Source organism: Pseudomonas fluorescens (genome assembly GCF_018614655.1).
Lineage (GTDB): Bacteria > Pseudomonadota > Gammaproteobacteria > Pseudomonadales > Pseudomonadaceae > Aquipseudomonas > Aquipseudomonas fluorescens_BX.
Window position 1 is genome coordinate 1 of sequence record NZ_JAGGOG010000020.1, and the last position, 56986, is coordinate 56986.

Annotated in this window: 53 protein-coding genes and 2 pseudogenes (1 of these 55 cut by a window edge); 21 read left to right on the forward strand and 34 right to left on the reverse strand. The window is 60.6% G+C overall.

Going from position 1 to position 56986, the window contains the following annotated elements; translation table 11 throughout:
- A pseudogene (locus tag J7E41_RS28575) lies at positions 1-145 on the forward strand (IS481 family transposase); the annotation flags it as partial.
- A 134-nt stretch (positions 146-279) separates the two neighbouring features.
- Here J7E41_RS28575 and J7E41_RS20825 read toward each other — a convergent pair.
- The 3 genes from J7E41_RS20825 to J7E41_RS20835 all read right to left on the reverse strand — a co-directional run bounded on the left by J7E41_RS20825 (position 280) and on the right by J7E41_RS20835 (position 1466).
- Positions 280-585 carry a helix-turn-helix domain-containing protein gene (locus J7E41_RS20825; protein WP_214995812.1) on the reverse strand — a complete coding sequence of 102 codons (306 nt, stop codon included), beginning with the start codon at positions 583-585 and terminating at the stop codon, positions 280-282.
- Positions 578-943: a type II toxin-antitoxin system RelE/ParE family toxin gene (locus J7E41_RS20830; protein WP_214995814.1), complete on the reverse strand. Its 366-nt coding sequence runs from the start codon at positions 941-943 to the stop codon at positions 578-580. The genes J7E41_RS20825 and J7E41_RS20830 overlap by 8 nt, the downstream gene beginning before the upstream one ends.
- Positions 944-1109: 166 nt before the next feature.
- Positions 1110-1466 carry an autotransporter outer membrane beta-barrel domain-containing protein gene (locus J7E41_RS20835; RefSeq protein WP_353049419.1) on the reverse strand — a complete coding sequence of 119 codons (357 nt, stop codon included), beginning with the start codon at positions 1464-1466 and terminating at the stop codon, positions 1110-1112.
- A gap of 154 nt (positions 1467-1620) precedes the next feature.
- Here J7E41_RS20835 and J7E41_RS20840 point away from each other — a divergent pair, with 154 nt between their 5' ends.
- Positions 1621-3429: a monovalent cation:proton antiporter-2 (CPA2) family protein gene (locus tag J7E41_RS20840; RefSeq protein WP_214995816.1), complete on the forward strand. Its 1809-nt coding sequence runs from the start codon at positions 1621-1623 to the stop codon at positions 3427-3429.
- A 72-nt stretch (positions 3430-3501) separates the two neighbouring features.
- Positions 3502-4083 carry a hypothetical protein gene (locus tag J7E41_RS20845; protein WP_214995818.1) on the forward strand — a complete coding sequence of 194 codons (582 nt, stop codon included), beginning with the start codon at positions 3502-3504 and terminating at the stop codon, positions 4081-4083.
- A 149-nt stretch (positions 4084-4232) separates the two neighbouring features.
- Here J7E41_RS20845 and J7E41_RS20850 read toward each other — a convergent pair whose 3' ends face one another.
- The 4 genes from J7E41_RS20850 to J7E41_RS20865 form a co-directional block, all read right to left on the reverse strand.
- Positions 4233-4952: an alpha/beta hydrolase gene (locus tag J7E41_RS20850; RefSeq protein ID WP_214995820.1), complete on the reverse strand. Its 720-nt coding sequence runs from the start codon at positions 4950-4952 to the stop codon at positions 4233-4235.
- Between the two features lie 12 nt (positions 4953-4964).
- Positions 4965-5723, reverse strand: coding sequence for a precorrin-6A synthase (deacetylating) (gene cobF, locus J7E41_RS20855; protein ID WP_214995822.1), 759 nt, complete (start codon positions 5721-5723; stop codon positions 4965-4967).
- Positions 5724-5782: 59 nt separating this feature from the next.
- Entirely contained in the window at positions 5783-6349 is a 567-nt protein-coding gene (locus tag J7E41_RS20860) for a histidine phosphatase family protein (RefSeq protein ID WP_214995823.1), read from the reverse strand.
- 69 nt (positions 6350-6418) lie between these two features.
- A complete protein-coding gene (locus tag J7E41_RS20865; protein ID WP_214995824.1) occupies positions 6419-6973 on the reverse strand; it encodes a DUF4865 family protein in 555 nt (184 codons plus the stop codon).
- 93 nt (positions 6974-7066) lie between these two features.
- Here J7E41_RS20865 and J7E41_RS20870 point away from each other — a divergent pair, with 93 nt between their 5' ends.
- Together J7E41_RS20870 and dkgB are read left to right on the forward strand one after the other, a co-directional pair.
- Positions 7067-7933, forward strand: coding sequence for a LysR family transcriptional regulator (locus J7E41_RS20870; RefSeq protein ID WP_214995825.1), 867 nt, complete (start codon positions 7067-7069; stop codon positions 7931-7933).
- 147 nt (positions 7934-8080) lie between these two features.
- Positions 8081-8884, forward strand: coding sequence for a 2,5-didehydrogluconate reductase DkgB (dkgB, locus tag J7E41_RS20875; protein ID WP_214995826.1), 804 nt, complete (start codon positions 8081-8083; stop codon positions 8882-8884).
- Here the strand turns inward: dkgB and J7E41_RS20880 are convergent.
- The 9 genes from J7E41_RS20880 to J7E41_RS20920 all read right to left on the reverse strand — a co-directional run bounded on the left by J7E41_RS20880 (position 8881) and on the right by J7E41_RS20920 (position 22143).
- Positions 8881-9315 (reverse strand): chemotaxis protein CheY, encoded by a 435-nt coding sequence (locus J7E41_RS20880; RefSeq protein WP_214995827.1) that lies wholly within the window; start codon positions 9313-9315, stop codon positions 8881-8883. The genes dkgB and J7E41_RS20880 overlap by 4 nt on opposite strands.
- Positions 9316-9462: 147 nt before the next feature.
- The gene (locus tag J7E41_RS20885) at positions 9463-13107 is read right to left on the reverse strand and encodes a transporter substrate-binding domain-containing protein (RefSeq protein ID WP_214995829.1); all 3645 of its coding nucleotides are present in this window, start codon (positions 13105-13107) and stop codon (positions 9463-9465) included.
- A gap of 1 nt (position 13108) precedes the next feature.
- A complete protein-coding gene (locus J7E41_RS20890) occupies positions 13109-13735 on the reverse strand; it encodes a response regulator transcription factor (protein ID WP_214995830.1) in 627 nt (208 codons plus the stop codon).
- A gap of 379 nt (positions 13736-14114) precedes the next feature.
- On the reverse strand, positions 14115-14831 hold the full coding sequence (locus J7E41_RS20895; RefSeq protein ID WP_214995832.1) for an MgtC/SapB family protein: 717 nt from the start codon (positions 14829-14831) through the stop codon (positions 14115-14117).
- A gap of 16 nt (positions 14832-14847) precedes the next feature.
- On the reverse strand, positions 14848-17616 hold the full coding sequence (gene mgtA / locus J7E41_RS20900) for a magnesium-translocating P-type ATPase (RefSeq protein WP_214995835.1): 2769 nt from the start codon (positions 17614-17616) through the stop codon (positions 14848-14850).
- 495 nt (positions 17617-18111) lie between these two features.
- A complete protein-coding gene (locus J7E41_RS20905) occupies positions 18112-19320 on the reverse strand; it encodes a DSD1 family PLP-dependent enzyme (RefSeq protein ID WP_214996004.1) in 1209 nt (402 codons plus the stop codon).
- A 68-nt stretch (positions 19321-19388) separates the two neighbouring features.
- Positions 19389-20717, reverse strand: coding sequence for a D-arabinono-1,4-lactone oxidase (locus tag J7E41_RS20910; RefSeq protein WP_214996006.1), 1329 nt, complete (start codon positions 20715-20717; stop codon positions 19389-19391).
- An 85-nt stretch (positions 20718-20802) separates the two neighbouring features.
- Positions 20803-21171, reverse strand: coding sequence for a c-type cytochrome (locus tag J7E41_RS20915; RefSeq protein ID WP_214995837.1), 369 nt, complete (start codon positions 21169-21171; stop codon positions 20803-20805).
- 141 nt (positions 21172-21312) lie between these two features.
- Positions 21313-22143 (reverse strand): arylamine N-acetyltransferase family protein, encoded by an 831-nt coding sequence (locus tag J7E41_RS20920; protein ID WP_214995839.1) that lies wholly within the window; start codon positions 22141-22143, stop codon positions 21313-21315.
- A gap of 158 nt (positions 22144-22301) precedes the next feature.
- Here J7E41_RS20920 and J7E41_RS20925 point away from each other — a divergent pair, with 158 nt between their 5' ends.
- Positions 22302-22550 (forward strand): DUF6555 family protein, encoded by a 249-nt coding sequence (locus tag J7E41_RS20925; protein ID WP_214995841.1) that lies wholly within the window; start codon positions 22302-22304, stop codon positions 22548-22550.
- Positions 22551-22606: 56 nt separating this feature from the next.
- Here the strand turns inward: J7E41_RS20925 and J7E41_RS20930 are convergent, their stop codons facing one another.
- Positions 22607-22801, reverse strand: a complete 195-nt coding sequence (locus tag J7E41_RS20930) for a DUF6021 family protein (RefSeq protein ID WP_214995843.1) — start codon at positions 22799-22801, stop codon at positions 22607-22609.
- A gap of 23 nt (positions 22802-22824) precedes the next feature.
- Positions 22825-22998, reverse strand: a complete 174-nt coding sequence (locus J7E41_RS20935; protein ID WP_214995845.1) for a hypothetical protein — start codon at positions 22996-22998, stop codon at positions 22825-22827.
- Positions 22999-23151: 153 nt separating this feature from the next.
- On the opposite strand from J7E41_RS20935, the gene J7E41_RS20940 reads away from it, so the two are divergent.
- On the forward strand, positions 23152-23673 hold the full coding sequence (locus J7E41_RS20940; RefSeq protein WP_214995847.1) for a DUF3087 domain-containing protein: 522 nt from the start codon (positions 23152-23154) through the stop codon (positions 23671-23673).
- Position 23674: 1 nt separating this feature from the next.
- On the opposite strand, the gene J7E41_RS20945 is transcribed toward J7E41_RS20940, so the two are convergent.
- Both J7E41_RS20945 and J7E41_RS20950 read right to left on the reverse strand, forming a co-directional pair.
- Positions 23675-24799, reverse strand: coding sequence for an MFS transporter (locus tag J7E41_RS20945; protein WP_214995849.1), 1125 nt, complete (start codon positions 24797-24799; stop codon positions 23675-23677).
- A 70-nt stretch (positions 24800-24869) separates the two neighbouring features.
- Entirely contained in the window at positions 24870-26234 is a 1365-nt protein-coding gene (locus tag J7E41_RS20950; protein WP_214995851.1) for an MFS transporter, read from the reverse strand.
- Positions 26235-26495: 261 nt separating this feature from the next.
- Between J7E41_RS20950 and J7E41_RS20955 the strand changes: the two are divergent.
- Positions 26496-27247 (forward strand): annotated as a pseudogene (locus tag J7E41_RS20955) (carbonic anhydrase).
- A gap of 21 nt (positions 27248-27268) precedes the next feature.
- On the opposite strand, the gene J7E41_RS20960 reads toward J7E41_RS20955, so the two are convergent.
- Entirely contained in the window at positions 27269-28135 is an 867-nt protein-coding gene (locus tag J7E41_RS20960) for a Dyp-type peroxidase (RefSeq protein ID WP_214995854.1), read from the reverse strand.
- 139 nt (positions 28136-28274) lie between these two features.
- Here J7E41_RS20960 and J7E41_RS20965 point away from each other — a divergent pair, with 139 nt between their 5' ends.
- Both J7E41_RS20965 and J7E41_RS20970 read left to right on the forward strand, forming a co-directional pair.
- Positions 28275-29900: an NADP-dependent glyceraldehyde-3-phosphate dehydrogenase gene (locus J7E41_RS20965; protein ID WP_214995856.1), complete on the forward strand. Its 1626-nt coding sequence runs from the start codon at positions 28275-28277 to the stop codon at positions 29898-29900.
- Between the two features lie 181 nt (positions 29901-30081).
- Positions 30082-31143 carry an FUSC family protein gene (locus tag J7E41_RS20970; RefSeq protein WP_214995858.1) on the forward strand — a complete coding sequence of 354 codons (1062 nt, stop codon included), beginning with the start codon at positions 30082-30084 and terminating at the stop codon, positions 31141-31143.
- On the opposite strand, the gene J7E41_RS20975 is transcribed toward J7E41_RS20970, so the two are convergent.
- Positions 31144-32007, reverse strand: a complete 864-nt coding sequence (locus tag J7E41_RS20975; protein ID WP_214995860.1) for a LysR family transcriptional regulator — start codon at positions 32005-32007, stop codon at positions 31144-31146. It abuts the gene before it with no gap.
- A gap of 103 nt (positions 32008-32110) precedes the next feature.
- On the opposite strand from J7E41_RS20975, the gene J7E41_RS20980 reads away from it, so the two are divergent.
- Positions 32111-32962, forward strand: a complete 852-nt coding sequence (locus J7E41_RS20980; protein ID WP_214995862.1) for an alpha/beta fold hydrolase — start codon at positions 32111-32113, stop codon at positions 32960-32962.
- A gap of 227 nt (positions 32963-33189) precedes the next feature.
- Here J7E41_RS20980 and J7E41_RS20985 read toward each other — a convergent pair whose 3' ends face one another.
- A complete protein-coding gene (locus tag J7E41_RS20985; RefSeq protein ID WP_214995864.1) occupies positions 33190-33945 on the reverse strand; it encodes a TetR/AcrR family transcriptional regulator in 756 nt (251 codons plus the stop codon).
- Between the two features lie 352 nt (positions 33946-34297).
- Between J7E41_RS20985 and J7E41_RS20990 the strand changes: the two genes are divergently transcribed.
- Genes J7E41_RS20990 through J7E41_RS21005 form a run of 4 tightly spaced genes read left to right on the forward strand, consistent with a single transcriptional unit; the run spans position 34298 to position 38930 of the window.
- Complete coding sequence (locus tag J7E41_RS20990; RefSeq protein ID WP_214995866.1) at positions 34298-35002, forward strand: ABC transporter ATP-binding protein; 705 nt, start codon at positions 34298-34300, stop codon at positions 35000-35002.
- Positions 34999-36198: an ABC transporter permease gene (locus J7E41_RS20995; protein ID WP_214995867.1), complete on the forward strand. Its 1200-nt coding sequence runs from the start codon at positions 34999-35001 to the stop codon at positions 36196-36198. Before J7E41_RS20990 ends, J7E41_RS20995 begins: the two co-directional genes overlap by 4 nt.
- Positions 36191-37675, forward strand: a complete 1485-nt coding sequence (locus J7E41_RS21000; RefSeq protein ID WP_214995868.1) for a TolC family protein — start codon at positions 36191-36193, stop codon at positions 37673-37675. Before J7E41_RS20995 ends, J7E41_RS21000 begins: the two co-directional genes overlap by 8 nt.
- Positions 37665-38930: an efflux RND transporter periplasmic adaptor subunit gene (locus tag J7E41_RS21005; protein WP_214995869.1), complete on the forward strand. Its 1266-nt coding sequence runs from the start codon at positions 37665-37667 to the stop codon at positions 38928-38930. The genes J7E41_RS21000 and J7E41_RS21005 overlap by 11 nt, the downstream gene beginning before the upstream one ends.
- Before the next feature lie 64 nt (positions 38931-38994).
- Here J7E41_RS21005 and J7E41_RS21010 read toward each other — a convergent pair whose 3' ends face one another.
- From J7E41_RS21010 to J7E41_RS21060, 11 genes are all read right to left on the reverse strand, one after another.
- Positions 38995-40431, reverse strand: a complete 1437-nt coding sequence (locus tag J7E41_RS21010; protein WP_214995870.1) for an FAD/NAD(P)-binding protein — start codon at positions 40429-40431, stop codon at positions 38995-38997.
- 12 nt (positions 40432-40443) lie between these two features.
- A complete protein-coding gene (locus tag J7E41_RS21015; RefSeq protein ID WP_214995871.1) occupies positions 40444-41211 on the reverse strand; it encodes an ABC transporter ATP-binding protein in 768 nt (255 codons plus the stop codon).
- Positions 41212-41214: 3 nt separating this feature from the next.
- On the reverse strand, positions 41215-42555 hold the full coding sequence (locus J7E41_RS21020; RefSeq protein ID WP_214995873.1) for an ABC transporter substrate-binding protein: 1341 nt from the start codon (positions 42553-42555) through the stop codon (positions 41215-41217).
- A gap of 23 nt (positions 42556-42578) precedes the next feature.
- Positions 42579-43628: a branched-chain amino acid ABC transporter permease gene (locus J7E41_RS21025; protein ID WP_214995875.1), complete on the reverse strand. Its 1050-nt coding sequence runs from the start codon at positions 43626-43628 to the stop codon at positions 42579-42581.
- A gap of 4 nt (positions 43629-43632) precedes the next feature.
- Positions 43633-44514: a branched-chain amino acid ABC transporter permease gene (locus J7E41_RS21030; protein WP_169355127.1), complete on the reverse strand. Its 882-nt coding sequence runs from the start codon at positions 44512-44514 to the stop codon at positions 43633-43635.
- On the reverse strand, positions 44511-45284 hold the full coding sequence (locus J7E41_RS21035; protein WP_214995877.1) for an ABC transporter ATP-binding protein: 774 nt from the start codon (positions 45282-45284) through the stop codon (positions 44511-44513). The genes J7E41_RS21030 and J7E41_RS21035 overlap by 4 nt, the downstream gene beginning before the upstream one ends.
- Positions 45281-46249 carry an acyl-CoA synthetase gene (locus J7E41_RS21040; protein WP_214995879.1) on the reverse strand — a complete coding sequence of 323 codons (969 nt, stop codon included), beginning with the start codon at positions 46247-46249 and terminating at the stop codon, positions 45281-45283. The genes J7E41_RS21035 and J7E41_RS21040 overlap by 4 nt, the downstream gene beginning before the upstream one ends.
- A 344-nt stretch (positions 46250-46593) precedes the next feature.
- Positions 46594-48006 (reverse strand): LLM class flavin-dependent oxidoreductase, encoded by a 1413-nt coding sequence (locus J7E41_RS21045; protein WP_214995881.1) that lies wholly within the window; start codon positions 48004-48006, stop codon positions 46594-46596.
- Positions 48006-48383 carry an acyl-CoA dehydrogenase gene (locus tag J7E41_RS21050; protein WP_214995883.1) on the reverse strand — a complete coding sequence of 126 codons (378 nt, stop codon included), beginning with the start codon at positions 48381-48383 and terminating at the stop codon, positions 48006-48008. The genes J7E41_RS21045 and J7E41_RS21050 overlap by 1 nt, the downstream gene beginning before the upstream one ends.
- Before the next feature lie 10 nt (positions 48384-48393).
- The gene (locus J7E41_RS21055) at positions 48394-49590 is read right to left on the reverse strand and encodes an SfnB family sulfur acquisition oxidoreductase (RefSeq protein WP_214995885.1); all 1197 of its coding nucleotides are present in this window, start codon (positions 49588-49590) and stop codon (positions 48394-48396) included.
- Positions 49591-49744: 154 nt separating this feature from the next.
- Positions 49745-50308, reverse strand: a complete 564-nt coding sequence (locus J7E41_RS21060) for a helix-turn-helix domain-containing protein (RefSeq protein WP_214995887.1) — start codon at positions 50306-50308, stop codon at positions 49745-49747.
- Positions 50309-50400: 92 nt separating this feature from the next.
- Here J7E41_RS21060 and J7E41_RS21065 point away from each other — a divergent pair, with 92 nt between their 5' ends.
- The 6 genes from J7E41_RS21065 to J7E41_RS21090 all read left to right on the forward strand — a co-directional run.
- The gene (locus tag J7E41_RS21065) at positions 50401-51330 is read left to right on the forward strand and encodes a DMT family transporter (RefSeq protein WP_214995889.1); all 930 of its coding nucleotides are present in this window, start codon (positions 50401-50403) and stop codon (positions 51328-51330) included.
- A gap of 113 nt (positions 51331-51443) precedes the next feature.
- Positions 51444-54368 carry a monovalent cation/H+ antiporter subunit A gene (locus J7E41_RS21070; protein ID WP_214995891.1) on the forward strand — a complete coding sequence of 975 codons (2925 nt, stop codon included), beginning with the start codon at positions 51444-51446 and terminating at the stop codon, positions 54366-54368.
- Positions 54368-54712, forward strand: coding sequence for a Na+/H+ antiporter subunit C (locus tag J7E41_RS21075; protein ID WP_003192163.1), 345 nt, complete (start codon positions 54368-54370; stop codon positions 54710-54712). Before J7E41_RS21070 ends, J7E41_RS21075 begins: the two co-directional genes overlap by 1 nt.
- Entirely contained in the window at positions 54709-56391 is a 1683-nt protein-coding gene (locus J7E41_RS21080) for a monovalent cation/H+ antiporter subunit D (RefSeq protein ID WP_214995893.1), read from the forward strand. The genes J7E41_RS21075 and J7E41_RS21080 overlap by 4 nt, the downstream gene beginning before the upstream one ends.
- On the forward strand, positions 56388-56876 hold the full coding sequence (locus J7E41_RS21085) for a Na+/H+ antiporter subunit E (RefSeq protein WP_214995895.1): 489 nt from the start codon (positions 56388-56390) through the stop codon (positions 56874-56876). Before J7E41_RS21080 ends, J7E41_RS21085 begins: the two co-directional genes overlap by 4 nt.
- On the forward strand, positions 56873-56986 hold the 5' end (the start) of the coding sequence (locus J7E41_RS21090; RefSeq protein WP_214995897.1) for a K+/H+ antiporter subunit F. 165 nt of this gene lie beyond the right edge of the window; only the first 114 of its 279 coding nucleotides appear in the window; it begins with the start codon at positions 56873-56875; its stop codon lies off the right edge, out of view. Before J7E41_RS21085 ends, J7E41_RS21090 begins: the two co-directional genes overlap by 4 nt.

The window sequence follows — 56986 nt, forward strand, 5'->3', positions numbered from 1 at the left end:
GCGGGTATTTGTCAGCGAGGCTTTATCTGGAGAACGGATAGGGCTTAAAGAAGCTGAAGAGGATGTTTGGGATCTGTACCTATGTGACTATCCCTTGGGGAGGCTTGGACGAGGCAAGAGCCGCATCCAAGCTTCAAATGTGTAAACGATGTCCCCGGTTTCAGATGTAAAGGATGTCTACGGTTCTACACCCCTTGCCACAGGTTACGTGTTTGTTCTTAGTTGATCGGCGTTAGCCCAGTACTGGGTGGGATTGCCTGAAAAGACAGCGTGCGTCACTCAATTGGCGAAGTTTTCGATCTTTATCTGCCCATCAGGGAAGGTCGCAACGATTTCCAACTCACCGCCCATTGCACGAATGTAGTTACGCAACGTGCTGATGTACATGTCAGTGCGTCGCTCCATCTTGGAAACCGCCGCCTGGTTGATATTCAGTGCCTTGGCCAGGTTTTCCTGACTCATCTGCTGAGCCTTGCGTAATTCATGTAGCGGCATTTCTTTCAGGTGCTGCTGGAAAATCTGCTCGGCATCGGCGCGAGATTCGGGCGTCATGCGAGCTTGAAGTTCAGCGAATTTTTTAGCCATGGTTACGGCCCTCTTTACGCAGTATTTCCAAATGTTCGTCGTACAGTTTTTCCGCTATCGGGACATGCTCCTGGTACCACCGGTCTTGGCCGGTTTTATCACCGCCGATCAAAAGCAAAGCGCATCGGCGTGGATCAAACGCATACAACACCCGATATGGGCGCCCTGAATGTTGCACCCGCAGCTCTCGGAGGCCCCCATGCCGCGAGCCTCGGATGTCGCTGGTGTGAGGAAAGCGCAGGTCCGGTCCGAGAAGTCCCAGCAAATCGACACTGGCCGACACGGAAGATTGCTCTTTTGCATCCAGATCACCCCACCAGTTGCCGAATTCATCCGTGTACTCAATGTCCCAACTCATGCAAATATGCCATCCATGGAATATAAACTCAAGGGCATAACTTTATGAGTTTCGGGGATCCTTCGGCCACTCTGTTTTTTCAGGAAATTGTTTTTAGATTATTCCTGCGCTATATCACCCCTCAAAAAAACCGCCCTTTCGGGCGGTTTGAAATACTCGGCCTTGATCAGAAACCGAGGGAGAAAGTGACGGTCATCGCGTGGTCCTTGTCGTTGCGCGAGAGCTGGCCGGAGTAGCCCAGACCCAGCCTGCCATTGGCACTGATCTGGTAATCGACACCGGCTTCCAGCACCGCGCTGTCCTTCGCAATCGGCACGCCTTGGGTACTGAACGAAGCACCACCGCCATTGATGAAACTCAGGTCGGCATCCGGCTTGGTATCACCAAACGCGTGACGCCAGCCGATGCTGCCCCGTGGGGTGATTTTCGAGCCGTTGCCCAAGGTGATGGATTTGCCGATACGCAGGCCCAGGGTTGTCAAAACGGTAGCCGTCCGTGCAAAAGATATTGAAATAAATGGTATTTATACTTTCGTCGGTTCCTCCCGTTGAAAAAGGGATGACATCCAGAGAATGTTGACTGCGAAGGCCTTTCCTCGGCAAAAATTCAGATTTCAGAACGTAAAAAGGCGCTCTAATAGCGCCCTGTTGATTCGGTAAAAGATCCTGGAGTACGCAATGCCCCATGAAGGCAACCTGTTACAAGCAGCCGTGGTGTTCCTCTTCGCCGCCGTGCTGACCGTGCCGTTGGCCAAACGCCTGCAACTGGGCGCGGTGCTGGGCTATCTGTTGGCTGGGGTGATCATCGGCCCGTCGGTGTTGGGGCTGGTGGGTAACCCACAAAGCGTCGCGCAGTTTTCCGAACTGGGGGTGGTGTTGCTGCTGTTCATCATCGGCCTGGAACTGTCACCCAAGCGTTTATGGGTGATGCGCAAGGCGGTGTTCGGCGTGGGCCTGGCCCAAGTGTTGCTCACCGGTACCGTGATTGGCGTGGTAGCGCTATGGGGGTTTGGGCAGTCGTGGAACAGTGCGATTGTGTTGGGCCTGGGCCTCGCACTGTCCTCCACCGCCTTCGGCCTGCAAAGCCTGGCCGAGCGCAAGGAGCTGAACCAGCCTCACGGGCGGTTGGCGTTTGCCATTCTGCTGTTCCAGGACATCGCGGCGATCCCGCTGATCGCTATGGTGCCGCTGCTCGCCGGCGGCGACCACACCACTACCCCGGCTCAGGATCTCAATCACGGCTTGCAGGTATTAGGCAGCATCGTCGTGGTGATCATCGGCGGGCGTTACCTGTTGCGGCCGGTATTTCGCATCGTCGCCAGGACCGGCTTGCGGGAAGTGTCTACCGCCACCGCGTTGTTGGTGGTGATCGGCACTGCGTGGTTGATGGAGTTGGTAGGCGTGTCGATGGCTTTGGGGGCTTTCCTCGCCGGCTTGCTGCTGGCGGACTCCGAATACCGTCATGAACTGGAATCGCAGATCGAACCGTTCAAGGGCCTGCTGCTGGGGCTGTTTTTTATCAGCGTGGGCATGGGCGCCAATATCAGCCTGCTGTTCAGCGCGCCGGTGATCGTGCTGGGGCTGACGCTGCTGCTGATCGGCATCAAGCTGCCGCTGTTGTTTTGCGTGGGCCGCCTGGTCGGTGATCTCAATCGCGAAAGCGCGTTGCGCCTGGGCGTGGTGTTGGCCGCGGGCGGTGAATTTGCCTTCGTGGTGTTCAAGATTGGTCGAGACCAGGGCCTGTTCGAACCTCACCTGTACGACATCCTGGTACTGACCATCACCCTGTCGATGGCGGTGACGCCGCTGCTGCTGTTGCTGTGTCCGAAGCTGTTCAAACCCAAGAGCAAACCGGTGGACGTACCCGAAGAATACCGCGCCATCGAAGGCGATGCGCCCCGGGTGGTGATCGCCGGTATGGGCCGGATGGGGCAGATCGTGGCGCGGATCCTGAGGGCACAAAACATCTCGTTTATTGCCCTCGACACCTCGGTGGAAACCATCGAACTGACCCGCAGCTTCGGCGGCATGCCGGTGTTCTACGGCGACCCGCAGCGCCCGGAAATCCTCCACGCGGCGAAGGTCGACCAAGCGGAGTTTTTCGTGATCGCTATGGATGATCCCGAGATCAACATCAAGACCGCCGAGCTGGTGCGCAAACTCTACCCGCACATGAAGATCATTGCCCGGGCCCGTAACCGTCAACACGTTCATCGCCTGGTGGACCTGGATGCGCAACCGGTGCGCGAAACCTTCTACTCCAGCCTGGAAATGAGCCGTCGTACCCTGTTGGGCCTGGGCTTGAGCCAGGCCCAGGCGGATGCACGGATCACCCGTTTCAAAAACCACGACCTGCAACTGCTGGCCGCTCAACATGCGGTGTATGACGACGCCGCCAAGGTCATGCAAAGCGCCCAGGAAGCCCGGACGGAACTGGCACGGTTGTTTGAGATGGATCGACTGGAAGAGGAATCCGACAAGGCCTGAGGATGGATTTGAACGATTTTGCGAATTTTCTGACAGAATGCAGCGCAATTTCGTTCTTTCCTGGAGAGCTTCATGGCCACCCTCAGCAAGACCGCAGCCCTCTTGGCCCTCGCGTTGACCGTCGGGTTCGGCGCCAGCCAAGTGTTTGCCGCGAGCAAACCGGCCGCCCAGAAAGCGGCCACACAAAGCATCTCCACCCTGGGCGGCAAGTTCACCTTCAACTTGCCCAAGGACTACGTCGGCGATGCGTTGCCAACGGGTAATGAAGCTGACGGCACCGCCGGTACCAGCGGCACGATGTACGCCAACCAGGCCACGAAAAGCGTGGTGATCGTGGCCGAGACCGTGCGTAATGATGGCATCACCATCAAGGATAATGACCCGCAGTTCCTCGATGGCGCCGTCACCGGCTTCGTCAAGGACCAAAGCGCGGCCCTGCCGGACTTCAAGAAACAGGCTGAGAAGAAACTGACCGTCAAGGGCCTGGGCCTGCGCCAGGTGGACAGCACCGCGACCATGGGCGGCGGCAAGACGTTGAACTCGACGTTCCTCGCCGGGTCTGGCGATCGCCTGCTGGTGATTCAGGCTATTTCACGGGCCGATGATGTGAAGGGACATGCGGTGTTGGTGAAGCAGATTACCGGCGGCAAGTAATCCATTTTAATCAACACTGCGAATCGAATGTGGGAGCGGGCTTGCTCGCGAAGGCGGTGCGTCAGTCAATATATCTGGTGACTGATACACCGCCTTCGCGAGCAAGCCCGCTCCCACATTAGACTGCATTCATACCGTCACTACCGGCTTTACAGAAGACTGTTTTCCAGCCAATTTTTCAGGTCCTGCACTTCCGCCTCACCAATGGTGTGGATCATCCCCGGGTAACCGTGAAACTCAGGCTTCAAGGAAAGCCCCTGCAACACCTCATCAGCCCGGGTCGCCGACACATACGGCAGCGCCTGATCCAACGTCCCATGGCCAATAAAAATCGCCAGTTTTTCAAGCTGCGCAGTTGGCTTCAACTCAGCCTTGAGCACCGGTAACAAACTGCCACTGAGCGCCGCAATCCCCCGCAACGTTTCAGGATGACGCAGTCCCACCTCGTACGACATGATCGCCCCCTGACTGAACCCCACCAGAAACACCCGATCGCTTTCGGTGTGATATTTACGCGTGGCCTGGGCGACAAAATCACCAATCAATTTGGCGCTGCTCCGCAAGTCGGCGGTCTCGCCATCGTAATCGCCATCCCCCGGCGTCTTGGTGAACCAGCGATAGCCCTGCGGATCCACCGGCAGCGGTGCACGCGCCGACAAATAGGTCCAGGTCGATGGCAGCCGATCCCGCAGGCCGAACAGGTCTTGCTCATTGCTGCCATAGCCGTGCAGGAAAATCACCAACGGCTGGTTGCGCGCCTCACTCTGGGTCTGCTCCAGATAGAGCAGCGGCAAGTCGGTGTGCAGCGTGTCTTCAGCCTGGGCGGTGCCGGCAAACAGGGCCAGTGCCAGGGCGATCGATCTGAGCATGGGAACGAACCTCTAGGGCTTGCGCAATAAATAAGTGTCCATGATCCAGCCATTGGCCTGTCGCGCTGCCTTGCGTACGCGCTCGATTTCGTCGGCCACCTCGGCCACCTTGCCGCTGATCAAAATCTCATCCGGTGTACCGAGGTAGGCGCCCCAATAGATATCCAGATCCTGATCGGCCACGGTGCGGTAGGAGTCTTCGGCATCCAGCATCACCACCAGGGTGTCGGCATCGCTGGCCTGCCCTGCCGCCAAGCGGCGGCCGGTGGTGATCTCGATGGAACGACCGATACGGTTCAACGGCACTTTGTGCTGGGCCGCCAGGGCCTGGACGCTGGTAATACCGGGGATCACTTCGAATTCGAATTCGCAACGGCCGCTGGCAAGAATCGCCTGCAGGATGCGAATGGTGCTGTCGTACAACGCCGGGTCGCCCCAGGCCAGGAAAGCGCCGCACTCACCGTCGGCCATTTGCTCGTTGATCATCCGCTCGAAGGTCTGCTGCTTGTCGCGGTTGAGGTCCTGGACGGCGGTGGTGTAGTCGATCTCGCCACGCACCCGCTCGGGGCAATCGGCCTCGACGAAACGGTAAGCGTGGTCGGCGTTGATATAGGTCTCGCAGATTTCCCGGCGCAGGTCGATCAGCTTGTCCTTGCTCTGGCCCTTGTCCATCAGGAAAAACACGTCGGTACGGTTGAGCGCCTTGACCGCCTGCAGGGTGATGTAGTCGGGGTTGCCGGCGCCAATGCCGATGATCAGGATGCTCTTCATGGGAAAGTCTTCATGGGGTGTTCTCAGTGCGGGAGGCCGATTTTGCCATGTTCACAGGATCAGGTGGTGTGAGTTTCCAGACGCAGGCGCCAGACGCCATTAAACCTCAGCTCGGTGGATGACAACGGCTCCACATCAATCCGATTGAACATCGCCCGCGGGTATTGCAGGACGTACAGCAACGCCGCGCGGATCACAAAGGGATGAGTCACCGCCAGCACGTGGCCCGGTGTCTGCTCCAGAGAGTGCAGCCACTGCCCTACCCGTTCGCACAATTGCGCCACGGATTCACCGCCATGGGGCTTGGCGGTGCAGTCTGTCAGCCAGGCCTGCAAGGCGTCGGGCTCGGCCTGTTGAAGCTCGTTGAGGTCCTTTCCTTGCCAACGTCCGACATCACAGTCGCGCAGGGCCTCTTCTACCTGCGGATGTTGGCCGAACAACATCGCTGTTTGCCGGGTTCGCACTTCAGGCCCACAGAGTAAACGGGGCGTGCGCTTGAAGCGGCCGGCCAATGACAACGCCGCCGACTGCCACGCCATCTCCAAGGGTTCGTCCAACGCGAAGCGGGCGCGTTTTTGAGCCGGCGTACTGGCATGGCAAATGAGGGTCAAGCGAGTGGCCTGCATCGAAAAGCGCCCTGGATTCAAGGTAAAGGTCGCATCCTGACACAGGAACACCCTTCTCTGCAGCCGTCCTTACAGTCCCGGACGCGCCAGGTAGAGTACGTCATACCCCCTGCCGGGGTGGTTGTCTTCCCGAGCCTTGGCCGACAAGGTAATCCGTATCAGCTTCCACGCCTGAACATCCAGTGCCAGGAACACCGCAACGTTATCGCTGCTGTCAGCCACCTGTTGATTGCGCGTTTTTTCAACTGCCAGCACCTGGGCACGATCCGCCCCCGGGGGCAGCGCCCACTCTTCCCGATACAGGCTCAAGGCGTTTTGCGCCGGGCCCCGTCGCACGTCCAGCGGCAGCCAGGACTCAATGTGCGGCTGGCCAAAACTGTCGAGGACTTTCTGAAAGCGCTCGCCCAGCAAAAAATCTGCCGCCGCCAAAGGGTCGGCCCACAGATACACCGAGGCATACAGGTTGCCCGCGCCTGCGCCCTGCCCCCGCGTCTGGGCAATGAAAGCCTTGAACAACAACCCCTCGGTGTCATCCCACTGCGGCCCCAACTGCGCCGCGCGTTGACGAATGATGCCCATGTCGTAATCGGCGGGCAGGCGGTGTGAATACTGTTTGGCGAACATGCTGGCGCTCCTGTGCAAGATGAGTGTTGAGCTTGCGCAGTCTCAGTGATTTCATCAAGATATCGCCTGATATAAGTGTGATAAGGAATAGAAATGACTGACACACTCAAACCTCTGGATATCGACACCGTGCAGGCGTTCGTGCTGGTGGCGGATTTCGCCAGTTTCACCCGTGCCGCCCAGGCCCTCGATACGTCCCAGGCGGCCATCAGCCTCAAGCTCAAGCGCCTGGAAGAACGTCTCGGTTATCGCCTGCTGGAGCGCACGCCCCGGCATGTACGCCTGTCGGCTCAAGGCGAGCAGTTCATTGTCGCCGCCCGCGCTTTGCTCAATGCCCACGAACGGGCTTTGGGTGATATGAGCGCCAGCGCAACGCGACGTTTGGTGATTGGCATCAGCGACCACGTCGCCGGGCCTGACCTGCCGGTATGGCTCAGCCGCCTGGCCGCCTACGACCCGCTGGTGATTCTGGAAGTCCGGATTGCCTCCTCCCGCGACCTGGTGGCGGCCTTCGACCGCAACGAACTGGACGCCGTGATCGTGCGCAACGAAGGCGATCGCCAGGACGGTGAAGTGCTGGTGGTGGAGCGCTTTGGCTGGTTTGCCGCGCCCACCTGGCAGCACATGCCCGGTACGCCGTTGCGCATAGCGACCATGGCCGCGCCCTGCGGTGTACGACACTTGGCGGTGCGGGCACTGGACGAAGCACACATCGACTGGACCGAGGTGTTTGTCGGCGGCGGCGTCATGGCCGTGGGCGCCGCCGTCAGCGCCGGTTTGGGCGTGGCCGCTCTCGCCCGTCGCGTCGCACCGGCAGGCGCGGTGGACGTGAGCCAACAGTGGGGATTGCCCGCACTGCCCGTCAGCGAAATCGTGTTGTACAGCCGGATCAGCGACGGACGCTCCAGGGAAACGTTACGGGCGTTGAGTGCGACGTTCAGAGGCGTTCTGGAGCGCTAAGGCTACCGGCCCACTCGCCGCCGCAGGCGCCCAAGCCCTGACACTCATGACTTTTGGTAAAGAGTCCTTTTCGGATTCGGCGGTTTTTCTCAGGGAACCAGGGGCGGATACTCAACGCCATTGTTCACGCCCCATCAGGAGTCATTCATGTCTATTCCCGCATTTGGCCTCGGCACCTTTCGCCTGCAAGGCCAGGTCGTCATCGATTCCGTCCGCACCGGCCTTGAGCTGGGTTACCGCGTCATCGACACCGCGCAAATCTACGAAAACGAAGCCGACGTCGGCCAAGCCATCGCTGACAGTGGTATCCCACGGGACGAGCTGTTTATCACCAGCAAGATCTGGATCGCCAATTTCGCCGAAGGCCAACTGATCCCCAGCCTCAAGGACAGCCTGCGCAAGCTCAAGACCGATTATCTGGACCTGACCCTGATTCACTGGCCATCGCCGGAAGACCAGGTACCGGTCGCCGAATTCATGGGCCAGTTGCTGGAAGCCAAGCACCTGGGCCTGACCCGACAAATCGGTATATCCAACTTCACCGTCGACCTGATGAAACAGGCGATTGCCGCCGTGGGCGCCGAGAACATCGCCACTCACCAGATCGAACTGCACCCGTACCTGCAAAACCGGACCGTGGTGGATTTCGCCAAGTCCCAGGGCATTCAGATCACGTCCTACATGACCCTGGCCTACGGCGAAGTGCTGAAGGACCCGATCATCCAGCAGATCGCCGAACGCCATCAGGCTACCCCGGCACAAGTCACCCTGGCCTGGGCCATGCAATTGGGCTACGCGGTAATCCCTTCGTCGACCCAGCGTGCCAACCTGCAAAGCAACCTCAAGGCTCTGGAGCTGATCTTGAGCGAGGCCGACATGGCCCAGATCGCGGGGCTGGAACGCGGCCATCGGCTGACCAGTCCCAAGGGCATCGCGCCGAACTGGGATTAATGAGCCCGGCTACGGGACAACTCCCGCAGCCACGGCAACACTCGCAAACCGGTAGCCGGCGGCGACGGGTCGATGATGCCCATGACATGCTCAAGGTTGACGCTGTCTGGCGCCCCCGGCGATCGCACAATGAGCGAGTGTGTCGCCACAGCGGCCGTACTCCACTCCAGATCGTCATAGACCAATACATGGCGAATCTGTGGGTGTTGTTGCTGGAAGGCTGCGACCTCGTCATCACCCGTGACCAGGCCCGCGTTGAAAATCAGCACGTCGAATGGCTCGGCCGGCAGGGCCGTCAGTATCAGTACTTCTTCGAAGGTCTGCACCGGGACGATGCGGTAGTAGCCCAGTTGGTTGAGGATTTTTTCAATATGCAACCGTGGCAGGTGCTGTTCATCGGCGATCAGGATGGTCAGTGCTTTGTCTGGCATGGTGAACCCCTGAGCATGCATCGCTCATTGAAGAAAAGAGTGGCCCATTCTCCAGACATATTCCGAAGACAAAATCAGCCCTGTATCACCGTCGCGTAGGAGTTCTCCCAAATACCTCAAACGGCTGCAAACAATGCGAGATGCCCGTCAAGGCCGATTGCAATAGGCGGCCAGGGTGTGATGCAAAAGACCGATAGCCTCGTCCATACGCTCCAGTGCCTGCGCCAGGACTTCACGGTCCTGTCGTTCACATACACCTTCCAATGTTTCACAACAGCTGATCAGTGCATGGGCCTTGACCATACGCGCGCCCCCTTTGGCTCTATGGGCCAGGTCATGTGACCGGGCAAAGTCTCCCTTGCCACGCAACGTTGCCAATTGCCCACGGTCTGCCTCAAGGCTGTCCAGCAGCGGTACCTGTAGCTCCTTAATCGCCTCTATGTCACCACCTGTCAGCCTCTCCAGGTGGCTCAAATCGATGTCCGGGGTCACCTCGGGCACGGGCATCTGGGCCACAGACGGATTGGCCATACGCGAAACCAATGCCGCCTGCAGGTCTTCAAGACCGGTGGGTTTAAACAGGCAACTGTCCATCCCTGCCTGTTGGCAGCGCTCCGTTTCCTCTGGCTGGGCGTTGGCGGTAAAACCCAGCAACAGACACGGCATTTGCCCGCTTTGCTGCTCGTACGCGCGGATTTCCCGGGCCAGCTCGTAACCATCCATCAACGGCATATTGCAATCGGTGATGACCACATCAAAGGACTCTGCATGCCACCGGGCAAGGCCTTGGACGCCATCCTCGGCGGTACTGATCCGGTGCCCCAGAAAGCTCAATTGCCGGGACAGCAGTACTCGGTTGGCCAGGTAGTCGTCCACCACCAGGATGTTCAACACATGCGCCGGCGACGTTTCCAGGAGCACAGGCGCCGTGGACGCTGGAGTGGCTGCCGCGATCGCCAGAGACAGCCTGACATCGACCCGAGTGCCTTGACCGACCACACTGTTCAGGTTCAACTGCCCATCCATCATCTGGCACAAGCTGCGACTGATCACCAGCCCCAGGCCGGAACCACTGCGTGCCGACTGTTCGGTGTTGCGCCCCTGGATAAACGGGTGGAACAAGCGGGCCTGGTCTTCAACATCGATACCGATGCCCGTGTCCTCGACACTCAGGGTCAGGGTTAGATAACCGGGATCGGCAGCCGGTGTCGCATCGGCCGTAAGGCGCACCTCGCCGGTGTCTGTGAACTTGATGGCATTGCTCAACAGGTTGGAAACCACTTGTTTGAAACGCAAAGGATCAATCAGCACATGACGATCAATCCGCGGGGCGAGATCCACCCGCAGACACAAGCCCTTGGCGCGGGCCAGCACTTCGAAAATCCGGCTCACGGACTCCAGCAGCACCCGCAGGTTCGAAGGTTCCAAAGCCAACGACAAATGGCCAGATTCGATACGGGCGATATCGAGAATATCGCCGATCAGCTCCAGCATTCCCCTCGATGCATCGGAGGCCACCTCCAGCGCATCACGGTCGACCCGCCCCTGCTCGGCGTTTTTCAGGGCCAATTCAATCATGCCTATCACCGCGTTCATCGGTGTGCGGATTTCATGACTCATGGTCGCCAGAAAGGTTGTCTTGGCACGGTTAGCGGCATCCGCGTCTTCCTTGGCCTCCCGCAATTGGCCCAATAACTGCTGCCGCTCACTGACATCCACCCAGCCGCCGATCATACCCACCACTTTTTCATCACCGTCACGGTAGGGCAGCATCCAGTGGTAGATGGTCAGGGTTACGCCACCGGGTACCTTGAGTCGGCGATCACGTATCTGCGGCTCATCTTTTTCCATCAGCAGCAGGTAGTCAGCATGGAAGGACCGAGCCTGATAGAGATTACCGGGATCGACCTCGACCACCGTTGTGCCGATCACCTCTTCGAGCTTGTAACCGAAGACATCGAGATAAGCACTGTTGCACGCCATTAACCGTCCCAAGCGATCACGGACATAAATCGGATGGGGCGTACCATCGATCAGTACGCTCATAAAACGCATCTGATCACTCAAGGCGCGCTCGGCGCAGGCGCGCCTGCGGATCTGGTTACGCAGGTAAATGGCCCAGCCGAGAGTCACCATCAAGAGCAACCCGGCCAAGGCGAAGCCCTGGATAATCGTACTGCGGTGACGCCGCCAATAACTGTCTTCGAGCACCACGTCACTGCGCCAGCGATTGGTCAATTCATCCATTTCTTCCGGCGAGATACTTAACAGGACCTTGTCCAGGATCGAATACAGCTCCAGCGACCCGCGTCCGACACCAAAGGCGATACCGGCAGGCTCGGTGCCGATCGTACTGGTGATACGCAGTCGATCTCGGTACTCACGGGAAATGATATAGCGCGCACTGATCAGCGAATTGACCGCTGCATCCACATCACCACTGCCCACCAATGCCATTGCATGTGCCGCATTGTCTGCCGGCACCAGCTTGATATCCGGCGCAGAGTCTATGATGTCGTCAGCCAATCGGTTGCCACGGATCAGTGCCAGACGCTTGCCTGCCATGTCATCCAGCGTATTGGGACTGTCACGGAAATTGCGGCTGACCAGCACATAGGGGCTCGTCAGGTAAGGTCGGGTAAACCGCAACAGGCCTTCACGCTCCATGCTGGGGGTGATCGCCGCGACCAGGTCCGCCTTGCCTGTCACCACCTGTTGAATCAACTCCTGCACCGAGTCCACTTGCCGCACATCGAACTTCAAACCGGTCCGCAAACTAATCCGGGCTAGCACATCGGCGCTGATACCACTGAAGCGCCCTTCGTCATCAAAAAATGACAGCGGCAAAAAACGCTCGTTGATCACCACCTTCAACTGATCGTGGGTGTCCAGCCAATGCTGTTCGGCCTTGCTGAAGTGCAGTGATTGGGTGCCCACCATGCTGATACCTCCGGCACTCCAACGCCGAAGAATGGCAACTTTTTCACTTTCCGGAATCGCGTCCAACGCTTTGTTGACGATACGCAATAATGACTGATTACTTGCCTCCACCGCGAAGCCGAAGCTGTTGATCTCCATTTCAGAGAAATCAACTATTTTCACGTTGTTCAGATAGTTCTTGTTGATCAGGTAATTGGCACTGATGGAGTCACCCAGGTAGACATCCGCCTGGCCGAACGCTACCGCACCCAGGGCGCTGAGTGTCGAAGGGTAGAGTTGCAAGTCTGCCTTGGGATAAAACGCTCGAACCTGCTCGGGGGGCAGGTAGTGATAGAGCATCGCGATACGTTTTCCAGCCAGATCAGGCATCAACACATGAGGGTCGCGGTCGGCCAACACCGGTTGGTCCTGGGCATAGGGTTTGGTCATGACCAACCCTGGCTCCGCCGCCTCAAAACCGTTGGCCGTCCCCACAAGATCGACCTCGCCGTTCTTCAAGGCCAGCAGCAACTCGGCACGAGAGTCGTAGCAACGAACTACGATCTCAATGTGCAACAACTGCCCCACCAAGGCGGCATAGTCGGCCGTGAGCCCCTCCAGTTCCAGGCCATAATGACCGCCCACAGTAATGTCAAACGGGGCATAGTCAGGAGAGGATATGCCCAATTGCAAACGGCCTTTCTCTCTTATCCAGCGCCAATCTGCCTCGCCCAGAGTGACGCGATAGTCTTCGACCTTGGAGCGGCCCTGCAGCCTCAACTCTGTGGGCCCCGCCAAGGCCGTCATACAAACGCCACATAAAGCAGCCAGCAAGACCACACTGCATAGCCACCCACGTCGCAATACGATCATGTCAGATCAAATGATTGCGCTGAGCGAACTTGGACAAATGCACCACCGAGGACATTTTCAGTTTCTCCTTCAACCGGGTTTTATAGGTACTGATGGTCTTGTGGCTGAGCAGCATATCCTCGGCAATTTCCTTATTACCCAAGCCCAAGGCCAGCTTCTGCAACACCGTCAGTTCACGGTCCGAGAGTGCGGCGACCAACTCCAGCTCAGTGGACTGCAAATCATCCCGGCGTACCGAGCTGGTGGGCAGGCTCGGGAAACAACTGTAGTTGGACATGACCGCCTTGATGGCTTTTTGCAGCTCGTCCAACTCACCGGTTTTGGCGACAAACCCCATCGCACCCGCACGCATGCAGCGCGCTGAAAAGAACACCGCCAGATAGGAGGTCAGCACAAGGATCTTGCACGGCAAGCCTAATGCCTTGACCCGACTGATCACCTCCAGCCCACCCAGCTTCGGCATGGCCAGATCGAGAATGATCAGGTCCGGCCGTTCCTCCCTGGCGAACTGCATGGCGTCAGCACCGTTGCCGGCCTCAAAAACCTTGTCGAAGCCTTCCTGCCTGAGCAGATACTTGACGGTTGACCGAATAAACGGATGATCGTCCACTATTAACGCTTTGTTCATGGGACTCCTCGGGAAGACACCAGCCTCATTGATTCCATCACTGACGGCTTGATGACTTCATCAAGGCGCCAATACCCTTACACGCCGCACAGGACCTGGGCACCTGTGAGAAGTGACAGTTCCGACGAACGGCGCTGCGTACTCCCAGGACACCCCAGACAAGCCTGGCCTTCTATTGAAAAAACAGCCCCTTCTTTGCTGGCTAGGCGCAAGCGCGCAACATTAGCAATGGAAACGCTTTTCAAATGAAGGGGAACTCCTACGCGCATGTAGGATTTATCCTCATCAGAAGCATAGTAAAAATCACCGAGGGAGACGGCTATGGCGTTTTTCCTCTCTGCAAAGGACAGCCAGGGTGATCGTGGACAAGCAACCTAAACTATTCAGTGGTACTCGGGCTCCAGAAAGCTTGCACCACCAGCGTCGAGGTTGAGATACGCGAGACCAGCGCGTCCAGTTCGTCGCCGTCCACCGACGTCACCGCCAGGGTGGCCTCGATTTCCACTTCTTCACTGCCGAAGGGGCGCACGTCGACGTCACTGGCCGGATAGTTACAACGCGCCAGTTCCGCCTCCAACAAGGCCAATACAGCCTTCTGCTGGGTGCGGCGGGCGATCACGTAGAGGATGTTGGTGACCTCGGCCGACACCACATCCAGAGGCTGACGGTTGATGTTGTTAACGATAGGTCGCAGCAAGGTATTGGCCGCCAGGACAAACAGCGTGCCCAGCAGCGCTTCAAGGATCAGATCCGCGCCGGCACAGGCGCCCACGGCCGCCGAGGCCCACAGGGTGGCCGCCGTATTCAGGCCGCGCACATTGCCTTCCTCGCGCATGATCACACCGGCGCCCAGAAAACCGATGCCCGAGACCACATAGGCGACCACCCGTACGGCCCCTTCCGCACCGCCCAGGCGGTTGGCCATGTCGACGAAAATCGCCGCACCCACCGCCACCAGCACATTGGTACGCAAACCGGCGGTACGCTGGCGGTATTGGCGTTCAAATCCGATCAGCCCCCCGAGGATGAAGGCCGCACTGAGGCTGACCAGGGTGTCGACCAGGGAATTGAGGTTGATGTTGTTGATTGCTTGCATGAAAAACCTTCCTTGTTCACTGCCAGCCAAACTTACGGATATAGAAACCTTTCACCGCCTGAGTCAGCGCCATGTACGCCAGCAGAATCACCGGCAGAAACATGAAATACAGCGACGGCAGCGCCTGCAATTTGAAGTAATGCGCCAACGGCCCCATCGGCAGGAAAATCCCCACCGCCATGATCACACCGGTCATCACCATCAACGGCGTCGCCGCCCGGCTCTGCAGGAAAGGGATTTTCGGAGTACGGATCATGTGCACGATCAGCGTCTGGGTCAGCAGTCCCACCACAAACCAACCTGACTGAAACAGGGTTTGATGATCCGGCGTATTGGCGTCGAAGACATACCACATCAAGGCGAACGTGGTGATGTCAAAGATCGAACTGATGGGCCCGAAGAACAGCATGAAGCGTCCCACGTCACCCGGCTGCCAGCGTTGCGGCTTGCTCAGCATCTCCTCGTCGACGTTGTCGAATGGAATGGCGATCTGCGAAATGTCATACAGCAGGTTCTGCACCAGCAGGTGCATCGGCAGCATCGGCAGGAACGGGATAAAAGCACTGGCCACCAGCACCGAGAATACGTTGCCGAAGTTCGAGCTGGCGGTCATCTTGATGTACTTGAGCATGTTGGCGAAGGTGCGACGGCCCTCCAGCACGCCCTCCTCCAGGATCATCAGGCTCTTTTCCAACAGAATGATGTCGGCCGCTTCCTTGGCGATGTCCACCGCGCTGTCCACCGAAATACCAATGTCCGCGGTACGCAGGGCTGGCGCATCATTGATGCCGTCGCCCATGAACCCCACCACATGACCGTTGGCCTTGAGCAGGCGCACGATGCGCTCCTTGTGGGATGGCGTCAGCCTGGCAAACACGTTGGTGGCTTCCACCGCCTTGGCCAGTTGCGTGTCGCTCATGCGTTCGATGTCGTTGCCCATCAGCAGGCCTTGCTGCTCCAGGCCGACTTCGTGGCAGATCTTCGCGGTCACCCGTTCGTTGTCGCCGGTCAGGACTTTCACCGTCACACCGTGGGCCTTCAAGGCCTTGAGCGCAGGAGCAGTGCTTTCTTTGGGCGGATCGAGGAACGCCACATAACCGATCAGCGTCAGGTCGCGCTCATCGGCCAGGCTGTAGGTGTCGCGCCCATCCGCCATGGGTTGCGCCGCGACAGCGACCACCCGCAGGCCTTCTTCGTTGAAGGCAGCAGTGACCTGGCGAATCCGAGCCAACAGCTCATCCGTCAACGGCTCGTTGATATCGCCGTGGCGCACGTTATTGCACACCGCAAGGATTTCTTCCACGGCGCCCTTGCAGATCAACAGGTGCGGCTGGCCCTGCTCGGCCACCACCACCGACATGCGCCGCCGGTTGAAGTCGAACGGGATCTCGTCGATCTTCTGGAAGGCCGTACCGACTTTCAACTCGCGGTGCACTTCAACGTGCTCCAGCACCGCCACGTCCAACAGGTTTTTCAGGCCGGTCTGGTAGTAGCTGTTGAGGTAGGCCATTTCCAGCACGTCCTCGGATTCTTCGCCCCACACATCCACATGGCGCGCGAGAAAGATCTTGTCCTGGGTCAGGGTGCCGGTTTTGTCGGTGCACAGCACGTCCATGGCGCCGAAGTTCTGGATCGCGTCGAGGCGTTTGACGATGACTTTTTTGCGCGACAGAAACACCGCACCCTTGGCCAGGGTCGAGGTGACGATCATCGGCAGCATTTCCGGGGTCAGACCCACGGCAATCGACAGCGCAAACAACAGCGCCTCGGTCCAGTCACCCTTGGTGAAGCCGTTGATGAACAACACCAACGGCGCCATCACGAACATGAAGCGGATCAACAACCAGCTAACTTTGTTGACACCGTGCTGGAACGAGGTCGTCACCCGATCCGTAGCGCTGACCCGCTGGGCCAGGGTGCCGAAATAGGTGCTGTTGCCGGTGGTCAGCACTACTGCCGTGGCCGCGCCGGACACCACGTTGGTGCCCATGAACAGAATATTGTCCAGGTCCAGGGGGTTGAGGGTCTTGGCGTCCTGCTGCTGGGCAAATTTCTCCACCGGCATGGATTCACCGGTCATCGCCGCCTGGCTGACGAACAAGTCCTTGGCGCTGAGTACGCGGCAATCGGCAGGGATCATGTCGCCGGCCGACAGCACGATCAGATCACCCGGCACCAACTGCTTGATCGGCAACTCGATCCGCTGCACACCTTCGGCCGCCAGCGCCGCCGCCCCGAGGAATCGGCCCAAGCCATGTGCTGGCTCATCGCCCATGTCCCGCCGCAATACAGTGGCGGTGTTACTGACCATCGCCTTAAGGGCATCAGCGGCCTTGTTCGACTTGGCCTCTTGCCAGAACCGCAGCAACGTCGACAACACCACCATGGAAAAAATCACCGTGGCGGCCTTCATGTCGTCGGTCAGCCAGGAGATCGACGCCAACAAGGTCAGCAGCAAGTTGAACGGGTTTTTGTAGCAGTGCCACAGGTGCACCCACCACGGCAGCGGCTGCTCGTGCTCGACTTCGTTGAGGCCGTATTGGACCCGCAGCGCATCGGCTTCCTGGACGCGCAAGCCGTCAACATGACTGCCCAAGCGCACCAGCAGCGGCGCGGACTCGCTATTGGCCGCCGCCACCAGGGTGTGTGCCAGGGTGGGTGGCACGTCGCGGCTGACACTGGCATCGGTCAAGGTTTCAAACAGGGCCAGGCGCCGGAAGTGCCGGGCGATATGCCGGGTCCGCAGGAAGCCGGCGAAGAACTCTTTCAACAGAGTGAGTTTCATGGTGTAACTCCTGCGCGAGGAAACCTTCGGGCAGGTACGACCGTCCTGGGCCGTGGCCGGGTCACGGGCACGACAGGATAGGCCCGCCTGTCGCAAACGACAGGCGCGTCCGTAGTACCGCGATGCAAGGCATCACGTACTGTTCAGCGTCGATGAGAGGACTTCGGGGCACGAACCAGGACTGGCCGTGACGGGATGCCGTTTCTCGCTTTTTCGGCGAGACAACGGCACAGGAAAATGCGCGTTATCTTGCCAAGTATGTGCCGGTTACCGGGACCGGCCGACGACTGTCACTCGAACAAGTACCCACTGAGGGTCTCCGCTATTGATGAAAACGCGCGAAGCTTACGCCCCGATGTAAGGAGAGTAAACCGTAGGAAAGTTTCCACAGGGGGAATAGGAGGATTCTTCAGGAAGGGTTCAGGTTGTTGGGCTGGGGCGGGTACATATCCGTTACTGCGGTAACGGATAGCCCCCCAAAACTCAGCCAGCCGGTCAGCCATAAACCGGCCAACGCTCGACAATCTTCCCTCCCCGCACCGCCAGCAAATCCCCAAATTGCAGCAGCACGAACTCACTCTGAGTCGGACGCAAAAACACCTGGTCCTCCGCGTTCAAGGCAACGTTGGGCGAACCATTCACCATCTCCTGATTAGAACTACGTCCATACAACTCATTGCTTTGCAGCCCCTCGGGCGACTCGAACTGCGCCAGCCAATTACCGCCGTAGATAAAGAACGTGGCTCGCTGGTTAGGGTCCCACCACGAGAACAACCGGGACTTGCCATCCAGCGCCGGAATATTCACCGCCCCTGTGCTTTTCAGTACCGGCGTGGCAATAAAGGCCGCCGGCACATGCTCACTCAAAGACGGCAAGTCGTAGTGCGTCGGCTTGAGCATCGCCGTACCCACCGACACTTCACTGCTCAGACGCTCCTGCTCATGAATGCGATAGGTCGGACTGCCCGCAGTGTTCAGCGTCAGGTCATCCCGCCACAAGGGCGCAAACTGCTGGCGGGTGAAGTCGACGTAGCCGTTGTACTGCTGCATGACCTTATCGAACAACGCCTGGGGGGAGCCGAGAATCCCCGGCACGCCCATGCCCACAAACGGGTCGTAGCCCATAAACCCGGAAAACTCCAGGTGCTGCGGATGAGCACTGATTATCCCGAGCATCTGCCCCAACGGCGCGTTGTCGCTGATACCGCCACGGTGCAGGCCCACATCCAGCTCGATATTGACCCGCATCTTCGTTCCCAGCCCCTGGGCCAGCGCGAGGTACTGCTGCAACCGTTCGGGGGTGTCCAGCAACCACTGCAACTGCCGGGCGGGATCAAATGCGCCCTTGTGCAGGCGATAAAACAGCTCGGCAGAACGTACCGGCAACGGCTTGCCCAGCAGGATATCGGCGTCGGGGAAACGCTGGGCGTCGTGGTTGAGGAACGGTTGATGAAACGACATCAAGCGCCGGGTACCGGCACGTTTGGCGATGTAGGCCAGCAACCCTGGCGACGGCAGGGATTTTTCCACCAGGCGCAGGTGCTTGCCCCCGCGCTGCACCGACTGCATCACCACATCGATATTGTGATCCAGGCGGTCCAGGTCAATCAGCATCACCGGGCACATCGGCCCGTGGGCCTTGAGTTCCTGGTTCAATGCGCGGAAATAGTCACTGTAGGGCCTGCCGCGATCAGCCGGGCGCAGCAAGGCTGCACCGCCGACCACCAGTGCTCCGAATCCAAGCGTGCCGAACATGAAGTTTCTGCGATTCATCAGGCCACTCCCAGGATCGATGACAGGTGCGCATTAAGGAATTTGCCGCTGGGGTCCAGGGCCTGGCGCACCCGGGTGAACTCCTCCCAACGCGGGTAAAGTGGCTGCAGGTTGCGCGCATTGAGGGTGTGCAATTTGCCCCAGTGCGGCCTGCCGGCGTACTTCCAGAAGATCGGTTCCACGGCCGCGAAAAAGTTGTGATGGTCCAGGGTGTAGTGCTGGTGCACGGAGATCGAGCAACTGTCGCGCCCCTCGAACATGCTCAGGGGAATATCGTCGGCCTTGACGTAGCGGTACTCGATGGGAAACCAGGTGCGCAGGTCCTTGTCGCTGATCAGCTTGAGAACTTCCCGCAGGCAGGCCGGGCCGTGCTCGGCGGGTACCGAGTACTCCATCTCGTTGAAGCGCACGTTGCGCACGTTGGCATAGACCTGGAACGACTCGGCGACTCGGTCCTGGAAGCTGGCGAAATAACGCAGGCTGTTAAGCAAGGTGCGTCGGGTTTCGGGGAAATCGCTGCCGTATTTGTCGAGTTTCTCGATGATCGAGACGAACTCATTGCCGCCCGCCTCGGCCGGGTCGATGGGCGGCGTCTCGGCGTCGGTGGTTTCATTCAGGGCGATGGACAGGGCGTAATCGGAATGGGTGACCACGAGCATTTCCCAATGCTGGTTTTCCCGGGTGTTTTTTTCTATGTCTTCCAGTAACTCTTCAGTCTTGGCGATCCACTGCCGTTCCCGCAGACGATACGGCGCACGGTTCTGTGAACGTACCTGAGTCACCACGCCAAGGGCGCCGAGGGACACCCGAGCGGCGTTGAACACTTCGGGATGACGCTGGGCATCGCAGTCCAGAACCTCGCCCTGGGCGGTGACCAGTTGCAGGCCAGTGACGCAGCCGGAATACGAGGTAAAGCCCACGCCGGTGCCATGGGTCGAGGTGCAGATAGCGCCGGCCAGTGTCTGGTAATCAATATCCGCCATATTGGGCAAGGCCTGGCCGACGGCCTTCAGGGCCGGGCCCATGCGCGACATCGGCGTGCCAGCGGCAAAGGTCGCTTGCAAGGTCTGGGGGTCGTGGCCCAGCAGCCCGTTGAAAAAACTCAGGGACAGCAACGTCCCGTCCGTGGGCACCAAGGCACTGAACGAGTGGCCCGCACCCACCGGCCGTATCTTGCCCGGGGCCTGACCAATCACCTGCACCAGTTCATCCAGGTTTTTCGGCGCCAGGCGCGCCAGGGGCAGACAGTTTTGTGCCCCCGACCAGTTGCGCCAGGGAATCAGCCGTGGCGCGCGGGCCAGTTGCGCCAGCACCGGGTTGCTGCTCAACGCCAGGAACGCCCCCGCCAGCGCCGAACGCTGCAACAGTTGCCGCCGTGAAAGGTCCATCGCCATACCCGCTACCCCGTTGTTTTTATTGGATGTGTTGACCGGACATAAAGCTGATCAGCCCCAGGAATTGCTCCTCGGAGCACTGCATGCACAGGCCCATGGGTGGCATGCCGTTGTAGCCATTGATCGTGTGGTCCAGCAGGGTGTCCGCGCCCTGGGCGAGGCGCGGGCTCCAGGCCTGGCCATCACCCGTCAGCGGTGCGCCGGAGGCAGGGTTGCCGTGGCACAGCTTGCAACTGGTGTCGTACACCTGGGCCAACGTCGGGTCAGTGGGCATGGCGCCGGCCGATGTGGCGCGTGGCGGGGAAGGTTTCGATCCATCGCCACAGGCCGCCAGCAGGCCAATCAAGACCAGCAGCAGACCGAGGCGACAAGGGGTTGTTGCCGACATAGCCACCCTCTCTCTTATTGTGTGGAAAGCCTGATCCACACTAAGGCAGCGGTGCCCTGGTGTTGAGGGTATTGGGGGACATAAAGGGGGGCTTCGGCGGCCAGGGTTGGGCGGAGCGAGCGTGCTCGCTCCCGTGGTTCTTCAGACAGTCAGCACGCGCCCAAGACGCTCACGCAGTTGCGGATGTTCGGGCAGACGAATACCGAAGCTGTTTTGCAGCAGCGTCATCAACTCATCCACGTCCTGGATCGCACGTTTTTCGCTGTCGCGGTCCAGGTAATGAACGGCGTAGTGGCCGTTATTCAAGGTGCGGCGCAGGCCCGGAGCGAGCAGTGCCACCTTCAACATGCCAAAAAACGGCGACTGCGGATGGGTCGAGACGTACCAGTTGCCGATCTCATAGTCGAAGTGCGACTGCGGCTGCAAATCGAACACATACAGCCCGCGCCACTCACCGGCGACCTGGGCCCACAGGGTGTAGCTGCCTTCATGCAGGCTCAGGCGAAAGGGTTCGTGGGCAGTGGCCTGGGGCACTTCGGTGTCCAGATGCAGCGGGCTGCTCGGCACCATGCCACCGAAGCCGACGTCGCTGACATAACGCACTCCGTCGATGGTCACCAGACTCAAGCGATGAGTACGCCCTGTGTGCGCATCGGGCGGCCCACCCATCACCACTCGGCCGGTGATGCCCCGCGCCTCAAAGCCCAGCTCTTGCAGCAAGGCCAGGAACATCTGGTTCAATTCGTAGCAATAACCGCCCCGCCCATCGAACAGGACTTTTTGCTCGACGCTGGGCAAGTCGATCGGCACCGGCACCTGCAGCAGGGTCGACAGGCTTTCAAAAGCAAAGGTGCTGACATGGCGCAGTTGCAGGTCCTTGAGGGTTTGCAGGGTCGGCGCGGGCGGCGCGTCATACCCCAGGCGCTGCAGGTACAAGCGGCTGTGGGTCAGACGGGGGGATTCCTCAAACATGAAACGATCCTTGAGCATGAGGTGAAGACGCCACTAATACCCTGAAGGCCGCAACTTGCCAATCGTGACCTACATCAAAACATGTCGTGTCGGGTCATAAATTTTCTGAACCTTTCTGAGACGTTCTGCATCCATTCAGAACAAGACAGGGAGGTAATATGAGCACCGCAACGATCTACACCATCCACTATTTGCTACACGGTGAACCCAAGACGTTTGTCGTACGTGCCGACTTGATGAATAACGCAGAGGCATGGCATTGGGCAGCCTGCGATGCAGGGGTCGCTCACATTGCCCGCGTCGGTCGGCCGGGGCATGAGCGGGTAAAAAAGACCAGCCGGCCATGGGCAGAAAAGTACGGCATCACCGACGTCAGTTGGGCGCCACCGAAGAGGCTTGGCGAATGAACGACAACTGATCGGCACACAGTAAAAAAGAGCCCCGCTCAAGGGCGGGGCTCTGTTCAGGGCTTGAGGTCCGCCAAGGGGTCGTAAGGCGGTTTGTTGCCCGGTTTATCTTTCTTGTCCAGCGGTGCAATCGCAGGGCCTGCCGGGTCGACCTGGGGGTCGGCCAAGTCCGGGGAATCGGGGTCAAAACCCAATTCATCCTTGCCGCTGGAATGTTCCGATGAATGCGGTCCAGTTGAACGATTGCTCATCACCATCTCCTCCGCTCGCCGGATTACAAGGGGCGCGCCTTGTCGTGCAGGTTTTCCAGGTCGTCTTCAACCCGTTCCACATCCTCCTTACGCTTAGCCGGATCATTGGGGCGCAGGGCGTCGTTGTCGCGTTCCTCCTCCCCAGGTGTGCGGTCATCGGGATGGGGCGTGCCGGGTTGCTGCTGATACTGAGTCATGGTTTCACCTCCCTGGGACGTTCGTTGCCTACTGACGTTAGAGGACGCAGGGCCCGCCATCGTTCAACCTGATTACAGCCCCCGAAACTACGAAGCATGCGATGATGCCGAGCTTCGCTATACCCCTGCTCGCCCCATGGAGACTGCCACCGGATGTTCGAGATCAAACCCTGCGACCCGCAAACCTACCGTCAGCAGACCCGTCGCAGCACGTTGATCGTTGCTGTGATGTTTGTGGCCCTGGCGATGCTGCTGTCCAGCCTGGCCGTGATGGCGTTTGGCGAACCTGGCGGGGACAATTTTCGCTTCAACGTGGGCGGCGTCATGGCCGGGGTGTTGCTGACCGTGGCCCTGGTGCGCGGCCCCTTCTGGTCGCAACCCTGGCTTGCACCGGCGATTTACGGCTGGCGGCTCAAGCGCAGCCTGATGAGCGTGACCAACGTGATGCACACCGTCACCGAGCAGGTGCAGGCCAATAACCCTGCGGCGCTCAAATTGCTGCGCTTCTACCACTTGGGACTGACGCAGATGCATGAGCTGGATGCCAACTCCAGCGCCCAGGCGCAACTGGTCCGGGAGATCGAAGAGCACAAGGCGAAGATGGAAGCGCTGGGGATCGAGACCGAACAGAAGCGTCTCGACCCGACTTGGTTGGCGGCGATGAAAAGCGCTTGATTCAGGCCTTTGCCCGCCAGCAAAACACCGCACTGACTGCAATCGCCGCACCGGCCACGCCAAACACCCAGGGCGCCGACGCTACCGGCAGCAGCAAACCCGCCAGCAACGGCCCGAGCCCGGCGCCGATATCGCGCCAGACGGCATTGGACGCCAAGGCTGAGACGCGCATGGATCCGGGATTACGCTCGGCCACCAGCGTCGTCACCAACGGCAACTGCAACGCCCGCAAGACCAGCACCGCAGCGGCGCCGACGATGACCCAATAACTGCCGAATGCCGCCAGGGCCAGGGCACTCAGGAAGGAAAACAACAGCAACATGGAGGTCGCGCCGAACCGCTGTGCCGCACGGCCACCCAAGGGGCTCAGGAGCAATTCCGAGACATAACGCAAGGCCATCAAGCCACCGGCGATCAGCACCGCATCGCCGCCGAGGATTTTTTGCGCCTGGATCGACAAGCCGAAAATAAACAGGCCGTCCAGGGCCACGCCTTCGATAAACGACCATACCGCTACAGTGTCCGGCAAGCGAAAACGCCGGCCGGGGGTGCCGTGCAAATCATGACCTGCCGTGGGCAGTCCGCGTGCCATCCACAGGCCCAGCAGACAGCACACCGCCAGAATCAGAAAGATCGGCCGTGGCCCGGCCCATAACGTCAGCAAACCGCCCAAGGGTAAGGCCAGCATCGGACCGAGGGCGATCAACGCCCGGGAGCGCCCGGCCCTACGCGCCGCGCCCAAGGGTTCGGACGTGGCCAACACTTGGGTCGAGAGGTTCAACGCGGCAAAACACAAACCCCAGATCAAGCGCAGCACCAGCAACGCGGCAAAGCCGGAAAGGAAAGAATTGCCCAGGGCACACACCGCCGCCGCACCCGCCGCCAGCATGCAGGTCAGTCGATCGCCCCGGCGGGCGTAGAAGTTCAGCACATACCGATAGCCGAAAATCCGCACCAGCCGGTTGGCCGCCAGCAACACCCCGGCCTGGGCCAGGGTAATGCCAAAGGCCTGGGATTCCATGGGCAATAACAGGTAGAGCAACACGTCACTGGGCAGGCACAACCCCAGGGTCAGGGCGGCGCGGCGCGAGGTGGAATCAGCAGTGCGTTGGACCAGGCTGGGCATATAGCTGAAATATTCAGAAATATCAGGGCTGCAACGTTAGCGTTCTCACTCAGTGTTTTACAAGGACCAATCAGTCCTTGGGGGCAAACTGCAACAAGCGCAAGCCACTGGCGACGCTGCCCACCAAGGCGAATGCACACCCCAGCCACAACGCGTATTGCGGACCGCTGCTCAATGACAGGTGGAAACACAGGGCCACCAACGATGCACCGAGTGTCTGCCCCAGCAACCGCGAGATCGCGACGATGCCACTGGCCCCGCCACTGCGGGCCAGGGGTGCGCTGGTCATCAAGGCCTTGAGGTTGGGCGACTGGAAGAAACCGAAACCGGCGCCACACAACGCCATGCGCCAACCAATCTCGAAGGCCGTGGCGTCATTGCCCAGGGTTGCCAGGGTCGCCATGCCCGCGCTCAGCATCAGCAGGCCGATCCCGCACAGAAGCCCCAGCGACACCCGATCGGCCAGGCGCCCCGCCACCAACGCCATTACCGCTACCACGGCCGGCCAGGGCGTCATCAGAAAACCGGTCGCCACCTGGCTGTGACCGAGCACGGCCTGCAACAGGAACGGCAAGGACACAAACGCCAGTCCCTGGGCGCTGAACGCACAGATGGCAGTCAATGAAGACAGGGCAAATACGGGCCGCTTGAACAAGTCCAGGGCCAACATCGGCGCCGGATGGCCGGCCTGGCGACGAATCAGCAAGACGCCACACACCAGCGCCACGGCGATCAGCCCCAAGGTCAGCGCACCTTGCGCACCATGCACCGCCGTGCCCAGGCCCAACACCAATAAGGCAAACAGCCCCGTGCACAACAGCGCCGCGAAACGATCAAAAGCGTGCCCGGTCATGGGAATCGCCGGCAAAGAACGCAAGCCCAACGCCAAGGCCAACAGCCCCAGCGGCACATTGATCAAGTAGAGCCAGTGCCAGGTGGCCACCGACAGAATCCCCGAGGCCACGGTAGGCCCGAGGGTAAAGGCCAGGCCCACCACCAGCGAGTTGTAGCCCAGCCCTCGGCCGAGCATTTTTGAGGGGTAGATGTACCGCAACAACGCGGTATTGACGCTCATGATCGCCGCCGCGCCCAGGCCCTGGGCCACGCGCGCGGCGGTCAGGGTCACCAACGAGCCGGCCAGCCCGCAAAACAGTGACGACACGATAAACAGCAGCAAACCACCCAGGTACACCCGGCGGTGCCCCAGCACATCACTCAAGGAAGCGAATGGCAGCACCGTGGCAATGATCGCCAACTGGTAGGCATTGACCACCCAGATCACCGACGCAGAGTCGGTGCCAATGCCTGCGGCCAGGGTCGGCAGCGCGGTGTTGACGATGGCGGTGTCCAGGGTCGCCATGCCGATCCCCAGGGAAATAGCGATCACCGCCGGTAGACGTGTGTGACTGGGTAACCCATCGGCAACTGAAGACATGGCGGATCCGCGCGCGTGGCAAAGGCGCCTAGATTACGGGCAGCAGCGGATTTTTTCAGCGGACAAATGGGTGGCTGTCCAAATTTTCATGTTGAGATCAACGTCCGGGGCGGTGAGGGACAGGACCGTCTCTAGCAACAACCGCCGGGACCAGTCGCCCTCTCGCAATCTGCGGACAAGTCCTACATCCGCGCCCCGCAGCTTCTCTGCACCCTTGTCTCATCGAGTTATCCCTCCTCCGCTACCCAGAGTGAACTGCCGATGTGTAAGGTCCACAAACCCATGTCAGTCCCTGTCGTCAACGAACGCCGCCGCTTCCTGTGTCTTGCCGCCATAGGCGCGGGGGCCTTGATGCTGGCCACAGTGCTACCGAATCAGATGGCCCACGCCACCGGCGTCGCGGCGTCGCTTCCCAAGCCTCAGAACGCCATATCCCCCAACGATGCCCTGAAGCGCTTGATGGACGGAATGCCCGATATGCCGACGGCGTAACCAAACGGCATGACTTCATGAACGAGCGCGACGCGCTAGCGAGTGGGCAAAATCCTTTTGCCGCGGTGTTGGGTTGCGCCGATTCGAGGATCGCGCCCGAGTACGCCTTTGATACCAGCCGAGGTGATCTGTTCGCGGTACGGGTAGCAGGTAACTTTGTCACCACAGACGGCCTCGCCAGTCTGGAGTACGCCGTCGCGGTACTCGGTACGCCACTGATTCTGGTATTGGGTCATGATAGCTGCGGTGCGGTATCAGCTGGGGTCAAGGCCTTGAAAGACAATGCCCGGTTTCCCGGACACATTCAGAGCCTGGCCGATGCGATCAAACCCTCGGTCGCCAAGGTGCTGAAGCAACCGGGCGAACTGCTGGATAACGCTATTGTGCAGAACGTCAAGGACACCGTCGCGCGCTTGCAGCGTGAGTCCAGCCTGTTATCCAGTGCCATGGCCAAAGGCACACTGAATATCGTGGGTAGTGTCTACAAACTGCACACCGGTAAAGTCGAGCGGGTGGTGTAACGACCGCCACCGTTACGCCTTTTAGTTCGTTGCAACAATGCTCAAATCCAGGCGCCCATCCTTGAGCGGCGGGCACCAGTAGTAACCACCGGTCAGCGGCCGGCTGATACGATACAAGCCATCAACGATCCCGTCGTCCAGTCCGCTCATGCGGCGCAACTGGGCTTCAAAGGCATCAAAGGAATGACCGAAGGCGAGGAACATCAGCCCGGCCTGGCCATTCTCGGCCCAGGGCATGGAGCGGCGCACCACGAAGGCCTCCGGGGTAAAACTTTCCTGGGCGGTACGTTTGACGTGGGCTGACTCCGGCGCATCGTCCAGTTCTTCGTTGTCGCCATGGCGCCGACCGATGATGTGATCGCGCTGCTGCGCCGGCAACGCGGCAAAGCCATCCAGGTCGTGCTGCCATTGCTGGATCGCGGCGAAGCTGGCGCCGCCGGTGGCCACCGCGGCGTCAACCGCTGCGTCGTCATGAGGGTTTTCGGTGCCGTCTTCATAGTCGGTCAGGTCAAAACCGGTCTTGTAGCGGAAACCTTCGGTCATCTGCACCAGGCGAAAGGCCGGGGCCAGGGCTTTTTCGAAGGCCCGGCTGCGCATCAGCAATTCGCCACGGTCCACACCGTGCAACCAGAGCCACAGAGCCTGCTGGGTGGACGGGTTATCGGCACCTGGGCCGCTGACGTGGGGGAATGCCCGCAACCCGTCAATTCGGGCGCCGAGGGCGTTGACCAGCGGCTCACCGAAACCGACTACCGCCTGAGCATCCGTTAACTGCACCAGCGCATCGAAAGCAGCTGGCACGGCATCCACCGATTCCAGGGCAAAAAACAAATGGCGTGCCTGCAACGGCACCGGTGCGGCAAGAATGCCCGGCTGGTAGTGACTCATGTGAACTCCTTCAAGAAAGCCAGGCAGTTTACCCGCCACAGCATGCCTATGCGTAGTGGAAAGCGCACAGGCCTTGCAACAGAGCCCTTGGATGGGTGAATCTCTAGACATATCTTGCAATCAGCCTTGGGGTAGCGCCATGACCACCGACAACCTGCTCGCCCATCTGTTTCCCACTGCCGCCGAGATTCCCGAGCAATACCGACTGGCGGCGCCCATTGAGCAACGCGACTACCTGGTGGACGGCCAATTGCGGCTCTGGGCCGGTCCTCTGGCCCAAGTGCGCAGCCCGGTGCAACTGCACGGACCCGATGGCGACACCCCGGTAATCATCGGCAGTACGCCGCTGCTGGATGCCGAGACCGCCTTGACCGCCCTTGATGCTGCCGTGCGTGCCTATGACCGAGGCCAAGGCACTTGGCCGACGATGCGGGTGGTCGAGCGTATCCAGCATGTCGAAGCCTTTCTGCGGCGCATGCGTGAACAGCGGGACGCGGTGGTCAAGCTGCTGATGTGGGAAATCGGCAAGAACCTCAAGGACTCGCAGAAAGAGTTCGACCGCACCTGCGACTACATCACCGACACCATCAATGCCCTCAAGGAACTCGACCGCCGTTCCAGCCGTTTCGAGCTGGAACAGGACACACTTGGACAAATCCGCCGCGTGCCCATGGGCGTGGCGCTGTGCATGGGCCCTTACAACTATCCGCTGAACGAAACCTTCACCACCCTGATTCCGGCGCTGATCATGGGTAATACGGTGGTGTTCAAGCCGGCCAAGCTCGGTGTGCTGCTGATCCGTCCATTGCTGGAGGCGTTTCGCGACAGCTTCCCCGCCGGGGTGATCAACGTGATCTACGGCAGCGGCCGAGAAACCGTCAGCGCACTGATGGCCAGCGGCAAGATCGATATCTTTGCCTTTATCGGCACCAACAAGGCTGCCAGCGACTTGAAGAAACTGCACCCGCGCCCTCACCGCCTGCGCGCGGCCCTGGGCCTGGATGCGAAAAACCCGGGCATCGTGTTGCCCCAGGTTGACCTGGACAATGCGGTCAACGAAGCGGTCACCGGCTCGCTGTCCTTCAACGGCCAACGCTGCACCGCGCTGAAAATCCTGTTCGTGCATGAAGACGTGGTCGACAGTTTTATCGAGAAGTTCAACCAGAAGCTGCTGACCCTCAAGCCCGGCATGCCCTGGGAAGACGGCGTGTCCCTGACACCCTTGCCGGAACCGGGCAAAGTCGATTACCTGCATGCGCTGGTGGCCGACGCCGAAGAGAAAGGCGCCAAGGTGGTCAATGCCCATGGCGGTGCCAGCCGTGGTTCGTTTTTCTACCCGGCGGTGCTGTACCCGGTGAACACCGCAATGCGGGTCTACCACGAAGAACAGTTCGGCCCGGTCGTGCCGATCGTGCCGTACCGCGATCTGGGTACGGTGATCGACTACGTTTTGGAATCAGACTTCGGCCAGCAGTTGAGTATCTTCGGCACTGACCCGTTTGAAGTGGGACGCCTGGTGGACACCTTCGCCAACCAGGTCGGCCGGATCAATATCAACGCCCAGTGCCAGCGCGGGCCAGACACCTTCCCGTTCAACGGCCGCAAGAACTCGGCCGAGGGCACGCTGTCGGTGCACGATGCATTGCGGGTGTTTTCGATCCGCACGCTGGTGGCGACCAAGTTCCAGGACAGCAACAAGGCCCTGATCAGCGACATCATTCATGATCGCGCGTCGAGCTTTTTGACCACGGACTATATTTTCTAATAGCCAACACAGATCCAAATGTGGGAGCGGCGGTGCGACGATTCGACTTGCTCGCGAAGGCGGTGTATCAGTCAGCATATGTATTAACTGATCCACCGCCTTCGCGAGCAAGTCGAATCGTCGCACCGCCGCTCCCACATTTGATCGATGAACCCTTACTATCGAGGCCGACTTAATACCGATGAACCTGCCCCCTTTCGCCCGCCGCCTGCTGCGTCCCCTGCTGGACCCTTATCGCCGTTACCGCCACGCCAAACTGATCCACGCCGTACGGGTTTCCCTCGGTCTGCTGGCGACGATCCTGCTGACCACCGGCATCAACCTGCCCCACGGCGAATGGGCCTCGGTGACAATGCTGGTGGTGATCGGCGGTTTGCAGCACCACGGCAACATCGGCAAAAAGGCTGTGGAGCGCGCCTACGGCACCTTGATCGGCGCCAGCGTCGGGTTGTTGCTGGTGGCGCAACAGGCGTACCTGGGCCAGCCGCTGCTGACCTACCTGCTGATGTCAGTGGTGTGCGGCTTCTTTTCCTATCACGCCATCGGCAAGGGCGGATACACCGCGTTGCTGTCGGGAATCACCGTGTTCATCGTCGCCGGCCACGGTGATAATCCGCTGTCCGATGGCCTGTGGCGTACCGTCGACATCCTGATTGGTATTGCCCTGGCGCTGGCGTTTTCCTTCGCTCTGCCGCTGTATGCCGTGTACTCCTGGCGCTACAACCTGGCCAGTGCGCTGCGCGATTGCGCAACGATCTACAGCCGGATCATCAGCGGCCAGTCAGTCACTGACGATGAACACCTCAAACTGCTCAACCGCTTGAACGCGGCCATGCTGCAACTGCGCTCGCTGATGCCGTCAGTGTCCAAGGAAGTACGGATTTCCATGACGGAACTGGACGCGATTCAACGGCATCTTCGGATGTGCATCAGCACCCTGGAGATTCTCGGTAATACCCGGCCTGACCCTCGGGATGAGCAGACCATGACGCGCATGCAGGTGGCGCTCAAGGCTGAGCATCGGCAGATTCGGGTGCAATTGATCGGGATGGCACGGGCGTTGAAATCAGGGGTGACGGAACGGTTGGAGCGGCCCAGCCATGTACACGCAAGCGAAACGACGTTGGAGGCTCCGGTACACAGTGCGCTGGATGGGTATCGGTTGTTGACGTTGCAATTGGTGGCAAACATTGATGCCATGCGCCAGCGTCTGGCTAAAACGGCCAGCCATTGGAAGATTTGATCAACCCCGTTGCAACGCCTGCACCAGCAGGTCATGCAAGGCCAGCAACCTGGGCTCGGGATTGTCACTGCCAAAGCGCAGCACATTCGCCACTTCGGGCAGCGGTAAGCGCTGCTCGAACGGCCGATAGACGTCCACGCGTTTGTCCAGGTGGGCACTGCTGAGTAAACCGATGCCCAGCCCGGCGGCCATCGCCGACACCACGCCTTCCACCGAGCCGCACTCCACCGCGACCTGCCAGCGAATACCCAGGGCACTCAGGCGTTCTTGAGCCAGTTGTCGGTAGAAACAGTCGGGACCAAAGGTGATCAGGCGCACGCCGCCGTCGGCTTCAGGTTGCCAGCCTGGACGGGCACACCAATGCACATGCTCGGTCCACAACAACTGATCCCTGGCCTCGATACGGTGGTTGAAGTTCTGGTGCAACGCCAAATCCAGCCCACCGTCCACCAGCGCCTGACGCAGCACATGACTCTGCTCAATCACGATCCGTACATCGAGTTGGCGGTGCTGCCGGGAAAACTGCGCCAGCAGGCTCGATAACTCAGCCATGGGCACCTGTTCCGTGGCGCCAAGGCGTACGCAGCCTTGCAGTTGCACCGGATTGAAATGGGCCAGCGCCGCGTCGTGAGCCTCCAGGATGCGCCGGGCATGAATCAACAGTTGCGCACCATCCTCACTGGCCACCAGGCGTTGGCCGTCACGCTGGATCAACGGCCGATCCAACTGCTTCTCCAGGCGTTTGATTTTCCAGCTCACTGCCGATTGACTGAGGTGCAAGCGCTCGGCAGCCCGGGTGACACTGCCGGTTTCAACCACGGTTTGCAGGGCACGCAATACATCGATGGGCAAACGCTGGTTCATGGCCTAACCTATGACAAAAATGGGATTACAGAAGAGTAAGTTGTCATTGGCGTCATGACCAGCACCACCGTAGTGTGAAGTTCTCACTGCGCGAGGATTTGCCATGACTACCCTGCTCAACGAAACCGTACTGATCAACGACCAGCGTATTGCCACTGGCCGCCATGGCGCCGGGATCCCCGTGCTGTTGCTGCACGGCACGCCGGCCCACAGCATTATCTGGCGCGACATCGTGCCCCGCCTGACCGCTGCCGGGATGCATGTTCATCTATTTGATCTTCTGGGATTTGGCGCCTCGGAATGCCCACGCCAGGCAGACACCTCAGTGGCGGCGCAAAGCCAGCTGATCGCAGGTCTGCTCGATCATTGGGGACTGCACCGGGTTCACTTGGTGGGGCATGACATCGGCGGTGTCAGCACAGTGCTGTTTGCCCTGGACCACCCGCAACGGGTGCGCTCACTGACCATCGCCGACTTGCCGAGCTACGATTCCTGGCCCTCCCCGACCTGGCGCGACATTCATGAGCGCTTCGACGAGTACGCCCGGATGCCCGCAGACCAGCATCGGGCGCTGATGGAGCGCCAACTGGCAATGGCCGTCTTCAACAAGGCATTGATGCAGGGTCCCTTGTTGGAGGCGTATCTGGCGCCGATCAGCGGCGTTATTGGTCAACCGGCGTTCTACCAGCATCAGGTGGCGCATTACGATTCGCGCTATACCCACGACTTTGCCGAGCGCCTGCCGGGCATGGACCTGCCGGTGCAGATTTTGTGGGGGGCGGACGACGAATGGCAGCCTCTGGAATATGCACGCCGCCTGCATGGCGACATCCCTGGGGCAACCTTGCATGTGCTGGAAAACGCCGGGCACTTCCTCATGGAGGACGCCCCAGAGCGGGTGGGTGAATACCTACAGGACTTTATCCATCAGACGGATCCAGGGCATTCGGCGTAACTCGCCAATACATTTTCATAACTCGACAGATTCACACTGACGCTTACAAATTTTTCACGCTTTATTCACATCCGCCACCGTAGGGTAAAGCCTCATCCGTTACAAACGTTTCATCTAAAACCCGCCGCCCCAGCGGGTTTTTTTTTGCCTGCATTTTCGGTCGGTTTGAATTAAGGGAAGGAGTATCCGGTGGAGAGAAAACCGGCTCATTGCGAACCGGTTTTGGGTCAGCGTGCCGCCTTACTGGGCGTTGGCTCTTGCGCTTGCTCGCGAATTGCCCGCTGAGTATCCAACACCCGCGCCAGAGCCACTTCGGCCTCAACGCTTTGCTGCGGCACGCGAATAGCCGCCGACACCAGGGTGATCAGCTTGGCCATGACTTCAGCGTCAGTAGCCGGTCGCCCCAGGCTCATGGAGTTCATCAGCAAGCGCAGTTCAGTGCCAGCCATCACGCCGGAGATCGCCTTGAGGGCAAACTGCAAACGCACTCCCAACTCGTTGCGCGCCAGCTCTGGCAGCGCCAGGGCGAAGGCTTCGAAAAAACGCTGGAACACCGGCTGGTAATGCACCTTGAGGTATTCCTGGATAAACGGTGAGGTGTCGCTATAGACCCGCCCCAGGAAACGAATGAAGGAGCGCCCCTCGCCACTGGCCGGATCTGCACGCTCCATGCCCATCGCCGGCGCGAACAGCACGCCCAGCAAGGTGTCGCAATCCAGTGGGCCGTCGGATTCAGCCTCACACCGCGCCAACAGTTCCAGGCGCTGCTCGTTGAGCGGCTCCAGGCGCTGCATCAGCAATGTCTTCATCAGGGAGTCTTTGTCCCCGAAGTGGTAATTCACCGCAGCGAGATTGACCTGGGCCCTCTCGGTAATCTGCCGCAACAAAACAGCGTCATAGCCGTATTTGATGAAAAGAGCCTCTGTCGCATCCAGCAATCGAGTCTTGGTAACGTTTGGAGCGCTGAGTTTCTTCGCGACCATAGGGGTTCCACATGGGAAATATTGTGTTTTAAAAATTAATTTGATTTTTTATACCGGGGGCGCTGATCGAAAGCAAGTAGTGACACTGCGCCATCCTGTCCAAAGCCCCCGGCTTGCGCCATGTTGGCGCTGACGGCGGGCCATTCTCAACAGCCAATTGCCTGGTTGTAGACCGAGCAAAACCGCTCTAGCTCTATGGCTGGCGGAGTGGGTTGATCAAGGTTACTATTCAAACAATATTTTAAAAACAAGAAATAAAACCAGTCCGTGACGCGTCCCAGGCAACTCCTGAACTTGTTACAAGGATTTTCAGGAGTGTGGCAGGAGCGTCGAGGCTGCAGGCGTAGTCACGATGACAGATACCCCCACGCTCCCAGGCTTCATTTCCCTGCAAGGCATCGGCAAAAGCTATCAGCTGGCCGGGCAACACCTGTCCATTCTCAATGATGTATGCCTATCCATCACCCACGGCGACAGTTGCGGCATCCTCGGCGCTTCCGGCTCCGGCAAGAGCACCCTGCTCAATATCCTCGGCCTGCTGGACCTGCCCGACTGCGGCCAGTACCACTTTGCCGGCCATGACATTTTCAACTCCAGCCCCGATCAACTGGCCGCCATCCGCAATCAACAGATCGGTTTTGTGTTCCAAAGCTTCAACCTGTTGCCGCGCCTGAGTGCCCTGGACAATGTCGCCCTGCCCCTGAGTTATCGCGGCATCTCCCGTCATGACTCCGTAGAGCAAGCACTGCGCATGCTCGATCAGGTAGGCCTGGCCGAACGTGCCCATCATCGCCCGGCCGACTTGTCCGGTGGCCAGCGCCAACGGGTAGCAATCGCCCGGGCGCTGGTGGGCAAACCTTCGGTCATCCTCGCCGACGAACCCACCGGCAACCTCGACAGCCACACCGCCCAGGAAATCATGGACCTGCTGCTGGTCCTCAACCGCGAGCAACAGGTCACGCTGATTATCGTCACCCACGACCCGCACATTGCCGAGCGCCTGAATCGCAAGGTCCTGGTGCGCAATGGCGTGGTGCAAGAGGCTGGGCGCCTATGAGCCTGCGGGTCGAACAGAGCCTGAGCCAACTGCTGCACGAGGCGTTTGTCAGCCTGCGGACCTTGGGCAAGCGTTCGGTCCTGGCCTTGCTGGGGATCGTCATCGGCAGCTCTTCGGTGGTGGCGTTGATCAATATCGGCCACAACGCGGCCGAAGACGCAGCGGCGATTTTCAAGGACATGGGCACCGACACCCTGGTGGCGCAATTCCCGCCGCGCGGCAGCAGCACCGAGCCCATGCGCGCCAGCCTGGACCTGGATACCGTGCGCAAAACCGTGCCGGGCATCGCGCACATCGGTGCGATTTCGCAGTTCAGCGGGCCGGTGGTGTTCCACGGCCGTACGTTCAACACGGGGATTATCGGCAGCACGCCAGACCTGAAGGACGCCATGCGCCTGTCTCTGCGCGAGGGGCGCTTCCTGTCGCCATTTGACGGCGGTGAAATCTATGCGGTGATTGGCAATCAGGTCGCTTTGGCCCTCAGTACCCCAGGCGACCCGCTGCAAACGGGTGACCGGGTGCGGATCAGCGACTACCTGTTCCTGATCGTCGGCATCCTACAGAGCCAACCCCGCTCCATGCTGATTCCGGTGCAAGCCAACGAAGCGATATTCATCCCCGCCGAGGGCATGCGCCGCATCTACCCCACGCCCCAAATCAGCAATGTGGTCATCCGCGCCACGCCGGGGCAGGACATGGAGCGCATCGCGCGCGACGCCGCCACGGCGCTGAAAACCCAGCTCACCGACCACGATGTCGACATCCAGGTGCCCCAGCAAATGATCGACGGCATGACCCGGCAAAGCCGCACCTTTGCCTACCTGTTGCTGGCCCTGGGGGCGATTTCCCTGGTGGGCGGCGGCGTCGGGGTGATGAATGTGATGCTGATGAACGTCTCGGAGCGGCGTCGGGAAATCGGCATTCGCATGGCCCTGGGCGCCCGTCAGCGGGACATTCGCAACCTGTTTTTGCTGGAAGCCGTTACCCTCACCGCCGTCGGGGCCTTGTGCGGCGCCGTGCTGGGCATGACCGCCGCTTATCTCTATGCATGGTTGTCCGGCTGGCAGTTTTCCCTGGCGATTGCTGCCTTGCCTCTGGGCGTAGGCAGTACGTTGCTGGTGGGGCTGTTTTTTGGCATCTACCCGGCGGTGTCGGCGTCGCGATTGCAGCCGGTGGAGGCCTTGCGTGATGAATAAGCGCCACGCTCTGCTGTTGATCGGTCTTATCAGCTTGCCCAGCCTGGCCTCTCAGGTGGTGATCAACCCCTCGGCGCCGAGCACCACCCGCAGCGGCTATGACCGCAGTGTGTCCCTCAGCAACCAGACCACCACCCTGACCCTGGGCGACGCGGTTTACCTGGGGCTGCGCAACAACCCGGCGATTCGCAGCAGTTACCTGCAACGGGTCGCGCAGAAGTTCGACCTGCGGGTGGCCGAAGACACCTTCAACCCCAAACTCGTGCTTAACAGCTACTACCGCGCCAACCGGGGTTCGGCAGACAACGCCCGCAACAGTAACGTGGCCCCTGCCGCCACCTTGCTCGGTGAATACGGCACCCGACTGAGCATGTCCTGGACCCAACAGTTGAACAACGCCAACCATGCCGGACGCTTTCGCAGCGACGGCCTCGACCTGGCAATCATCCAGCCATTGATGCGCGGCGCCGGCTGGGACGCCACCACCGCACCGTTGCGGCTGTCGCGGCTGGCAGAACAGGCCAACCGACTCAACCTCAAAGCCACCGTGGCACAAACCATCAGCCAGATCATCGCCACCTACCGCGAACTACTGCGGGCCCAGGAACAACTGAGCATCGTCCAGGACGCGCTCAAGCGCGCAAACACCTTGCTTGAGGTCAACAAGGCGCTGATCGCGGCCGGGCGCATGGCCGAGTTCGAGATCGTGCAGACCGAAGCCGACATCGCCACCCAGCAACTGGGCGTGGAAGAAGCACAGAACCAACTGGACACCAGCCGCCTGGCCCTGTTGCGCTTACTGGCGCTGGACCTGTCCACGCCGATTCGTGCCACCGAAGCCCTGGAAGCCACCCGCATGGACATCGACAAACGCCAGGCCTTCAACCTCGCCCAGAACCAGCAGCCGGAATACCTGGCCGCCCTGCTCGGCAGCCAGCAGGCTGACCTCAACCTGGTCATCGCCAAAGACTCAGGGCGCTGGCAGGTGGACCTGATCGCCGGGGGTAACCAGTATCGTGATGCCTATAACAACGATGACGGCAATACCAACACCCGACGCTGGGACAGCTACGCCGGGATTCAGGTGCAGATTCCCATCGGCGATATCAGCACGCGCCAGGCCGAGGTGCATGCCCGGGTCGATGTGGAAAATCAGCAGATCGCCATCGACGACGCCAAGCAGGAACTGGAACGCAACGTCAACGATGTGGTGCGCGACCTGGGCACCCGCTGGCGCCAGTATGAAATCTCGCAACGGGCGGTCGAGCTGTCCAAGCGCAAGATCGACATTGAACGAGAAAAACTCAGCGCCGGGCGCTCCACCAACTTCCAGGTGCTGAGTTTCGAGACCGACCTGCGCAACGCCGAGAACTCCCGGCTCAATGCGCTGATTGCTTATTTGAATGCCCAGACCCAGCTCGACCTGACCCTGGGCATGACTCTGGAAAGTTGGGAAATCGCCCTTAATGACTACTAATCGAAAACGCCTGCTGGGCGCTGTGTTGATCGTACTGTTGGCCGGCGCCGGGATCGCGCTGGTCAGCTATCACAGCCCCGCCGCCGACCAACCCGCTACAGCCGAGCAGTGGCTGGCGGTGAAGACCGATCCGTTGGTGCATCAGATTGGTCTGGTGGGCAAGATCGAACCCGACACCACCATCACCCTCACCGCCCCCTTCGACGGCAACGTACAGGCCAATCTGGTGGAACAGGGCCAGCGAGTGGACGCCGGCCAGGTGCTGCTGCGCATGGACCCGGCCACCCTCGAAGTACAGCTGCGCGACGCCCTCTCCGCCCAGCTCAAGGCCCGGCGCACGGTGCAGGAAATGCAGGACTGGGACAGCGGCCAACTGGTGGGCCGCGCCCGGCGCAGCCTGCGCACGGCCGAGATGACCGCTGGCAACACTCAACGCAAATTGACCGAAAGCGAAAACCTGTTCAAGCGCGGCATTATCCCCCGCAATGAACTGGACGACCTCAAGCAACAGGCCCAGCAACAACAGCTGGACCTGACGGCCGCCCGCAGCGAATTGCAACAGGCAGTGGACCAAGGCAAAGGTGAATACCGGCAGATCGCCGATATGGAACTGACCAATGCCACGGTGAAATATGAAGCCTTGCGCACGCTGCTCGACGGCAAGGAGGTCAAGGCGCCGTTCTCTGGGATCGTGGTGCCGGCACCCGGCAGCAACTCATCTCAGGGGGGAGCCACCAACAACGTACCGGTGCAGGCCGGCAGCAAGGTCAGCCAGGGCCAGGTGCTGTTCGGGCTGGCCAATATCGAACGCTTGAAAAGCGTCGCCAAGGTCTCGGAACTGGACATCAACCAATTGCACCAGGGCCAGGCGGTGGAAGTCATGGGCGATGGGTTTGACGGTGAACGACTGACCGGTTCCGTCAGTGTGGTCAGCGGCCTGGCAATCGCCAGTGAAGCCCAGGGCAGCGCGCAATTCCCGGTCACCCTGTCGATCCCCAAGCTGACCCCGCAACAACTGCAACGGGTGCGCCTGGGCATGAGCGCCCGGCTGACCATCGTGACCTACAACAATGACCAGGCGATCATCGTGCCTGCCCAGGCGATCGCCCGAGGGGAAAACGGGATGACGGTGGAGTATCGGGTGGCGATGGACAAACCGGTGGAACAGGTGAGTGTGACCACCGGGCAGTCGACAGCTCAGGGGGTTGAGGTGTTTGGGTTGAAGCCAGGGTGGGTGAAAGTCCCCGCCCTGTAGCCGCTGCCGAGGCACGAGGCTGCGATGGGCTGCGCAGCGGCCCCACCTCGTGCCTCGGCAGCGGCTACAAAGGGTTGCGTGAAGGTGCGGCGAGTCGCACTGCCAACGCCTTCGCCTGACTCGCCACATCCGTCACCGCAGTGCTTTCCCACCACATGCCCCGCAACGGCGGCCCCATTGCAAACAGCCGCTGGCTAATGTGCCCCTCAGCATCCAGGACCGCGCCAGACACATCCGCCGCAATTCCCAACGCCAGCGGACCCGGCTGAATCAAACCGCGAGCCAACAGTTGCTGGGGCAATGGCCGGGCAACGCGGCGCCAGTCATATTCAATGCCACTGGAGTTGATCAGTGCAGCACCCGTCACCAAGGTGGTTTGCTGCTCGCCGCGACGGCGTAGGCGAATGCTCACCCCACCGGCCACCGACGGCTCCAATCCCTTGAATGAGGCCGCCTGAATACGCAACCGCCCTTCCCCATGCAAACGCGCCACCAACTCCGCACTCAAGGGCGGCGAACGGTGGTGGTGACTTTCCCACCAAGGTCGCACATGTCGTACAAACTGGCGTTTTTCACGCTCGCTGGCCTGGCTCCACAAACGAGCGATATGCGCCCGCACCATGTCCAATGGCGCTTGCCAGTCAACCCCCTGATCCAACGCGACCCGGCACTGGCGGCGTACTTCACGTAACAGCTGCCGAGGGCTGCGGATACTGTGATCCTCAGCCAGAAAGTCCACCCAGCTCGGCGGTTGCCGGCGTACGTGGGGCAGCAAACCGTGACGCGAAAAAATCTCGATAGGCCCACGATGCCCAGCCTGTTCCAGCGACACCACGGCATCGACCATGGTCAGCCCGGAACCGATGATCAGCACCGTCGACTGCGGGTCCAGTTGGGTCATCGCGCGGACATCCCACGGATCGACCGCTGCGGCGTTGAGGCCGCTGGACTCTGTCTGTGGGGTGCGCGCCGCCGGGAACATACCCGTGGCCAATACCGCAAACGCACCCTGCAATTGCTGGCCGTTGTCCAGGGTGAGCCGCGTCGCGTGTTCCTCGACCTGCAGGTCGATCACCTCGGCGCGAATGTGCTCTACGGTGGATTGCGAAAGTGCCTGGGCCTCGGCCAGCCACTGCTGCGCGTACAAGCCAAAAATCCCCCGGGGTGGAAACAGCTCGCTGACCGGCACATGCTGCTGGTCCGACTCCGGCCAGCCGCCGTTGGCAATGTATTCGGTCAACCACTGGGTCAAGTCATCGGCATTGTCCGGGTCGACACTCATGCGCGCCGCGTTGCCGTTCAAGGTATGGCCCAACTCCACCGCACTGTAGGCTTCACCTCGCCCCAGTTCACGGCGCGGCTCGATCACCAGGATCTGCCGCTGACCCGGCTGGCGCAGCAGTTGCGCGGCCAGCATCGTGCCGCTCAGGCCACCGCCGATGATCAGCACATCCGCCTGGCGGATGGCGCTCGTCGCCTGTCCGCTTTGGGTTTCACTCATGAACATGCGCCCTTACTGTCTGCCCAGATAAATGTCATGCAAATCGCCCCGCGCCAGCAATTCAGCTGCACTGCCACTCAAAACGACACGCCCAGTATCCAGCACATAACCCTGGGACGCATAGTTGAGGGCGACATTGATGTTTTGCTCAGCGATCAAAAAGCTCACCTGCTGCTCACGATTGAGTTGGCCGATGATCTCGAAAATCTCCTGGACGATCATCGGCGCCAAGCCCATGGATGGCTCGTCCAACAGTACCAGCGTCGGACGGGTCATCAGCGCCCGGCCGATGGCGACCATCTGCTGCTCGCCACCGGAAGTCAGCCCGGCGCGGGTATGGCGCTTGGTCTTGAGCCGCGGGAACCAGGCGTAGATCCGCTCCAGGTCCTGCTCCATGTCCTTGCGGCTCAAGCGCCGCACGAAGCCGCCGCTGCGCAGATTGTCTTCCACTGTCAGTTGGCCGAACACGTGTCGGCCCTCCAGCACATGGACCATGCCCTGGCGCACGCGCTGGCTGGGGTCGACCCCGGCCAGGTCGCGCCCCTGATACTCGATCAAACCCCGGCTGACCTCGGCCCGTTCCGCCCGCACCAGGCCGGAGATGGCCTTGAGGGTGGTGCTCTTGCCCGCACCATTGGCGCCGAGCAAGGCGACGATGGCGCCCTTGGGCACACTCAGGGACACCCCGGCCACGGCCAGGATCGCGCCGTCGTAGATCACTTCAATGTCATTGACCTGAAGCAGCGTCTGACTCCATGGCTCGCGGGCAGCTTCGCTCATGACTTATTCATCCCCCGTGCAGGTGCGCGGCGTCAGGCCTTTTTCCTTGGCAAAGGCGGCGGACTTCTCATCGATCAGTGGACGCAGCAGTGCACGGTCGGCGGCGATCCAGTCGCTGATCAACGTCCAGTTGGCGCCGTCCCATTGCTGGATCCGCGCCGAGCCGCCGCCTTCATGGTCGCGGCACGAGAGTTTGAGGTTCTGCATCAACCCCAGATAACCCATGTCCTTGAGCCTTGCGTCGTCGATGTTCAGGTGCTCCAGGCCCCAGCGCCCTTCTTCGCCATTGAGCGGGCGCTTGCCGAACTTGGCCTGGCCGGTGCGAATCGCTTCCACGGCCACGGCGGCGTTCACCAGGCCCGAGTTGTAGTAGACGCTGCCGAAGTTTTTCAGGTCTTTGAGGTCGCTGTGGCCCGTGTCGAGAACGTATTGCTTGAGGCGCTTGTGGATCTCGAAATCGCTGCCCGCCGGGTAGGGCGTCAGCGCCAGGTAGCCCTTGGCGGCGGCGCCGGCGGGCAATACGTCTTCACTGGAACTGGCCCAGATGTCGCCGATGATATGGTCCACCGCAAAGCCGAAGCGCGCAGCAGTCTTGACCGCCACCGGGGTTGAAACGCCCCAGGTACGCAGGAACACCCAATCCGGATTGGCCTGGCGCACCTGGCGCCATTGCGCCGACTGCTCGTTGCCGGGATCGGCCACGGGGATCTGGATATTTTCAAAACCGTATTTCTCGGCCAGCAACTTCAGTGGTCCAAGGGTCTCCCGGCCATAAGCGGAGTCGTGGTAGACGGTGGCGATTTTCTTGCCCTTGAGCTTGTCAAACCCACCTTCGCGCTGGGCGATGTAATTCACCAGGGTCGAGGCTTCGCTGTAGAAGGTCAGCATCACCGGGAAGTTGTAGGGAAACACCGTGCCGTCGGTGGCTTCGGTGCGCCCGTAACCGAGGGTGATCAGCGGAATCTTGTCCACCTCTGCCCGCTCGCTCAAGGCGTAGGCCGCAGGCGCACCGTTAGGCTGGTAAACCGCGACCGGTGCGCCGTCCAAGCCATTCTTGAAGCGCTCGTAGCACTCGATGCCCTTCTCCGCCGTCCATTCGGTCTCGCATTCCTGCCACACCAGCTTGACGCCATTGATGCCGCCTTCAACCTCGTTGATATAGCGCAGGTAGTCGATCATCCCGGCCCACACCTGCACGCCGCTGGAGGCATAGGCGCCGACACGGTAGGTGGCCAGCGGAATGAATTGTTGGTCGGGCGAGGCCATGGCCTGCGGGACTGCACCCGCCAATGCCGCCAGCGCGAAAGCAGCGCCGGCCAGGGAACGTTTCAAGGATGCACGCATGGAGATTCTCTTAAGGGACGGATTCAGAAACGCAGCGGCCATTGGCGCAGCCGTTCACGCAGGTTGTGCAACAGGCGAATCAAACCCTCGGGTTCCTTGATCAGGAACACGATGATCAACACGCCAAAGATGATTTTTTGCAGGTTCTGCAGCTGCCCGGCATCCACCGAACCGCCGAACAACGCTTGCCCGGCATGGCTGAGAAAGATCGGCAGCAAACTGATGAAAGCTGCGCCGACGAAGTTGCCGGCAATGCTGCCCATGCCGCCGATAATGATGATGAACAGGATCTGAAAGGAGCGATTAATATCGAAGCTGCTGGCGCTCGCGGTGCCCAGATACGCAAAGGCCCATAACGCACCGGCAATCCCCAGGTAGAACGAGCTGACGGCAAATGCCAGACGCTTGTAGCGCACCACCGGAATGCCAACCACGGCGGCGGCGGTGTCCATGTCACGGATCGCCATCCAATTGCGTCCCACCTGGCTGCGCACCAGGTTCACGGCGGTCCAGGTCAACAGCAACACGGTGACCAAGGTCAGCAGATAGCGGCCCACGGGCGTATTGAGGTCATGACCGAACAGCGCAAGCTTCGGTGCGGAAATGGTCCCGGAGGAGCCATAGTTGTAGAACCAGGGGAATTTGACGAACAGCCATTCCAGGAAAAACTGCGCGGCCAGGGTAGTGACCATCAGGTAGAAACCTTTGATCCGCGAACTGGGCAAGCCGAACAGCAGCCCCACCAACGCGCTGATAACCCCGCCACCCAGCAGCGCTACCGGCAAGCCCAACTCCGGCAGGCGCAGCAGAAAACCGTAAGTGGCAAACGCGCCAACCGCCATGAAGCCCGCCGCACCGACCGACGTCTGGCCGGTGTAGCCGGTCAACAGGTTCAATCCCAGCCCGGCCAGTGACAGCACCAGGAACGGAATCAAAATCGCGTTGAGCCAATAGTCATTGCCCCACAGCGGTACCACGATGAAGGCCAGCACCAACAGGCCAATCAGGCCCCAGGGCAAGCGTCGTTGAATCAACAACAACGGAGCGGTTTCATGGGCAACAGGAATCGACATACTTTCAGACTCGCTCGATGGCGCGCTCGCCAAACAGGCCGGCGGGACGGATATACAGGAAGGCCAGGGCCAGGACATACGCGAACCACGGTGTGATGCCGCCGCCGATCAGCGGGCCGATGTAAACCTCGGCGAGGTTCTCCGCCGCACCAACGATCAACCCGCCGACAATCGCACCGCCAATCGAGGTAAAGCCGCCAATGATCAACACCGGCAACGCCTTGAGCACCACCAGCGACAAGGAAAACTGCACGCCTTGGCGCGCGCCCCAGAGCAAGCCGGCCACCAGCCCGACAATACCGGCCACCGCCCAGACGATCTGCCAGATACGGTTGAGGTTGATGCCGATGGACAACGCCGCCGTGGTGTCATCGGCCACCGCCCGCAGGGATACGCCGATACGAGTCTTGTTAAACAGCAACGCCAGCACTGTCACCAACACCACGGCGGCCGCTGCGGCGATCAGGTCGAACTGGCTGAGCATCAGCGGTCCGAGAAACAGCGGCACGTCGTCGATACCCAGATCCAGGGCGCGCACTTGCGAGCCCATCAGGCCTTGGGCCAGGCCTTCGATGATGAAGGACAGACCGAGGGTGGCCATGAACAAGGTGATTTGCGAGCGGTTCACCAACGGACGCAATACCAGCCGTTCGATGAGCAACGCACCGACGATCATCACGATCACCGTCAGCAGCAAGGCCAGGGCAAACGGCACGCCTTGGTCGTGCAGGCTGACAAACGTCAGGGCGGCGAACAGCAGCATCGAGCCCTGGGCAAAATTGAACACGCCGCTGGCCTTGTAGATCAGCACAAAACCAATGGCGACCAGCGAGTACATGGTGCCCGCGAGCAGGCCACCGAGCAGGGTTTCGAAAAAGAACGTCATGGGTTGAGCACTCCCAGATAGGCCGCGATGACGTCGGGGTTGGCCTGCACTTGCATCGGCGTGCCGTCACCCACCTTGCGCCCGTAATCGAGCACCACCACATGATCCGACAGGCCCATTACCACGCCCATATCGTGTTCGATCAGCACGACGGTGGTGCCGAGGTCGCGGTTCACGTCAGCCACGAATCGCGCCATTTCCTGCTTCTCCTCAGCGTTCATGCCGGCCATGGGCTCGTCCAGCAGCAACAGGCTCGGGCCGGCAATCAGCGCCCGGCCCAATTCCACGCGCTTTTGCAGGCCGTATGAAAGATTGCCCACCAGCACCTCGCGGTGGGCCTGCAGTTCGAGGAAATCGAGGATGCCCTGGGCGCGTTGGCGGAAGGCTTCAGCCTCGCGCCGCGCTCTGGGCAAGCCGAGGGCCTGTTCGATAAAAGTGCTGCGGGTATGCCGGGACAGGCCAGTCAGGATGTTGTCGATCACGCTCATCTTCTTGAACAAAGCGTTGTTCTGGAACGTGCGCCCAATGCCTCGGCGTGCCGCACCCAACGGGTCAATGCGGTGGAAATGCTGCTGCTCGAACACGATCTCGCCGGCATCAAATCGGTACACACCATTGAGCACGTTGAGCAACGAGCTTTTGCCGGCGCCGTTGGGGCCGATCAGTGCGCAGATCTCGCCGCGCTGCACGTCAAAGGACAAGGCGTTGATGGCCTTGACCCCTTTGAAGGACAGGGAAATGTCGCGCACCTGGAGAATGGCTTCGCTCATGCAATATCCCGTTTGAATTCCACCAGCCATTCCGGCTCGGTGCTGTTCTGCCGAGTCGCCGGGGCCTGCCAGATGTACTGCAAACGCTGGAACCCCAGCAGCCGCCGTACACGATTTTTGATCAGCCGGCGCAGGCCGCTTTGTGGGTGGGCGATGGCCCACTCGGACAACCGACGGCGCCAGGTGCCGACCGGAGCCAGGCGGCGTTCGATCTCATCGGCCAGGTGCTGCAAACGCGCAGGCGACAGCAGCAAACCGGTGGGGGCGACTTCGCTGCGATCACGCCGGGCCGAGCCACGGCTTTCCGGGAAGGCCAGGTTCTGGCCACTGCTCAGCCATTGCTCCAGCACCACGGCCAGGCCGCCTTGCCAGTGAGTGCCCTCCTCGCTCCACAACGCGGTTTCGCCGCCGGGCTGCCACCACCGGTTGAGGCGTCGCGCAGGGTCCAGGGGGCCAAGCAATTGGGAGAACACCAGTACCCCGTTCCCAGGCGCTGCTTGCTCGGTGATCAACCACTGAGGGGCGGCACTGCTACCGGCCACCGCCAGCCAGTGCTGCACCTGCTGACGGCCTCGGACGTAAGCGTGAGTCGGACGCAAGCGCCACAGCAGTTTGTGCAATGTGGTGGGTTCCAGGTCATCGGCGAGGGTCAGGATCTGACCGCCAATGGACTGGGCGGCCAGGGCCAGCAGCAATAGATTCGGCTCGAAGGCACCGCTCAAAGCCAATCGCGATTGCTCGGTAAAACCCTTCTGACGAAGGCCATCAACCAGACGCTCGACATCGCGCAAGGCATCGATCCAGCGCCAGGCGTACCACTGGCCATGACGCTTATGACGCAAGGCTGTGTGCAACGGACTGACCTGTGCCCAGTGATGCAATTGCTCCAGGGCCTTGGGCAAGCCCGTGACCCATTCGGCAGGCCATTCCACATCCAATGGACGGTTGAGTGTGTGCACGCTCATAGGGGTGATGCTCCTATTGGTGGGTAAGCGTGCGGTGGTCCGCTGGCTGGGATCTATAAAACAATAAAGCTCTTATCAAATTTAAAATAACTTACTGATTTTAAAGGGTTAAAATTTAACCCTAAAGTCTTGAGGCCTGCATAAACAATTTCAGGCGACCGCATTCTTGTGGCGAGCGGGCTTGCCGGATCGCCGTATCGCCCCCGTTGGGCTGCGCAGCAGCCCCAAAACCAGGCGCAGAGGAGTGCCTGATACACCGCATTCGTCTTCATCAGGGGTGCTTCGCACCCCAACGCGGGACAAGCCCGCTCGCCACAGAGGTCCCAGTTTGCTGCGCGACAGCGCTACGTCGAAGAGGTAGTGGGACCTCCCACATTTGAACCGTGTAGGGTCGCAAGGTCGCGATAGCCGGCGCCCGGATGGTTCTGCGGCAACCGCGCCCCTTCTCCAAACAACTTCTCGCGTAGCGTGCCCTGGGTGTATTCGGTCTTGTAGGCCCCGCGCTTCTGCAGCTCCGGCACCAGCAAGTCCACAGCGTCGATGAACGTCTCGTGGGTCAGCGCATAGGCCAGGTTGAAGCCATCGACATCCGTCTCTTCAACCCACTCCTGCAACAGGTCAGCCACCGTCTGCGGCCCGCCGACAAACAACGGTCCAAAGCCACCGATCCCTACCCAGTCTGCCAATTCATTGGGCGTCCAGACCTTGTTCGGGTCTGCGGTGGAGAACGCTTCCACCGCCGATTGAATGGCATTGGTGTGCACATGTTTGAGCGGCTCATCCGGCTTGAACTGGCTGAAATCAATACCGGTCCAGCCAGAAATCAGCGCCATCGCCCCTTCGTAGCTGACGTAGGATTTGTATTCCTCGAACTTGGCTTTGGCCTTGGCATCGGTTTCGCCGACGATCACCGTCTGCAGGTTGAAGATCAGGATTTTCTTCGGATCACGCCCCGCTTCTGCCGCGCGACGGCGGATGTCGGCGACGGTCTTTTTCAGCAGTACCTTCGACGGCGCGGCAACGAACACACATTCAGCCTGCTCGGCGGCGAATTGCTTGCCACGGCTGGAGGCCCCGGCCTGGTACAGCACCGGCGTGCGTTGTGGCGAGGGCTCGCAGAGGTGGATGCCGGGCACCTGGAAGTGTTTGCCGGCGTGGCGGATCTCGTGGATTTTGCTCGGGTCACTGAAAATCTGCCGCTCGCGATCCCGCAACACGGCGCCCTCCTCCCAACTGCCTTCCCAGAGTTTGTAGCAAACCTCGAGGTATTCCTCGGCATAGTCGTAGCGTGCGTCATGTTCGGTCTGGGCCTTCTGGCCGAGGTTCTTGGCGCCGCTTTCCAGGTAGGAGGTGACGATGTTCCAGCCGACGCGGCCCTTGGTCAGGTGATCGAGGGTGGAAAGCCGGCGCGCGAACGGATACGGGTGTTCGAACGACAGCGACGCAGTCAGGCCGAAACCCAGGTGTTCGGTGACCATTGCCATGGGTGCGATCAGCGACAGCGGATCATTGACCGGCACCTGCGCGGCCTGGCGAATCGCTGCGTCGCCGTTGCCGTTGTACACGTCGTAGATGCCCAGCACGTCGGCGATGAACAGACCGTCGAACTTGCCACGCTCAAGGATCTTCGCCAGGTCGGTCCAGTACTCCAAGTCCTTGTACTGCCACGAACGGTCACGCGGGTGCGCCCATAGGCCGGGGGATTGGTGACCGACACAATTCATGTCGAAGGCATTCAGGCGGATTTCACGGGGCATCAAACAGCACTCCTGGGGGCGACACCGTTGAGGCGGTAGTTGCCGACGATCTGGTATTTCCAGCGCAACGGGTCACCCAGGGTGGACGGCAGCGCGGTGCGCTGGCCGGTCAATTCGAATTCGGCGTTGCTGGCGGCGATCAAGGCTTCGGCGCTGGCGATTTGGGCTTCGGTAAAGGCAATCTCTGTTTCGATGGGGCTTTGGCCTTTGAGCGTTTCAGCGCGTTCGAGCAGTGCGGCGGCGACGTCGATGCGAATCTGCAAGTCGCCAAAACGGCTGATGACATAGGGATCGTCGCTGTGCCGGACAAAGCGCAAGGTGCTTTCCAGCAGATGGCGTGCCTGCTGCAAGGCATCCGGTTGGGTCAGTGCATTCATCGAAAGCTCCTCAGTTCCAGGCGTGGCGCGCCGGCTTGACGCCGTTGAGCAGGAAATTGCCGATCAGGTGGTACTTCCAGCGGGCCGGGTCATGCAGGGTGTGGGTACGCGCGTTGCGCCAGTGACGGTCGAGGTTGTGTTTGCCGAGCACCGAGCGGGTGCCGGCCAGCTCGAACAACTTGCTGCTGGCGAGCAAGGCAATCTCGGTGGAAAGAACCTTGGCCTGGGCAACAATCAGCGAAGCGTTGGCCACCGTGTCTTCGTTGGGTTCAGCCAGAGCCAGGTCGACAGCGCGACCAGCCTTGGCGAGGATGGCTTCAGCGCCGTGGACGCGCCATTCCAGGTCGCCAATGGCGGCAATGGTGAACGGGTCCTGCCAGCCGTGATCCTGTTGGCTGTCGATCCACGGCCGGGCTTGGCGGGCATAAGTCTTGGCTGCATCAAGGGCGCCGATGGCGATGCCGGTGTCTACGGCGGCCTGGATGATCTGCGAAATAGGGCCGTCGGCGGTGGGTTGGTCATACGCCTTGTGGGCCGGAATCACCGCATCCAACGGGACATTGACCGCATTGAGGGTGACACCGCCACTGGCGGTGGTGCGCTGGCCGAAACCGTCCCAGCTGTCGATCACCGTCAGGCCAGGATTGTCGCGCTCGATAAAGGAAATGAACGCCTGATTTTCCTCGTTGACCGCCACCGTCGGCACGATATGGGCGAACAACGCACCGGTGCAGTAGAACTTCTCGCCATCAATCTGCGCACTGACGTCGTCAAAACGAATACGTGTTTCGAAGGCAGCAGCGGTTTTGCTCTTGGCTTCGGAGAAGGCGTTGCCGAAGCGATAGCCTTGCAGCACCTTGGCAAAGTAGTGCTGCTTCTGCGCTTCGCTGGCGGTTTGTATGAGGATGTCCACCACGCCCAAATGGTTCTGCGGGATTTGCCCCAGGGATGGGTCGGCAGCGGAGATCAGCTTGATCACCTCGGCCACCGTCACATAGGACACCTCGGCGCCACCGTAAGCCCTGGGGACCGTAATGCCCCACAAGCCGCTGGCGGAGAACTCATCCAGCTCGGCTACCGGCAGGCGGCGCTCACGGTCGCGCACGCTGGCGTCGACAGCGAAGCGCTTGGCCAGTTCAGTGGCGACGCTGATGGCTTCGGCGTCCGTGCGGATGATGTGGGCAGGATGTAGAGGTTGGACTGGCATGGGCCGACTCCGGGCTTCAGAGAGATACCGGAGCAATTGCAGGAGTCGTGCCTGAATCTAATGATCAATAAAATCATAGGATTACATAAGTATCAGAGACGCGCTTGTAGCTTCAAACCAGCAAAATGTTCAACCACTGTTGCGCTATCAACAGTCAGATCACCACGTTTCGTACAAACCTCACCGCAATATCACCCTCATTGCGATAGCTGTGGGGCTGGTGGCTGGCGAACATGTAGAACTCGCCGGCGCCGATCTGCTGAGCTTCCTCACCCAGTATCAGGGTCAGGCAACCCTCAAAGACAAACAACTGTTCACTCCAGCCCTCCAGGTCCGGATCCGGGCAATAACGATCACCGGGCTCCAGCCGCCATTCCCACAACTCGACTTCTCGACGAGCGCTGGCCTTGGCCAGCAACACCGCTTTGCTGCCGTCGATTTCGCCTGCCCAGGCCAGTTCATTGATGCGGCTGTGGTCACGCACATCCGGGGCCTGGATCAGGTCGCTGAACGCCACGTCCAGTGCTTCGGCGACACGATCAAGAGTAGACAGGCTGACGTTCTTTTCACCCGCTTCGATGGCCACCAGCATCCGCCGACTGACGCCGGACTTTTCGGACAATGCGGTCTGGCTCAGTTCGGCTGTATGGCGCAAGCGGCGAACGTTCTGGCTGACGTGTTGCAGGACCGAAGCCCGTTGCGGATTTTCTTTGTGCACTATATTGCTCACAGGGTGGGGTTGCGCAGTATACTGCCCAGCTGCGACGCATTGTGCGTTCCACGCCCTTCCTGTGCAAGACCAGAGCCGCCATGACCACCTCGACCTCCTCCCCGCGTTTTTCCCGTTTCAGCAAAGCCGAGTGCGTGCTGGTGGTGATCACCATGATCTGGGGCGGCACCTTTCTGCTGGTGCAACACGCCATGACCGTCAGTGGACCGATGTTTTTTGTCGGCCTGCGCTTTGCGGCCGCAGCGTTGATGGTCGGCCTGTTCTCGTTTCGTACCTTGCGTGACTTGACCCTGTTCGAGCTGAAGGCCGGGTGCTTTATCGGGGTGGCGATCATGTTCGGCTATGGCTTGCAGACTATCGGGCTGCAGACGATTCTCAGCAGCCAATCAGCCTTTATCACCGCGCTGTATGTGCCCTTTGTGCCGCTGTTGCAGTGGCTGGTGCTGGGCCGCCGGCCAGGGTTGATGCCAAGCATCGGCATCATGCTGGCGTTCGCCGGGTTGATGCTGTTGACCGGCCCTGCCGGCGCGTCGCTGAATTTCAGCCCCGGTGAAATCGCCACCCTGATCGGCGCGATTGCAATTGCCGCCGAGATCATCTTGATCAGCGCCTATGCCGGGCAAGTGGATGTACGCCGGGTGACCGTGGTGCAACTGGCCACCGCCTCGGTGTTGTCGTTCCTGTTGGTAGTGCCCATGGGTGAAGCCCTTCCGGGGTTTTCCTGGTTGCTGTTGTTCAGTGCCGTGGGCCTGGGGCTGACCAGTGCGGTGATCCAGGTGGCAATGAACTGGGCGCAGAAAAGCGTCTCGCCGACCCGTGCAACCTTGATCTACGCCGGGGAGCCTGTGTGGGCCGGCGTGGTTGGGCGGATTGCCGGCGAACGTTTCCCGCCGATTGCCATGGTGGGGGCTGCGCTGATTGTGCTGGCGGTGATTGTCAGTGAGATGAAGACGCGGGGGCGCAAAGCCGTCGAGTTGAACGAGGCGTTGGAACAAGAGAGCCAGAGCTGAGTGCTAAATCGACTTTTTCAGCTTAGCTTGTAGGATCCTGCCACAGGTTGCCGTTTGGTGATCCGGAATCCGGCACGTATGATGCATCCCAAACTCCCGCAGATTAGAAGCCTATGTCCCTGATAGTTCTACTGCTTCTGCCTTTTATCGGCAGCTGTCTGGCGGCCTTGCTGCCGCACAACGCACGTAACACTGAATCCCTGCTGGCCGGCCTTGTGGCCCTGGTCGGAACTGTACAAGTCGCCCTGCTCTACCCCCAGATCGCCCATGGTGGCGTGATTCGCGAAGAGTTCATGTGGTTACCCAGCCTGGGCCTGGACTTCGTGCTGCGCATGGACGGTTTTGCCTGGCTGTTCTCGATGCTCGTCCTGGGCATCGGCACGCTGGTGTCGCTGTACGCCCGTTATTACATGTCGCCGGAAGACCCGGTGCCGCGGTTCTTCGCATTTTTCCTGGCGTTCATGGGCGCGATGCTGGGCTTGGTGATCTCCGGCAACCTGATCCAGATCGTGTTCTTCTGGGAACTGACCAGCCTGTTCTCGTTCCTGTTGATCGGCTATTGGCACCACCGCGCCGATGCCCGGCGTGGCGCTTATATGGCGCTGATGGTCACCGGCGCAGGCGGCTTGTGCCTGCTGGCGGGGGTGATGCTGCTGGGGCATATCGTCGGCAGCTATGACCTGGACCAGGTGTTGGCCGCTGGCGACCAGATCCGCGCCCATTCCCTGTACCCGATCATGTTGGCGCTGGTGCTGATTGGCGCCCTGAGCAAAAGCGCGCAATTCCCCTTCCACTTCTGGCTGCCTCACGCCATGGCCGCACCGACACCGGTGTCGGCCTACCTGCACTCGGCAACGATGGTGAAGGCCGGCGTGTTTCTGCTGGCCCGCCTGTGGCCGTCGCTGTCCGGTAGCGAAGAATGGTTCTGGATCGTCGGCGGTGCCGGCGCTATTACCCTCCTCCTCGGCGCCTATTGCGCCATGTTCCAGAATGATCTCAAGGGCCTGCTGGCCTACTCCACCATCAGCCACCTCGGCCTGATCACCTTATTGTTGGGTCTCAACAGCCCGCTGGCCGCGGTTGCCGCCGTCTTTCACATTCTCAACCACGCGACCTTCAAGGCTTCGCTGTTCATGGCGGCGGGGATTATCGACCACGAAAGTGGCACCCGCGATATCCGTAAACTCAGCGGCCTGTTCAAGCTGATTCCGTTTACCGCCACCCTCGCCATGGTCGCCAGCGCCTCCATGGCCGGCGTACCGTTGCTTAACGGCTTCCTCTCCAAGGAAATGTTCTTCGCCGAGACGGTATTCATCTCCGCCACTGCCTGGCTGGAAATCGCCCTGCCGGTGATCGCCACCATCGCCGGGACCTTCAGCGTCGCCTATGCCCTGCGCTTTACCGTGGATGTGTTCTTCGGCCCCCAAGCCACCAACCTGCCGCATACCCCGCACGAACCGCCGCGCTGGATGCGTGCGCCGGTAGAGTTGCTGGTGTTTACCTGCCTCTTGGTGGGGATCTTCCCGGCCCAGGTAGTCGGTTCGATCCTTGCCGCCGCCGCCCTTCCCGTGGTCGGCGGTGTACTGCCTGAATACAGCCTGGCCATCTGGCACGGCTGGAACGCGCCGATGATCATGAGCCTGGTGGCCATGTCCGGCGGCGTCTTGCTCTACCTGCTGCTGCGCAAGCAACTCAAGCGGGGCCGCTTCAAATACCCGCCGATCATCAGTTACTTCAACGGCAAGCGCGGGTTCGAGCGCACGCTGGTGGTGATGATGCGCGGGGTACGCAAGCTCGAAAAACGCATCAGCACCAAGCGCCTGCAAACCCAGCTGTTCCTGCTGGTGCTGGCCGCGGTGATCGCCGGTTTGATCCCGATGCTGCACAGCGGCATCAGTTGGGGCGACCGGCCGAAGATCCCGGGCTCCATCGTCTTCGTGACCCTGTGGCTGCTGGCGATCGCCTGCGCCCTGGGTGCCGCCTGGCAAGCCAAGTACCACCGACTCGCCGCCCTGACCATGGTCAGCGTCTGCGGGATGATGACTTGCGTCACCTTCGTCTGGTTCTCCGCACCGGACCTGGCCCTGACCCAGTTGGTAGTGGAAGTGGTGACCACCGTGCTGATCCTGCTGGGCCTGCGCTGGCTGCCACGGCGGATCGAAGACGTCTCGCCACTGCCTAGCTCGGTGCCCAAGGCGCGCATCCGTCGTCTGCGGGACTTGCTGCTGTCCACCGTGGTCGGTGGCGGCATGGCGTTGCTGTCCTACGCGATGCTGACCCGCCAGACGCCCAACGATATCTCCTCGTTCTACTTGAGCCGCGCCCTGCCCGAAGGCGGCGGCAGCAATGTGGTGAACGTGATGCTGGTGGACTTCCGGGGCTTCGACACCCTGGGGGAAATCACCGTGTTGGGCGCCGTGGCCCTCACGGTCTACGCCCTGCTGCGACGTTTCCGCCCTTCCAAAGAAAGCATGCAATTGCCCGCGCAACAGCGCCAACTGGCACCGGACGTGGCCACCGACCTGGTCAACCCGCGCCAGGCCAGCGACACGGCCCTGGGCTTCATGATGGTGCCTGCCGTGCTGGTGCGCCTGCTGCTGCCGATTGCCCTGGTGGTGTCGTTCTATCTGTTCATGCGCGGCCACAATCAGCCGGGCGGCGGTTTTGTCGCCGGCCTGGTGATGTCGGTAGCGTTTATCCTGCAATACATGGTTGCCGGCACCCAGTGGGTCGAGGCGCAGATGAGCCTGCGACCGATGCGCTGGATGGGCTTCGGTTTGCTGTCAGCGACGCTGACGGGGCTCGGGGCACTGTTCGTGGGGTATCCATTCCTCACCACCCACACGCTGCACTTCAGCCTGCCGGTGCTGGGCGACATCCATATCGCCAGCGCGTTGTTCTTCGACGTTGGCGTGTACGCCGTGGTGGTCGGCTCGACCCTGCTGATACTCACCGCTCTGGGTCACCAATCGGTGCGTGCCCATAAACCCAGCAACCAGGCGAAAGCCGCTGCCACGTCTAAAGGAGCTGCCGCCTGATGGAAGAAGTCATCGCAATTGCCATTGGGGTCCTGGCGGCCTCCGGCGTCTGGTTGATCCTGCGACCACGGACGTTCCAGGTGGTGATGGGCCTGTGCCTGTTGTCCTACGGGGTTAACCTGTTCATTTTCAGCATGGGCAGCCTGTTTATCGGCAAGGAGCCGATCATCAAGGACGGCGTACCGCAAGACCTGCTCAACTACACCGATCCCCTGCCCCAGGCTCTGGTACTGACAGCGATCGTGATCAGCTTCGCCATGACCGCGCTGTTTCTTGTCGTGCTGCTGGCCTCCCGGGGCCTGACCGGCACTGACCACGTGGACGGTCGGGAGCCTAAAGAATGACCTGGATGAATCAACTGATCATCGCGCCGATCCTGCTGCCGTTGCTGACCGCCGGGCTGATGCTGATGCTGGGCGAGAAACATCGCCCGCTCAAGGCACGGATCAACCTGTTCTCCAGCATGATCGGTCTCGGTATCGCCGTGCTGCTGTTGTACTGGACCCAGAAAGGCGGCCCCGGCTCCATCGGCGTGTACTTGCCGGGCAACTGGCAGGTGCCGTTCGGCATTGTGCTGGTGGTGGACCAACTGTCCGCATTGATGCTGGTCCTCACCGGGATCATTGGCGTCAGCGCCCTGTTGTTCGCCATGGCCCGCTGGGACCGCGCGGGCACCAGCTTCCACGCTCTGTTCCAGATCCAACTCATGGGGCTTTACGGTGCATTTCTCACCGCCGACCTGTTCAACCTGTTCGTGTTTTTCGAGGTGCTGCTGGCTGCCTCCTATGGCCTGATGCTCCACGGTTCCGGCCGCGCACGGGTATCGGCGGGGCTGCATTACATCTCGATCAACCTGCTGGCTTCGTCGTTGTTCCTGATTGGCGCGGCGCTGATCTATGGCGTCACCGGCACTCTGAACTTCGCCGACCTGGCGCTGAAAATCCCCCTGGTACCGGAAGCCGATCGCGGCCTGCTGCATGCCGGCGCGGCGATCCTCGCCGTGGCGTTCCTGGCCAAGGCCGGGATGTGGCCACTGAACTTCTGGCTGGCGCCCGCCTACTCCGCGGCCAGCGCGCCGGTGGCCGCGATGTTTGCGATCATGACCAAAGTCGGCGTGTACACCGTGCTGCGCTTGTGGACCTTGCTGTTCTCCGGGCAAGCAGGCGCCTCGGCGTACTTTGGTGGTGATTGGCTGATCTACGGCGGCATGGCAACCATCATCTGCGCCGCCCTGGCCATGATCGCCGCGCAACGCCTGGAGCGCATGGCCAGCCTGAGCATCCTGGTATCCGCCGGGATCCTGCTGTCGGCGGTGGGCTTTGCCCAGCCAAGCCTGACCGCAGGTGCACTGTTCTATCTGCTCAGCTCGACATTGGCCTTGAGCGCGCTGTTCCTGCTGGCAGAACTGATCGAACGCTCGCGCTCGGCCAACGATGCGCCGCTGGAAGAAGAAATCGAATCCTTGCCACCGGCCATGGAGTCGCTGCATCCGCCACCTGGCACCAACCTCGACGATGAACAGAAAGCCGTGGTCGGCCAGGTCATTCCCTGGACCGTGGCCTTCCTTGGCTTGAGCTTTATTGCCTGCGCCCTGCTGATTATCGGCATGCCGCCGTTGTCCGGGTTTATCGGCAAACTCAGCCTGCTCAGCGCCTTGATCAACCCAATGGGTTTGGGCAACGCCGTCGACGAGCCGATCCGCCCCGCCGCCTGGGGCTTGGTTGCACTGTTGATCTTCTCCGGCCTGGCCTCGTTGATCGCCTTCGCTCGCCTCGGTATCCAGCGCTTCTGGACCCCAGAAGAACGTCCGTCGCCGCTGCTGCGCCGCTTCGAGTGCGTGCCGATCTTCTTCCTGCTCGGCCTGAGCATTGCCCTGACCTTCAAGGCCGAAGCGCTGATGCGCTACACCCAGGCTGCCGCAGAAAGCCTGAATAACCCCGAGCACTACGTGATGGCCGTCATGGCCACCCGCCCGGTGCCGAGCCCTGAGGCCCAGGCTGCAGCAGCGGAGGTACAGCCATGAAACGCCTGTTCCCCGCCCCGTGGTTGTCGTTGGCATTGTGGCTCTTATGGCTGGTGCTGAACCTGTCCATCAGCCCCGGCAACCTGTTGCTGGGCGCGATCCTCGGCTTCGCCGCACCGCTGATGATGGCCCCACTGCGTCCACTGCCGATCCGCATCCGCCGTCCTGGGGTGATCATCCGCCTGTTCTTCCGGGTGGGACGCGACGTGATCATCTCCAACCTGCACGTGGCCTGGGGCGTACTGACCTGCGGCTCGCGCCCACCGCGCTCGTGCTTTATCAAAATCCCCCTGGAGCTGCGCGATGCCAACGGCCTGGCCGTGCTGGCAATGATCACCAGCGTGACCCCCGGCACCGTCTGGTCCGAACTGGCCCTGGACCGCAGCATCCTGCTGCTGCACGTATTCGACCTGGATGACGAAACGCAATTTATCCAGCACTTCAAGCACGCCTACGAACGGCCCCTGATGGAGATCTTCGAATGAGCGCCCTGCTCTCCAATGCGATCCTGTTCAGCCTGTTCCTGTTCTCCCTGGCCATGGTGCTGACCCTGTTCCGCCTGTTCAAAGGCCCATCGGCCCAAGACCGGGTACTC

Excerpts from the sequence above, each read along its gene's own strand:
- J7E41_RS20825 (WP_214995812.1), bottom strand. The coding sequence starts at position 585 with ATGGCTAAAAAATTCGCTGAACTTCAAGCTCGCATGACGCCCGAATCT.
- J7E41_RS20830 (WP_214995814.1), bottom strand. The coding sequence starts at position 943 with ATGAGTTGGGACATTGAGTACACGGATGAATTCGGCAACTGGTGGGGT.
- J7E41_RS20840 (WP_214995816.1), top strand. The coding sequence starts at position 1,621 with ATGCCCCATGAAGGCAACCTGTTACAAGCAGCCGTGGTGTTCCTCTTC.
- J7E41_RS20845 (WP_214995818.1), top strand. The coding sequence starts at position 3,502 with ATGGCCACCCTCAGCAAGACCGCAGCCCTCTTGGCCCTCGCGTTGACC.
- J7E41_RS20850 (WP_214995820.1), bottom strand. The coding sequence starts at position 4,952 with ATGCTCAGATCGATCGCCCTGGCACTGGCCCTGTTTGCCGGCACCGCC.
- cobF (WP_214995822.1), bottom strand. The coding sequence starts at position 5,723 with ATGAAGAGCATCCTGATCATCGGCATTGGCGCCGGCAACCCCGACTAC.
- J7E41_RS20860 (WP_214995823.1), bottom strand. The coding sequence starts at position 6,349 with ATGCAGGCCACTCGCTTGACCCTCATTTGCCATGCCAGTACGCCGGCT.
- J7E41_RS20865 (WP_214995824.1), bottom strand. The coding sequence starts at position 6,973 with ATGTTCGCCAAACAGTATTCACACCGCCTGCCCGCCGATTACGACATG.
- J7E41_RS20870 (WP_214995825.1), top strand. The coding sequence starts at position 7,067 with ATGACTGACACACTCAAACCTCTGGATATCGACACCGTGCAGGCGTTC.
- dkgB (WP_214995826.1), top strand. The coding sequence starts at position 8,081 with ATGTCTATTCCCGCATTTGGCCTCGGCACCTTTCGCCTGCAAGGCCAG.
- J7E41_RS20880 (WP_214995827.1), bottom strand. The coding sequence starts at position 9,315 with ATGCCAGACAAAGCACTGACCATCCTGATCGCCGATGAACAGCACCTG.
- J7E41_RS20885 (WP_214995829.1), bottom strand. The coding sequence starts at position 13,107 with ATGATCGTATTGCGACGTGGGTGGCTATGCAGTGTGGTCTTGCTGGCT.
- J7E41_RS20890 (WP_214995830.1), bottom strand. The coding sequence starts at position 13,735 with ATGAACAAAGCGTTAATAGTGGACGATCATCCGTTTATTCGGTCAACC.
- J7E41_RS20895 (WP_214995832.1), bottom strand. The coding sequence starts at position 14,831 with ATGCAAGCAATCAACAACATCAACCTCAATTCCCTGGTCGACACCCTG.
- mgtA (WP_214995835.1), bottom strand. The coding sequence starts at position 17,616 with ATGAAACTCACTCTGTTGAAAGAGTTCTTCGCCGGCTTCCTGCGGACC.
- J7E41_RS20915 (WP_214995837.1), bottom strand. The coding sequence starts at position 21,171 with ATGTCGGCAACAACCCCTTGTCGCCTCGGTCTGCTGCTGGTCTTGATT.
- J7E41_RS20920 (WP_214995839.1), bottom strand. The coding sequence starts at position 22,143 with ATGTTTGAGGAATCCCCCCGTCTGACCCACAGCCGCTTGTACCTGCAG.
- J7E41_RS20925 (WP_214995841.1), top strand. The coding sequence starts at position 22,302 with ATGAGCACCGCAACGATCTACACCATCCACTATTTGCTACACGGTGAA.
- J7E41_RS20930 (WP_214995843.1), bottom strand. The coding sequence starts at position 22,801 with ATGAGCAATCGTTCAACTGGACCGCATTCATCGGAACATTCCAGCGGC.
- J7E41_RS20935 (WP_214995845.1), bottom strand. The coding sequence starts at position 22,998 with ATGACTCAGTATCAGCAGCAACCCGGCACGCCCCATCCCGATGACCGC.
- J7E41_RS20940 (WP_214995847.1), top strand. The coding sequence starts at position 23,152 with ATGTTCGAGATCAAACCCTGCGACCCGCAAACCTACCGTCAGCAGACC.
- J7E41_RS20945 (WP_214995849.1), bottom strand. The coding sequence starts at position 24,799 with ATGCCCAGCCTGGTCCAACGCACTGCTGATTCCACCTCGCGCCGCGCC.
- J7E41_RS20950 (WP_214995851.1), bottom strand. The coding sequence starts at position 26,234 with ATGTCTTCAGTTGCCGATGGGTTACCCAGTCACACACGTCTACCGGCG.
- J7E41_RS20960 (WP_214995854.1), bottom strand. The coding sequence starts at position 28,135 with ATGAGTCACTACCAGCCGGGCATTCTTGCCGCACCGGTGCCGTTGCAG.
- J7E41_RS20965 (WP_214995856.1), top strand. The coding sequence starts at position 28,275 with ATGACCACCGACAACCTGCTCGCCCATCTGTTTCCCACTGCCGCCGAG.
- J7E41_RS20970 (WP_214995858.1), top strand. The coding sequence starts at position 30,082 with ATGAACCTGCCCCCTTTCGCCCGCCGCCTGCTGCGTCCCCTGCTGGAC.
- J7E41_RS20975 (WP_214995860.1), bottom strand. The coding sequence starts at position 32,007 with ATGAACCAGCGTTTGCCCATCGATGTATTGCGTGCCCTGCAAACCGTG.
- J7E41_RS20980 (WP_214995862.1), top strand. The coding sequence starts at position 32,111 with ATGACTACCCTGCTCAACGAAACCGTACTGATCAACGACCAGCGTATT.
- J7E41_RS20985 (WP_214995864.1), bottom strand. The coding sequence starts at position 33,945 with ATGGTCGCGAAGAAACTCAGCGCTCCAAACGTTACCAAGACTCGATTG.
- J7E41_RS20990 (WP_214995866.1), top strand. The coding sequence starts at position 34,298 with ATGACAGATACCCCCACGCTCCCAGGCTTCATTTCCCTGCAAGGCATC.
- J7E41_RS20995 (WP_214995867.1), top strand. The coding sequence starts at position 34,999 with ATGAGCCTGCGGGTCGAACAGAGCCTGAGCCAACTGCTGCACGAGGCG.
- J7E41_RS21000 (WP_214995868.1), top strand. The coding sequence starts at position 36,191 with ATGAATAAGCGCCACGCTCTGCTGTTGATCGGTCTTATCAGCTTGCCC.
- J7E41_RS21005 (WP_214995869.1), top strand. The coding sequence starts at position 37,665 with ATGACTACTAATCGAAAACGCCTGCTGGGCGCTGTGTTGATCGTACTG.
- J7E41_RS21010 (WP_214995870.1), bottom strand. The coding sequence starts at position 40,431 with ATGAGTGAAACCCAAAGCGGACAGGCGACGAGCGCCATCCGCCAGGCG.
- J7E41_RS21015 (WP_214995871.1), bottom strand. The coding sequence starts at position 41,211 with ATGAGCGAAGCTGCCCGCGAGCCATGGAGTCAGACGCTGCTTCAGGTC.
- J7E41_RS21020 (WP_214995873.1), bottom strand. The coding sequence starts at position 42,555 with ATGCGTGCATCCTTGAAACGTTCCCTGGCCGGCGCTGCTTTCGCGCTG.
- J7E41_RS21025 (WP_214995875.1), bottom strand. The coding sequence starts at position 43,628 with ATGTCGATTCCTGTTGCCCATGAAACCGCTCCGTTGTTGTTGATTCAA.
- J7E41_RS21030 (WP_169355127.1), bottom strand. The coding sequence starts at position 44,514 with ATGACGTTCTTTTTCGAAACCCTGCTCGGTGGCCTGCTCGCGGGCACC.
- J7E41_RS21035 (WP_214995877.1), bottom strand. The coding sequence starts at position 45,284 with ATGAGCGAAGCCATTCTCCAGGTGCGCGACATTTCCCTGTCCTTCAAA.
- J7E41_RS21040 (WP_214995879.1), bottom strand. The coding sequence starts at position 46,249 with ATGAGCGTGCACACACTCAACCGTCCATTGGATGTGGAATGGCCTGCC.
- J7E41_RS21045 (WP_214995881.1), bottom strand. The coding sequence starts at position 48,006 with ATGCCCCGTGAAATCCGCCTGAATGCCTTCGACATGAATTGTGTCGGT.
- J7E41_RS21050 (WP_214995883.1), bottom strand. The coding sequence starts at position 48,383 with ATGAATGCACTGACCCAACCGGATGCCTTGCAGCAGGCACGCCATCTG.
- J7E41_RS21055 (WP_214995885.1), bottom strand. The coding sequence starts at position 49,590 with ATGCCAGTCCAACCTCTACATCCTGCCCACATCATCCGCACGGACGCC.
- J7E41_RS21065 (WP_214995889.1), top strand. The coding sequence starts at position 50,401 with ATGACCACCTCGACCTCCTCCCCGCGTTTTTCCCGTTTCAGCAAAGCC.
- J7E41_RS21070 (WP_214995891.1), top strand. The coding sequence starts at position 51,444 with ATGTCCCTGATAGTTCTACTGCTTCTGCCTTTTATCGGCAGCTGTCTG.
- J7E41_RS21075 (WP_003192163.1), top strand. The coding sequence starts at position 54,368 with ATGGAAGAAGTCATCGCAATTGCCATTGGGGTCCTGGCGGCCTCCGGC.
- J7E41_RS21080 (WP_214995893.1), top strand. The coding sequence starts at position 54,709 with ATGACCTGGATGAATCAACTGATCATCGCGCCGATCCTGCTGCCGTTG.
- J7E41_RS21085 (WP_214995895.1), top strand. The coding sequence starts at position 56,388 with ATGAAACGCCTGTTCCCCGCCCCGTGGTTGTCGTTGGCATTGTGGCTC.